The organism is Gemmatimonas sp., assembly GCF_027531815.1.
Taxonomy (GTDB): Bacteria; Gemmatimonadota; Gemmatimonadetes; order Gemmatimonadales; family Gemmatimonadaceae; genus Gemmatimonas.
Genome location: NZ_JAPZSK010000006.1, coordinates 114685 through 172355, shown reverse-complemented (window position 1 = coordinate 172355; position 57671 = coordinate 114685). Strand labels below are relative to the sequence as shown.

Annotated in this window: 43 protein-coding genes, 1 tRNA gene and 1 pseudogene (2 of these 45 only partly in view); 41 read left to right on the top strand and 4 right to left on the bottom strand. The window is 68.4% G+C overall.

The window, feature by feature from the left end; translation table 11 throughout:
* The 27 genes and pseudogenes from O9271_RS08330 to asnS form a co-directional block, all read left to right on the top strand.
* A protein-coding gene (locus O9271_RS08330; RefSeq protein WP_298268223.1) for a chemotaxis protein CheD crosses the window boundary here: on the top strand, positions 1 to 69 show its end. The gene continues 423 nt to the left of window position 1, outside the view; 69 of the gene's 492 nt are visible here — the last part of the coding sequence; its start codon lies off the left edge, out of view; its stop codon occupies positions 67 to 69.
* Positions 56 to 1195 carry a chemotaxis response regulator protein-glutamate methylesterase gene (locus tag O9271_RS08325; RefSeq protein ID WP_298268221.1) on the top strand — a complete coding sequence of 380 codons (1140 nt, stop codon included), beginning with the start codon at positions 56 to 58 and terminating at the stop codon, positions 1193 to 1195. Before O9271_RS08330 ends, O9271_RS08325 begins: the two co-directional genes overlap by 14 nt.
* A gap of 10 nt (positions 1196 to 1205) precedes the next feature.
* Positions 1206 to 1676 carry a hypothetical protein gene (locus O9271_RS08320; protein WP_298268219.1) on the top strand — a complete coding sequence of 157 codons (471 nt, stop codon included), beginning with the start codon at positions 1206 to 1208 and terminating at the stop codon, positions 1674 to 1676.
* Positions 1673 to 2587, top strand: a complete 915-nt coding sequence (locus O9271_RS08315) for a tetratricopeptide repeat protein (protein WP_298268217.1) — start codon at positions 1673 to 1675, stop codon at positions 2585 to 2587. Before O9271_RS08320 ends, O9271_RS08315 begins: the two co-directional genes overlap by 4 nt.
* A complete protein-coding gene (locus O9271_RS08310) occupies positions 2584 to 3591 on the top strand; it encodes a hypothetical protein (protein ID WP_298268215.1) in 1008 nt (335 codons plus the stop codon). Before O9271_RS08315 ends, O9271_RS08310 begins: the two co-directional genes overlap by 4 nt.
* 93 nt (positions 3592 to 3684) lie before the next feature.
* Positions 3685 to 3855, top strand: coding sequence for a hypothetical protein (locus O9271_RS08305; RefSeq protein WP_298268213.1), 171 nt, complete (start codon positions 3685 to 3687; stop codon positions 3853 to 3855).
* 145 nt (positions 3856 to 4000) lie between these two features.
* Positions 4001 to 4074: transfer RNA gene (locus O9271_RS08300), tRNA-Val, on the top strand.
* Positions 4075 to 4290: 216 nt separating this feature from the next.
* Complete coding sequence (locus O9271_RS08295; RefSeq protein WP_298268211.1) at positions 4291 to 5934, top strand: hypothetical protein; 1644 nt, start codon at positions 4291 to 4293, stop codon at positions 5932 to 5934.
* 260 nt (positions 5935 to 6194) lie between these two features.
* Positions 6195 to 7145 (top strand): 16S rRNA (cytosine(1402)-N(4))-methyltransferase RsmH, encoded by a 951-nt coding sequence (gene rsmH, locus O9271_RS08290; protein ID WP_298268209.1) that lies wholly within the window; start codon positions 6195 to 6197, stop codon positions 7143 to 7145.
* Positions 7127 to 7504 (top strand): hypothetical protein, encoded by a 378-nt coding sequence (locus tag O9271_RS08285; protein ID WP_298268207.1) that lies wholly within the window; start codon positions 7127 to 7129, stop codon positions 7502 to 7504. The genes rsmH and O9271_RS08285 overlap by 19 nt, the downstream gene beginning before the upstream one ends.
* A gap of 68 nt (positions 7505 to 7572) precedes the next feature.
* Positions 7573 to 9678 carry a penicillin-binding transpeptidase domain-containing protein gene (locus O9271_RS08280; protein ID WP_298268205.1) on the top strand — a complete coding sequence of 702 codons (2106 nt, stop codon included), beginning with the start codon at positions 7573 to 7575 and terminating at the stop codon, positions 9676 to 9678.
* Entirely contained in the window at positions 9675 to 11216 is a 1542-nt protein-coding gene (locus O9271_RS08275) for a UDP-N-acetylmuramoyl-L-alanyl-D-glutamate--2,6-diaminopimelate ligase (protein ID WP_298268203.1), read from the top strand. The genes O9271_RS08280 and O9271_RS08275 overlap by 4 nt, the downstream gene beginning before the upstream one ends.
* Positions 11213 to 12622, top strand: coding sequence for a UDP-N-acetylmuramoyl-tripeptide--D-alanyl-D-alanine ligase (gene murF / locus O9271_RS08270; protein ID WP_298268201.1), 1410 nt, complete (start codon positions 11213 to 11215; stop codon positions 12620 to 12622). The genes O9271_RS08275 and murF overlap by 4 nt, the downstream gene beginning before the upstream one ends.
* 9 nt (positions 12623 to 12631) lie before the next feature.
* Entirely contained in the window at positions 12632 to 13774 is a 1143-nt protein-coding gene (mraY, locus tag O9271_RS08265; RefSeq protein WP_298268199.1) for a phospho-N-acetylmuramoyl-pentapeptide-transferase, read from the top strand.
* A 10-nt stretch (positions 13775 to 13784) separates the two neighbouring features.
* A complete protein-coding gene (gene murD / locus O9271_RS08260; protein ID WP_298268197.1) occupies positions 13785 to 15212 on the top strand; it encodes a UDP-N-acetylmuramoyl-L-alanine--D-glutamate ligase in 1428 nt (475 codons plus the stop codon).
* On the top strand, positions 15209 to 16444 hold the full coding sequence (locus O9271_RS08255) for an FtsW/RodA/SpoVE family cell cycle protein (protein WP_298268195.1): 1236 nt from the start codon (positions 15209 to 15211) through the stop codon (positions 16442 to 16444). The genes murD and O9271_RS08255 overlap by 4 nt, the downstream gene beginning before the upstream one ends.
* 25 nt (positions 16445 to 16469) lie before the next feature.
* A complete protein-coding gene (locus tag O9271_RS08250) occupies positions 16470 to 17573 on the top strand; it encodes a glycosyltransferase (protein WP_298268193.1) in 1104 nt (367 codons plus the stop codon).
* Between the two features lie 64 nt (positions 17574 to 17637).
* A complete protein-coding gene (gene murC, locus O9271_RS08245) occupies positions 17638 to 19086 on the top strand; it encodes a UDP-N-acetylmuramate--L-alanine ligase (RefSeq protein WP_298268190.1) in 1449 nt (482 codons plus the stop codon).
* A gap of 2 nt (positions 19087 to 19088) precedes the next feature.
* Positions 19089 to 19475 (top strand): annotated as a pseudogene (locus O9271_RS18450) (FtsQ-type POTRA domain-containing protein); the annotation flags it as partial.
* A gap of 374 nt (positions 19476 to 19849) precedes the next feature.
* Entirely contained in the window at positions 19850 to 21103 is a 1254-nt protein-coding gene (ftsA, locus tag O9271_RS08235; protein WP_298268185.1) for a cell division protein FtsA, read from the top strand.
* A gap of 59 nt (positions 21104 to 21162) precedes the next feature.
* Positions 21163 to 24042: a M14 family zinc carboxypeptidase gene (locus O9271_RS08230; protein ID WP_298268181.1), complete on the top strand. Its 2880-nt coding sequence runs from the start codon at positions 21163 to 21165 to the stop codon at positions 24040 to 24042.
* A gap of 478 nt (positions 24043 to 24520) precedes the next feature.
* Positions 24521 to 25768 carry a cell division protein FtsZ gene (gene ftsZ / locus O9271_RS08225; protein ID WP_298268178.1) on the top strand — a complete coding sequence of 416 codons (1248 nt, stop codon included), beginning with the start codon at positions 24521 to 24523 and terminating at the stop codon, positions 25766 to 25768.
* Entirely contained in the window at positions 25765 to 27036 is a 1272-nt protein-coding gene (locus tag O9271_RS08220) for a M23 family metallopeptidase (RefSeq protein ID WP_298268175.1), read from the top strand. The genes ftsZ and O9271_RS08220 overlap by 4 nt, the downstream gene beginning before the upstream one ends.
* 157 nt (positions 27037 to 27193) lie before the next feature.
* A complete protein-coding gene (locus O9271_RS08215) occupies positions 27194 to 29077 on the top strand; it encodes a hypothetical protein (protein WP_298268172.1) in 1884 nt (627 codons plus the stop codon).
* A gap of 43 nt (positions 29078 to 29120) precedes the next feature.
* Positions 29121 to 30050 carry a signal recognition particle-docking protein FtsY gene (ftsY, locus tag O9271_RS08210; RefSeq protein ID WP_298268168.1) on the top strand — a complete coding sequence of 310 codons (930 nt, stop codon included), beginning with the start codon at positions 29121 to 29123 and terminating at the stop codon, positions 30048 to 30050.
* On the top strand, positions 30050 to 32176 hold the full coding sequence (gene recG / locus O9271_RS08205; protein ID WP_298269299.1) for an ATP-dependent DNA helicase RecG: 2127 nt from the start codon (positions 30050 to 30052) through the stop codon (positions 32174 to 32176). Before ftsY ends, recG begins: the two co-directional genes overlap by 1 nt.
* Before the next feature lie 65 nt (positions 32177 to 32241).
* Positions 32242 to 33543 carry an asparagine--tRNA ligase gene (asnS, locus tag O9271_RS08200; protein WP_298268165.1) on the top strand — a complete coding sequence of 434 codons (1302 nt, stop codon included), beginning with the start codon at positions 32242 to 32244 and terminating at the stop codon, positions 33541 to 33543.
* Positions 33544 to 33674: 131 nt separating this feature from the next.
* Here asnS and mazG read toward each other — a convergent pair whose 3' ends face one another.
* Positions 33675 to 34541, bottom strand: a complete 867-nt coding sequence (gene mazG / locus O9271_RS08195) for a nucleoside triphosphate pyrophosphohydrolase (RefSeq protein WP_298268163.1) — start codon at positions 34539 to 34541, stop codon at positions 33675 to 33677.
* 52 nt (positions 34542 to 34593) lie between these two features.
* Here mazG and alr point away from each other — a divergent pair, with 52 nt between their 5' ends.
* From alr to O9271_RS08130, 13 genes are all read left to right on the top strand, one after another.
* Positions 34594 to 35739: an alanine racemase gene (gene alr / locus O9271_RS08190; RefSeq protein WP_298268161.1), complete on the top strand. Its 1146-nt coding sequence runs from the start codon at positions 34594 to 34596 to the stop codon at positions 35737 to 35739.
* Positions 35740 to 35752: 13 nt separating this feature from the next.
* Positions 35753 to 36964 carry a phosphopentomutase gene (locus O9271_RS08185; RefSeq protein WP_298268159.1) on the top strand — a complete coding sequence of 404 codons (1212 nt, stop codon included), beginning with the start codon at positions 35753 to 35755 and terminating at the stop codon, positions 36962 to 36964.
* Positions 36961 to 37374, top strand: a complete 414-nt coding sequence (cdd, locus tag O9271_RS08180; RefSeq protein WP_298268157.1) for a cytidine deaminase — start codon at positions 36961 to 36963, stop codon at positions 37372 to 37374. Before O9271_RS08185 ends, cdd begins: the two co-directional genes overlap by 4 nt.
* A gap of 25 nt (positions 37375 to 37399) precedes the next feature.
* Positions 37400 to 38659, top strand: a complete 1260-nt coding sequence (locus tag O9271_RS08175; protein ID WP_298268155.1) for a hypothetical protein — start codon at positions 37400 to 37402, stop codon at positions 38657 to 38659.
* Entirely contained in the window at positions 38656 to 39831 is a 1176-nt protein-coding gene (locus O9271_RS08170) for a hypothetical protein (RefSeq protein WP_298268153.1), read from the top strand. The genes O9271_RS08175 and O9271_RS08170 overlap by 4 nt, the downstream gene beginning before the upstream one ends.
* A 2-nt stretch (positions 39832 to 39833) precedes the next feature.
* Positions 39834 to 41225: a tRNA (N6-isopentenyl adenosine(37)-C2)-methylthiotransferase MiaB gene (gene miaB, locus O9271_RS08165; protein ID WP_298268151.1), complete on the top strand. Its 1392-nt coding sequence runs from the start codon at positions 39834 to 39836 to the stop codon at positions 41223 to 41225.
* A 126-nt stretch (positions 41226 to 41351) separates the two neighbouring features.
* Positions 41352 to 43706 carry a DNA internalization-related competence protein ComEC/Rec2 gene (locus tag O9271_RS08160; RefSeq protein WP_298268148.1) on the top strand — a complete coding sequence of 785 codons (2355 nt, stop codon included), beginning with the start codon at positions 41352 to 41354 and terminating at the stop codon, positions 43704 to 43706.
* A 169-nt stretch (positions 43707 to 43875) separates the two neighbouring features.
* Positions 43876 to 44955, top strand: a complete 1080-nt coding sequence (gene fbp, locus O9271_RS08155) for a class 1 fructose-bisphosphatase (protein WP_298268146.1) — start codon at positions 43876 to 43878, stop codon at positions 44953 to 44955.
* Positions 44956 to 44967: 12 nt separating this feature from the next.
* Positions 44968 to 46566 (top strand): methylmalonyl-CoA mutase family protein, encoded by a 1599-nt coding sequence (locus tag O9271_RS08150; RefSeq protein ID WP_298268143.1) that lies wholly within the window; start codon positions 44968 to 44970, stop codon positions 46564 to 46566.
* 2 nt (positions 46567 to 46568) lie between these two features.
* Positions 46569 to 47726: a bifunctional chorismate mutase/prephenate dehydrogenase gene (tyrA, locus tag O9271_RS08145; protein WP_298268139.1), complete on the top strand. Its 1158-nt coding sequence runs from the start codon at positions 46569 to 46571 to the stop codon at positions 47724 to 47726.
* Between the two features lie 69 nt (positions 47727 to 47795).
* Positions 47796 to 48194: a hypothetical protein gene (locus O9271_RS08140; protein ID WP_298268137.1), complete on the top strand. Its 399-nt coding sequence runs from the start codon at positions 47796 to 47798 to the stop codon at positions 48192 to 48194.
* A 32-nt stretch (positions 48195 to 48226) separates the two neighbouring features.
* Positions 48227 to 48703 carry a hypothetical protein gene (locus O9271_RS08135; protein ID WP_298268134.1) on the top strand — a complete coding sequence of 159 codons (477 nt, stop codon included), beginning with the start codon at positions 48227 to 48229 and terminating at the stop codon, positions 48701 to 48703.
* A gap of 64 nt (positions 48704 to 48767) precedes the next feature.
* Positions 48768 to 49646 carry a carboxypeptidase regulatory-like domain-containing protein gene (locus O9271_RS08130; protein WP_298268132.1) on the top strand — a complete coding sequence of 293 codons (879 nt, stop codon included), beginning with the start codon at positions 48768 to 48770 and terminating at the stop codon, positions 49644 to 49646.
* A gap of 184 nt (positions 49647 to 49830) precedes the next feature.
* On the opposite strand, the gene O9271_RS08125 is transcribed toward O9271_RS08130, so the two are convergent.
* The 3 genes from O9271_RS08125 to O9271_RS08115 all read right to left on the bottom strand — a co-directional run bounded on the left by O9271_RS08125 (position 49831) and on the right by O9271_RS08115 (position 57282).
* Positions 49831 to 51258, bottom strand: coding sequence for a RagB/SusD family nutrient uptake outer membrane protein (locus O9271_RS08125; RefSeq protein ID WP_298268130.1), 1428 nt, complete (start codon positions 51256 to 51258; stop codon positions 49831 to 49833).
* Between the two features lie 36 nt (positions 51259 to 51294).
* Positions 51295 to 54354, bottom strand: a complete 3060-nt coding sequence (locus tag O9271_RS08120) for a SusC/RagA family TonB-linked outer membrane protein (RefSeq protein WP_298268128.1) — start codon at positions 54352 to 54354, stop codon at positions 51295 to 51297.
* A 216-nt stretch (positions 54355 to 54570) separates the two neighbouring features.
* Positions 54571 to 57282: a M1 family aminopeptidase gene (locus O9271_RS08115; protein WP_298268125.1), complete on the bottom strand. Its 2712-nt coding sequence runs from the start codon at positions 57280 to 57282 to the stop codon at positions 54571 to 54573.
* Positions 57283 to 57382: 100 nt separating this feature from the next.
* Here O9271_RS08115 and O9271_RS08110 point away from each other — a divergent pair, with 100 nt between their 5' ends.
* Positions 57383 to 57671, top strand: partial view of a sigma-70 family RNA polymerase sigma factor gene (locus O9271_RS08110; RefSeq protein ID WP_298268122.1) — the start only. 320 nt of this gene lie beyond the right edge of the window; the window shows 289 of its 609 coding nt (coding positions 1-289); it begins with the start codon at positions 57383 to 57385; its stop codon lies off the right edge, out of view.

Sequence of the window (57671 nt, the reverse complement as noted above, 5' to 3'; positions counted from 1 at the left end):
CTCACCTTCGACGTGGCCACCGGCCGCATCGTCGTGCGCAGCGTGCGGGGCGACGATGTCGAGCTCTGACCAGCCGGTCGGCACCTCGGGCCCGCCGGGCACGCGACCGACGCGGGTGCTCGTGGTGGACGACAGCGCCTTCATGCGGAAGCTGGTCAGTGAAGTGGTGGAGTCCACTGGCGAGTTCACCGTGGTCGGCACGGCCCGGGACGGTAAAGAAGCCTTGCGGCAAGTCGCGGTACTCGACCCCGATATCGTCACGCTCGACGTGGACATGCCCGCGTTGAATGGCCTGGCGGCGCTGGAGTTCATCATGCGCGATCATCCACGCCCGGTGGTGATGCTGAGTGGCGGCGGTACCGACAGCGGCGCCGACGCCACGCTGCGCGCCCTCGAACGGGGGGCCGTGGATTTCGTGCGCAAGCCGTCGGGGGCCATCAGCCTGGACCTCGACGTGGTGCGCGAGCATCTGCTGCAGGCGCTGCGCGCCAGCGTCGATGTGCAGGTGGCCGCGCACCCGGTGCTGACGTCGGGACAGTTGCCGGTGCCGCCGCGCGCGGTGCCGCTGCAACTGCCGCTGGCTGGTGCCCCCTCGCGGGTGGTGTGCATTGCGGCCTCGACCGGCGGACCGGCGGCGCTCTCGCAACTGCTCCCGGCCTTGCCCGCGTGGCCCGACACGGCGGTGCTCGTGGTGCAGCACATGCCACCGGGCTTCACCGCCAGCTTGGCGAGGCGTCTCGACGCCGCGTCGGCGCTCACGGTACACGAAGCCGGAGACAACGAACCGCTGCGGGCCGGGCACGCCTACATCGCGCCGGGCGGGCGGCATGTGCGGTTGCACGGGCCGCGCGAAGTGCCGCGCCTGCTGTTGGGTGACGATCCGGCGCAATGGGGAGTACGCCCCGCCGCCGATCCGCTGTTCCAGTCGGTCGCCCAGGTGTACGGCGCCCAGACGGTCGCCGTGGTGCTCACCGGGATGGGGTGTGATGCCGCCGAGGGGGCGCGGGCCATTCGTGCCGCGGGCGGGCGCGTGGTCGTGCAGGATCGCGCCACCTCTGTCGTGCCGGGGATGCCGGACGCGGCGCTGCGCGCCGGCGGCGCCGACGCGGTCGCCCCGCTGCACGAGCTGGCCGCCGTGATCGCGGCGCAGGTTGACGTCCTCGAGCGTCGCCTGCAGCTGCGGGAATCGGCATGAGGCGCCCGTCGTGACTACGACGTTCCGCTCGATCGTATCCACCGCGGCACGCCATCGTGCCCGACCACCCGTCGAGCGCAGCACCTTCGTGATCGTGCAGCACGGCCCGTTTCGTCTGGCCATCCCGGTGGAGTGCGTGCTGCGCGTCGAGCGTGCCACCACCGCCACCGCGCTCGTCCCCTTCGGCGGTACGATGCTCCCCGTGCACGCCCTCGCCATCGGTGAGGAGGCCGAAGGGTGCCACACCCGCCATCCAGACGATCGGGTGCTCATCCTGCGGGCACATGCCACGGCACCGCCGCATCTGGCCGGCCTCGTCCACGCGGTGCTCGACGTGGTCGCCGTGGACACGGTGCTCGTGCGGCCGCGCTCGACGCTCGCGGAGGAAGTACCAGCGCATCCGGCCGTTCGCGGTATGTTCCCTCGCATGGATTCTCCCGTCTGGGTCATCGATCCCGCCCGCTGCCCACGGCCCGCATGAGCGGAATGTCACCGGCCGCGCCTGATCCTGCGGCCGCGGTTCCGACGGCCGCGGCACTGGACGAGCAGTTGCAGCAGCTGCAGGCCGCACTCGATGAGGCGGTCGGGCGCCACGCGGCGAGCCCGCTGGACGCGACCGAACGTGACGCGCTCAAGCTGCAGATCATTGCCCTCTTCCGTGACGCCGACGCGGCGCTGCAACGGGCCAGTGCGCGCAAGGAAGCGGTGAAGCGGCTGGCCGAGCAGTGGAAGCAGTTCGACGGACGCCCCATGACCCGCGCGGCAACGCCCGTGGCATCGGCCCGGGTCGATCACCTCGGCGCTTCCACGTTCGTCGAGAAGGGGTGGTCGAGGCTGTCGCTGCTCCAACTCGAGGGCGCCGAAGCGGCCTTTCGCCGAGCACTCGAGCTGGCCCCCGGCCATGTGGAGGCGGAAACCCTGCTGTCGTGGGCGTTGATGCTGCGCGACGCGCATGACGAGGCCATGCAGGTGCTGCAGGGCGTCCTGCAGCGCGAACCGCAGTATCCGTTGGCGCACGTGAACGTCGGGTACATTTGCCTGCGCAAGGGGATTTACGGCGAGGCCATCGAGCACCTCACGTCGGTCATTCGTGCCGATCACGATCGCCGCGCCGTGCTCTACGCGCATCTGTACCTCGGCATGGCGTATCGCGAGCGTGAGATGTACGACGATGCCGAAGGGTTCTTCCGCACGGCACTCGAACGCGGACCCAACCTGCTCCAGGCGTGGTACGAACTGGGCAGGTGCTACTGGTTCGCTGGCCGGCATGGCGATGCGTGCCTGGCGTGGAAAACCGGAAGCGAGGCAAACAGGTTCAGTCCATGGGGGAAACGCTGCGCGGAGCTGCTGGACGTGGTGGAGCAGGGGGGAACGCCGCCGCGCGACGGGTGAGCGGGCCTCCCCTGTTGCGCCAGCTGGTGGCTGCGTTCCTGCTCCTGACGGTCCTATCGGCTGTCGTGTTCCGCACCATGGCCGTTGCACAGGGCGCGCCGCGTGACCCTGGCATACGGCTCGATGCCGGTCGTTTCACCATCGTGGCCGAGCGGCAGGACGAGCGTCTGGCCCGCTCGCTGCTCGCCGAGGCGCAGCGCCGCGACACGTTCCCGGGGTTGCCGCGGCCTCGACAGCAGGTACTCATTGCCATCGCCCCCGACGCGGCCCGTCTGCGGGCCTGGGTCGGACCCTACGCGCCGGAATGGGGTGCCGCCTTCGCGTTCCCCGACCAGCGTCGCATCATCATGCAGGGTCGCGGGGCCGGCTCCGATGCCGGTGATCCGCGTGTGGTGCTGCGCCATGAACTGGCGCATCTCGCGCTGCACGAGGCGCTGGGGCCGCTGCCGCCACGCTGGTTCGACGAGGGCTATGCCAGCTTCGCCGCCGGAGAATGGACGCGCGAACAGGCTTTCGAGACCTCGCTTGGCATGGTGTGGCGTACCCTGCCCACGCTCGAGGCCCTCGAGCGTGGATTTGTCCGTGGCGGAATGGAAGCGTCGTGGAGCTATGCCATGGCGCACCGCGTGGTGAGCGAGCTGGACGCCCTGGGCGGCGACGCCGGCCTCGACAACTTCTTTGCGTACTGGAAGCAGAGCGGCTCGTTCGAGCGGGCGGTTCGTACGGCCTACGGCATGACCGGCGAGGCGTTTGAGAAGCACTGGCGCGCGCAAACGCGCACGCGGTACGGCGCCCTCGCCTTCGTGACGAACGTGTCCGCTGCCGTCGGGCTGTTCTCGCTGGTGCTCGTGCCGCTGTTCATGATCCGCCGGCGCCGCGATCGCCGGAAGCTGGAGGCTATGCGCGCAGCCGACGCCCTGCAGGAGGCGGCCGCGCGGGAAAGCGCGCTGCAGGCCATCCTCGACGGCGGCGTGTCGGAGGCGGAGCCTCGGGTGACGCCGTGAACGGCCGCCGGGTTGTCGGCCAGACCATGCCGCCGGGATACGGTTCGCTGCCGTCCCTTGTGGCGCCTCCCGCCGCGCCCTAATCTCCCCCGTATGACCACGAACGACACCTCGCGCTCGCGCACCCTGCTGTACTGGGGCCTGGCTGCCGCCTCGCTTCTGTTCGGTTACGTCGACCTTGCCCGCGGTGGCGAAACCATTGCGCCGGTCCTGCTGGTGCTGGGGTACGTGGTCCTGGTGCCGCTGGCGATCCTGAAGGGTTGAGATCGCCACCCGGATGTTCCACTTTGCGGCAGGGACAAGATCCCGCCCAACGTGACAATCCGGTTAAAGTTCTGCCTCACCGGTAACAGCGCCCCACCCTCGTTGTAGTTTCGCTACAGCAAGCGGTCGCGACGGGGCGTAAAGCGGGCGAATAGCTCAGCTGGTTAGAGCACCTGTCTTACACACAGGGGGTCGGGGGTTCGAATCCCTCTTCGCCCATCCCACCAAGACCGACGGCCGCAACTTGCCGGCGGATCGCGGCGGCCGCAGTTTCTTCGACTTACCCCCAGACCCGCGTGGCTTCGCACAGTCAACGGGTTGCTCCATCCCCCCCGGGGTTCCCGGGTCCACGGCTCAGGTGCGGAGGTTACGACATTGATGTCACGGCATTTCCAGGCGATCGCAGGGATTGGTTTGGCCCTCGGTGGCACCCTCGTGCCCTCGACGGTTTCGGCCCAGTACAACCGGGTCCCCGATCCGAACGCGAAGCGCGTCATGGTTGCGGTGTTCCGCAGCGGCGACAAGGGCCTGGGGGTGCAGGCCGCCGACGCGGTTCGCTCGCGCATGGGGAGCGAGTTCCCGTTCAAGCAGGTGTATGTGCTGCCCAAGCAGGACATCACCGCCACCCTCGAGGCGTCCGGGTTCCCCGTCACCGAGGCGCTTGAGCCGCATGACCAGAAGGCGCTGGCTACCCTGCTGCGCGCCGACGAGTACATCACCGGCATCGCCACCAAGACGCCCACGGGCGTCAAGGTCGAGGCGTATCTGGTGCTCGCCCGCGACAACGCGCTCGTGCAGCCGCTCGGCATGTACGACGTGAAGGGCATGGGCGACGCGTCGAGCGGGATCGCCAAGGAGCTCAAGGAAGCGCGCAAGCAGCTCGAGTTCGAGCAGAAGTGCATCAACGCGGCGCGTCAGCAGCAGTACGATGCGGCCATCGCGGCGGCCAAGGAGGGGATTGCCGCCTATCCCAAGGCCACTCTGGCGCGCATCTGCTGGGCCAACGTGCTCGTGACGCAGAAGGCGCCGGCCGCGCAGCAGCTGGAGCTGGCGAAGGAGATCGTGAACCTCGATCCCAAGAGCCGCCCGGGGCTCGCCATTCTCGCCCAGAGCTACCGCGACACCAACCAGGGTGACTCGGCCGTCGTGACGCTCACGCGTCTGCTGGCCACCGACCCCAAGAATCCGCGCCTCCAGAAGGACGTGGTGGAAGCCATTGCCGCCCTGGCCAACCCGGCGGTGGCCAAGCCCGTGATCGACGAAGCGGTGCAGGCCAACCCGGGCGACCCGGAGCTGCTCAAGCTGCGTTGGCTCATCCTGCTCTCCACCAAGGACTACAAGCAGGCGTTCGAGCAGGGTGACGAGCTCATCAAGCTCGACACGGCCTTCGCGGATACGACTTACTTCATCCGTACCGCCCGTGCCTACGCGGCCGACAGCCAGTTCCAGAAGGCGGCGGAAACGGCCTCCAAGGGCATCGCGAAGTTCCCGAGCAACGGCTCGCTCATCTACGAGCAGATCGTGGGGCTGCGCGCCGCGGGCCAGAACCAGCAGGCCCTCGAAGCGCTCGACAAGGCGCTGGCGGCCAAGATGCCGGTAGAGAACGCCCAGACGCTGCGCATCACGCTGCTCAAGGATCTGGGCAAGGGTGACGAAGTGTTGCCCGCCATCAAGGCGGCCATCGCTGCCGGCGACACCACCACGAACCTGCGCCTGCTCGCTCTTCAGGCGGCCAACGACGCGTACAAGAAGGCCGCGGCGTCCAAGTCGACCGAGGATTTCACCGCCGCGGTTGACGTGCTCAAGTACGCCGACTCGGTGGCGCCCAATAACCTCAAGGCGCAGTCGCAGTTCCTGCTGGGGGCCACGTACGTGGCCTTCGGTCAGGCCAAGCTGACTGCGGCGCAGCAAAGCAAGCAGTGTGCGCCGGCCAAGGAAGCCAAGGATCTCTTCGTCGAAGCGCAGATCCTGCTGCCCAGAGGGGGATCGTTCTCGCCTGATGCCATGCGCCAGCTCATGGGCGCCGTCATGCAGCTCGATCCGTACGCCGACCAGCTCATCAAGGCGATCTGCAAGTAATTGCATCGCACGCGGTACCTGCGGGCCCGCCGTCCTCGTGACGGCGGGCCCGCTGGCATTTGCCCCTACCGAGAACGGAATAACCGCGGGGTATCACATCCGTGCGAACACACGGGTAATGCACATTTTTGCGCGCGTCATCGTCTGTTGACGCTGCTGTCCGCATCTCACTATCATGCCCCGTTGCGACGCCCCTACACGCGCCATCGTGGCGCCTCTGCCGCTCTCATGAAGCGCCTGCTCGTCTGCCCCAACTGCGCGTGAGCCCCTTCCGTACGCTGACCGCCAGCCGCGTCGGCGCCTATCACGTGCCCGTGCTCCTGCCGGAAATCGAGGCGCTGCTGGCCGGCGCCTCCACGGTGCTCGATTGCACGCTCGGGGGCGGTGGCCACTCCGCGGCGTTTCTCGAACGAGGCATGCGCGTCACGGGCGTCGATCGGGATCCGCGTGCCCTCGCGGCCGCGCGCGAGCGCCTCGCCGATTTCGAGCGCTCCGGGCAGTTTCGCGCGCTTCTCGGCAACTACGCCGACGTGAGCGGAGCGGGGCTGGCCTACGCCGAGCACTTCGACGGCATTCTCCTCGACCTCGGGGTGTCGTCACATCAGTTCGACGACCTGACACGGGGATTCACCTTTCGTGAAGGGGCGCCCCTCGACATGCGCATGGGCACCGACGCCGATCAGGACGCGGCCGAATTGCTCAACTCCATCGACGAGGTCGACCTCTCGGCGCTGCTGCGCGCCTATGCCGACGAGCCGCGTGCCGCGCGGCTGGCGCGGGAAATCATCCGGCGCCGCGAACGACGGCCCTTTGCCACCGCCGATGATCTGGTCGATGCCATTCGCGCCGTGCTTGGGCCGCGCAGTGGGGCGCCCGATTTCGCCCGCATCTTCCAGGCGGTTCGCATCGCCGTCAACGACGAGCTGGACGGGCTGGAGCGCGCGCTGCCGGCGCTACGCGACCGGCTGACGCCCGGCGGGGTGCTGGCGATCATCGCGTATCACAGCGGCGAAGATCGGCTCGTGAAGAACGCGTTCCGTGAGTGGAGCACCGCCTGCGTCTGCCCGCCCAAGCAGATGGTCTGTACCTGCCGCGGGGCGCCGCTCGGCGAAACGCTCACCAAGCGGCCCATCAATGCCGGCGAGGCCGAAGTGGAGGCCAACTCGCGGGCGCGCAGCGCTCGACTGCGCGCGTGGAGGCGCGCGCGGTGATGGCCAGCGCCACGCGCCGACGTCGCACGCCCCTCAAGGGGCGCGCCGTTGTGGCACTGGGACTCGCCCTCTTTCTGGCGGTCACAACCGCCGTGGTGTGGCGACGCTCCACGGGCGTGCGCACGATCACACAGATCCAGCGACTGCAGGAGGAACGGCGCTCGCTCCTGGCGCAGGAGAAGTACCTCGAGAGCCAGCTGCGTCGCGCCACCAGCCGGCGCACCGTGGTTCAGGAGGCGCAGCGTCGCCTGGGCATGGTGCGCCCCGGCGAGGCGCAGACACGATTCATTGCGCTGCCCGTGGCCGCTGACCAGCGTGTCACCAATGCGGATGTCATCGACAGCGTGCCCCCGCAATGATCGGTCCATTCTCGGGGCGAAGCGAGGCACACCCCGCCCCCTCCGCTCCCGGTTCGCGGGCGCCACTGATGGGGGCGTCCACCGATGGTGAGGCGCAGGACCCGGCCATCAGCCGCGCCCGCGCCTCGGTGGTGCATGTCAGCCTGGTCCTGTTTGCGGCGGCGGTGGTCGCGAAGTCGGCGCAGCTGCAGATCGTGGCGCACGACCGCTGGCGGAAGGAGGCGGAAACCCAGCACGTCGTGGATGTGAAGGTCCTGCCACCGCGTGGCGCCATTCTCGATGCCACCGGGACCGTGTTGGTCGAGACGCGCGAGGAGGTGCAGATCATCGTCGAACCACACAAGCTGGGGCTCACCCGGCGCAAGGGTGTCGATGGCACGGTGCGAACGGTCGACTCCCGTGTTGCCCTCCGCAAGGCATTCAAGGAGCTGCGGGTCCCCGACAAGTGGGTGAAGCGCGCCTTCAACCGCCGGGAGTACAAGTGGGTGGAGCTGCCCATGCGCTTCGCGCCGTCCGACGTGGCGCGGCTCAAGGGGCTCAACGGCATCCGGCTGCGCCCGCGGCTGGAACGGGTGAACTCCACGCCCGAGGGGCTGCGCGGCATCGTCGGGCTCGCCACGGCGAGCGGCGGGGCGATCAGCGGCATCGAGCGTGAACTCGATCATCTGCTGCGGGGGGAGGCCGGGCGAGATCCGCTCGTGAAGGATGGGCGGGGCGGATTACTCGGTTCTCCCATGCTCACGCCCGTCGCGGCACGGCCGGGGAACAACGTCGTGCTCACCATCAATCAGCAACTGCAGGAAATCGCCGAGGAGGCGCTGGCCAACGCTCGGCAGCGCACACGCGCCACCGGCGGTGATGTGCTCATCCTCGACCCGCGTGACGGGGCGGTGCTGGCCATTGCCGGCGCCCGCAACGGAAGGGCCACCACCGGGAACGGCCTCACCGAGGCGTTCGAACCGGGCTCGGTCATGAAGCCGTTCATCATCGCCCGGCTCCTCGATCTCAAGCGCCTCACCCCTGACCAGCAGTTCAACACCTTTAACGGACGCTGGAAGTACGGCACCCTCAAGACCTACCAAGACACCCACGAAGCGGCGCAGATGTCTGTGCGCGACATCGTGCGTTTCTCGAGCAACATCGGGACGGTGCAGGCCTCGCTCAAGCTCAGCGACGCGGAAGAGTACGAGGCACTGCGCGATTTCGGCTTCGGGGTCCCGACCGGGGTGTCCTACCCGTCGGAATCACGCGGCAACCTGCGCCTGCCGCCGTACTCCGACCTGGATCATGCCCAGATGTCGATCGGGTACGCAATGAACGCCACGCCGCTGCAGATCGCGGCCGCCTATGCCGCCATCGCGAACGGTGGCGAGCTGTTGCAGCCGTCGCTCGTGCGCGAAGTGCGTGACACCGAAGGCACGGTGCTCTACCGGCACACGCGTACCGTCGTGCGGCGCGTGCTTTCCCAGGAGGTGTCGGCGCTGATGCGCGACATGCTCAAGAGCGTGGTGGACAGCGGCACCTCCACCGCCGCCGACTTGCAGACCTTCGATGTGGGGGGCAAGTCCGGTACGGCCCGACGCGTGCGCGACAATGGCCGGGGCTACGACGTCGGCAAGTACAACTCGAGCTTCGCCGGGATGTTCCCCGTCGACAACCCGCAGTACGTCATCGTGGCCCGGCTGATCGATCCGCAGGGTACCTACTACGGCGGGCTGGTGTCGGGCACCATGGTGAGCGACCTGCTGCAGTCGGCCATCTCGACGCGCAACGCCTCGCTCGATCGCGCCGAACTCGCCCGCATCGCCCGACCCATGGCGGCCCCAGCGCCCAAGCTGCTCACCCCGGCGCAGCAGGTGGCGGCACAGCGTGATTCCGCCCGGTTCGATTCGCTGCGCGCCCCGGAGCCGCCCAAGGCGGAGCCCGTGCCCATGCCCTCGCGTATCGTCGTCGAGTTGCCGTTCGCAGCGCCGCGCGAATCGCGGCGCCAGGCGGCACCGGCCATGCGCCCCGTGCCATCGGTCTACGGCCTCACGGCACGACAGGCGGCGCGCACCCTGTATGCCGCCGGCTTCCAGGTGAACCTCGTGGACGGCACGAACGTGCGCACCCGTCCCGCCGCCGGTGTGGTGGTGCGCACTGGCTCCACCGTGCAACTGGAATCGCCCCGATGAATGCTCCCCGTCCGCCTGCCGTACCGGTGGCGCTCCTGGTCGACACGCTGCGGGAGGCCGGGCTGCTGGTCGGCACGTCGCCGCAGCTCCCCGAGCGGCTGCACGACCTGGTCGACGACAGTCGGCGGGTAACGCCCGGTGCTGCCTTTGTGGCCGTTCGCGGGGCGGCGCAGGACGGGCACGCATGGTTGGCCGCCGCGCAGGCGGCGGGAGCCACCCTGGCGCTCGCGGAAGATGCGCAGGCGGCAGCCGCCGCGTCTCTCCCGGCCCTCATCGTGCGCGATGGGCGCCGCGCCGCGGCACTCGCGGCGGCCGCCTTCCATGGGTTTCCGGCACGAGCCCTCACGCTCGTGGGCGTGACCGGAACGAATGGCAAGACCACCACGGTGGGCCTGCTGCGGCATCTGCTCGATGACCCGCACCGGCCGGCTGCCTCCATCGGCACGTTGGGCGTACTCCTGGGTTCACGCGGCGAGAGCATGCCGGGCGGACAGGGGCTCACCACCCCCGGCCCCGTCGAGCTGCAGCGGGTGCTGCGCGTGCTGGTCGACCGTGGCGTCCGCGCGGTGGCCATGGAGACGTCCTCGCATGCGCTCGATCAGCGTCGGGTCGACGGCCTCGCCTTCGCCGCCGCCGTCTTCACCAACCTCACGCGCGATCACCTCGATTATCACGGCACGATGGAGGCCTACCGCGCCGCCAAGCTGCGTCTGGTGGGGCTGCTGTCGGCCGAAGGCGTGGCGGCGTTCAACATCGACGATCCGTCGTGGCGGGGGATTACCAGCGCCCCGCATGCCGTCACCTTCAGCGTGCACGATCCCAGCGCTGATGTCAGTGCGCGCGATATCCGGTACCTCGCTGGCGGCAGCCGCTTCCTGCTAGTGACCCCCACGGGCGCGCATCCGGTATCGCTGCCCCTCATCGGGGACTTCAACATTGCCAACGCACTCGGGGCAGCTGCCGCGGCGCTGGCGGTAGGCGTACTGGTTGCCCAGGTAGCCGAGCGGCTGTCGTCGGCGCCGCAGGTGCCCGGACGACTCGAGCTGCTGCGCACGGTGCCCACCGTGCTGCGCGATTACGCGCACACGCCCGATGCCCTGGATCGCGCCCTGCGTGCGGTGCGTCCGTTTACGCGGGAGAGCGTCGACCGCGCGAGCCGGCTCATCGTGGTGTTCGGCTGCGGTGGGGATCGCGATCGCGGCAAGCGCCCCGAGATGGGGCGTATCGCCGAGGAGCTGGCGGATGTGGCCGTGGTCACCAGTGACAATCCGCGCACGGAAGACCCCGAACGCATTCTCGATGACATCGAGGCCGGCATGTCGCGCGGCACCCAGGCGCGCATCACCGACCGTCGTGAGGCCATTGCGCACGCGCTGCGCATTGCGGGTCCGCACGATGTGATCGTGCTGGCTGGCAAGGGGCACGAGACGTACCAGATTCGCGGCACCACCACGTATCCTTTCGATGAGAGCGTCATCGTGAACGAGCTCGCGCGTGACCTGCAGCTCCCCGAGCCCGCCACCGGGAGTTCCACGTGAGCCCCTTCACCACGGCCGGCACTGCCTTCGATGCCGTGCCGGCGCTGGCCCCCGATCGCGCCCACCCCTACTGGACGTTCGAACGCGTGGCGCAGGCGCTTGGCACCGGTCCCGCCATGCCGAATGCGCTGGCCGGCATCTCCACCGATACCCGACAGATCGCGCGCGGTGACCTGTTCGTGGCGCTGCGTGGCGAACGGTTCGACGCGCACGATTTTCTTGCTGCGGCGAAGGCCGCCGGCGCAGCCGCGTTCGTGGTGAGTGACGCCTCTCGGGCAGTGGGCCTCGGCATACCCACGTATGTGGTTCCCGATACGCTCGTGGCGCTTGGCCAGCTGGCGAGCACGTGGCGCAAGGCGTGGGGGCGCACGGTCATTGCCGTGGCCGGCTCCAACGGTAAGACGAGCACCAAGGAGCTGCTCAAGGCAGCGCTCGGACGCACGCTGCACGTGTACGCCACACCCGGCAACCTCAACAACTTCGTGGGGGTGCCACTTACGCTGCTCGGCATTCCCAGCGAGGCGGAGGTGGCGGTGGTGGAGGTGGGCACCAACGCGCCGGGCGAGGTGACTGCGCTGCGCGCGATCGCTGGCCCCGACGTGGCCGTGCTCACGAGCATCGGCGAGGAGCATCTCGAGGGGCTTGGCGATCTCGCGGGCGTGCTGCGCGAGGAATGCGACATCTTCCATGGCGTGACCCTCGCCGTGGTGCCGAGCGCGCACCCGGAGGTGCTGCCGCTGGCGCAGGCGCGGGCGCAGGCGGTGATCGCGGCGGGACTCACGGGCAGTGGGCAGCTGCCGGAGGGCTGGGGGCTGGATGCCGAGGGACGCCCGTGGCTCGAGGTGGACGGGACGCGCTTCGCGCTCACGGTGCGCGGTGCGCATCAGGCTGCCAATGCCATGCTGGCCATCGTGACCGCGCGTGCCTGCGGAGTGCCACTGGCTGATGCTGCCGCCGGACTGGCCGAGATGCCGGTGCCGGGGATGCGGGGCACGTGGGAGCCTCTGGGCAACGCCATCCTGCTCAACGACGCCTACAACGCCAACCCGGCGTCAATGCGCGCCGCCATCACGCTGCTCGGCGATGTGGGGCAGGGACGGCAGCGCGTGATGATTCTGGGCAGCATGCGCGAGCTCGGCGCCAGCGCCGAGCACCAGCATCGCGCAGTGGCCCGATTTGCGCTCGACTCCCCGGCCGAACTGGTGGTGGGGGTGGGCGAGTTTGCCGACGCCCTCGCTGCGCTGGCGCCCGGCGATCCGCGCGTGGTCACCAGTACCGGCCTCGATACCCTCTGGGCGCAGCTCGAGCCGCGACTCGATCGGCGCGCCGTCATCCTGCTCAAGGCGTCGCGCGGCATGCGACTCGAACAGCTCGTTCCGGCCATCACGGCCTGGGCCACCGCGTAACCATCCAGCGTGCTCTACTTCCTGCTGCAACCGCTCGCACGCGACATCAGCGTGCTGAACCTGCTCAACTACATCACCGTCCGCGCCGGCGCCGCCTTCGTCACGGCGCTGCTGGTGTGTTTCCTTTTCGGGCCGGCCATCATTCGCCGCTTGCGCGACATGGCGGTGCATCAGGTGGTGCGCGCGGGCACTCCCGACACGCACGCCGGCAAGGGCACCACACCCACGATGGGGGGCTTCATCATCCTCGTCGCGACGTTTCTGCCGGTGCTGCTGTGGGCGCGGCTCGACAATCGGTATGTGGTGCTCGCCGTGGCCGTCACGGCCTGGATGGGGGGCATCGGTTTTCTCGACGACTACCTCAAGCTCAAGCAGAAGCGCGAAGGGCTCAAGAACGAAGGGCTGGTGGAGCGATACAAGCTCGCGGGGCAGGTGATCTGTGGTTTGGGGCTCGGCGCATATTTGCTGCTCGATCCCATCTCCACACTGCCCGGGGCGAGCACCACGCTACCGTTCTTCAAGTACGTCCTGATCGTACCGGCGGTGAGCTGGGCGGCGTGGCTGTACATCCCGTGGGTCACCTTCATTCTCACCGGCGTGAGCAACGCCGTGAATCTCACCGACGGTCTCGATGGACTGTCGTCCGGTCTGGTGGCTATCGCCGTCCTCACGCTCGGCCTCTTCGCCTACGTGCTTGGCCGCGTGGATACCAGCGGGTATCTGCAGGTGTTCTACCTGAGCGGCGCCGGTGAGCTCACGGTGTTCTGCGCGGCGGTCGTGGGCGCGTGCATCGGCTTCCTGTGGTACAATGCGCACCCGGCCCAGGTGTTCATGGGTGACACCGGCTCGCTGGCTTTGGGCGGCGCCGTGGGCGCGATCGCCATTCTGCTCAAGAGCGAGTTCCTGCTGCTCTTCGTGGGCGCGGTGTTCGTCGCCGAAACGGTGTCGGTGATTCTGCAACGGACCATGTTCAAGTATCGCCGCAAGAAGTACGGTCTTGAGTACGCGCAGAAGCATCGCGTGTTTCTTCGCGCCCCCTTGCACCATCATTTCGAGATGAAGGGATGGCCGGAAACACAGGTGGTGATCCGCTTCTGGATCATCGGCATCCTGTGCGCCATCCTCGCGCTCAGCACCCTGAAGCTGCGCTGACGGAGACGCCATGTCGAACACTCCCCAGGAAGTCGCCTCGATCGTGGCTCGGCGGCTCGCTGAACGCACCGGCGAATTCGCCATCATTGGTCTTGGCCGCAGCGGGGTTGCGGCGGCGCGTCTGCTGCGCAAGGCAGGCGTGTCGGTGTATGCGTCCGATGCGGGGAGCACCCCGGCGCTGCGCGAGGCGGCGGCGCTGCTCGAACGCGAAGGGGCCAGCGTGGACGTGGGCCAGCACAATCTCGAACGGCTGGCTCATGCTGCCGTGCTCGTGGTCAGCCCCGGCGTACCGCCAACGGCGCCGCCGCTGCGCACCGCACTGGCCGCCGGCATCCCGATCGTGAGCGAGGTGGAGGTGGCGCTGCGTCTCACGCCCGCGCTGCGCTACATCGCCACCACCGGCACCAATGGCAAGACGACGACCACCGCCATGGTGGGGCACCTGCTGCGCGCGCTCGGGCACGACGCCCCCGAGGTCGGCAACATCGGCACGCCGGTGTCCGAGCTGGCGCTGCGCGAGCATCCGCCAACGTGGGCCGCGCTCGAGATCTCCAGCTTCCAGCTGCACGATACGCCCGGACTCCTTCCCGACGTCGGTGTGCTCACCACGCTCAGCCCCGATCATCTCGATCGCTACGAGAGCGTGAACACGTATTATGCCGACAAGAAGCGGCTGTTCGCCAACGCCACGCTGGCATCCCGCTGGGTCACCACGGCCGACAATACCGACGTGCACCAGCTCGTGCGTGGGGTGCCGGGCCATTGGTACCACTTCTCGACGCAGCGCTGCGATGTGGATGCCTGGCTCGATCGCGAGCGCGATGAACTGCACGTCTTGGGGGCCCCCCTCCTGAAGCGCGACGAACTGGCGCTCGCAGGTGATCACAACGTCGCCAACGCCTTGGCGGCGCTGCTCGCCGTCATGGTGGCCGACGAGGCCCACCGCACACCCGCGGCGCGAGCCACGCTCGCCCGCGCGCTCCGCGAGTTCGGGGCGCTCGCACACCGGTTGGAACCCGTGGGGGAGTACGCGGGCATCCGCTGGATCAACGACTCCAAGGCCACCAACGTCGCCTCCACGCAGGTGGCCGTGGCCGGCATGACGCGGCCCACCGTGCTGCTGCTCGGTGGTCGTCACAAGGGGGAGCCCTACACCACGCTGGCACCGGAACTGCGCCGAATCGCGCGCGCCGTTGTGGCGTTCGGTGAGGCCGGGCCGCAGATCGCGGCCGACCTCGCGGGGCCGCTTGAGGGGCAGGTGCCTGTGCAGCTGCTGCCCGCCGGTACCGACTTCGAATCGGTGCTGCGCGTGGCTCGCGGGGCCGCGCAGACCGGTGATGTCATCCTCCTGTCACCCGCCTGCTCGAGCTACGACATGTTCCGAAACTTCGAGGAGCGCGGACGGGAGTTTACCAGACTGGCGCAGGTCATCGCATGACCGGCCTCGGCGCGACATTCGACCCGGCTGGCGCGGTCGGCGGGGGCGGCGTGGGTGCCGCGCGGGCCTCGGCGCTGGCGGGAACGCGCGAACGGTGGCGCATGTCGCTCGAGGGGCGCGCGCTCGTGCTCGTGACCGCCATCCTGCTCAGTGTGGGCCTGGCGGTGCTCTTCAGCGCGAGCGCCCTCGTGGCCGTCGCCAAGGATCAGCCCGGTCATTACTACGTGCTGCGGCAGGCCACCGGCGCGCTCGTGGGAATCCTCGCCTTCGCCGTGCTGGCCAAGATCGATGCCGAACGATGGCGACAGCTGGCCTGGCCGCTCATGCTGCTCAGTATCCTGCTCATGATCGCCGTGCTGTTCACCGGCAAGGTGAACGGCTCGCGGCGTCATCTGTTCGGCGGTTCGCTCCAGCCCTCCGAGTTCGCCAAGTTCGCGATTCTCGTGTGGACGCCCATGCTGCTGGTCAAGAAGGGTGAGGTCGTACGGCGCGTCGGCAAGGGGCTCATGCCCTTCGCCGTCGTGATCGGCACGCTCAGTGTGCTGGCCATCCTCGAACCCGACTACTCGGTGGCCATGATGTTCTGCCTGCTCACGGCGGTCCTGCTGTTCGTGGGGGGGGCGCGCATTGCGCATTTCGTGATGTTCGGTGCGCTTGGCCTGGCGCTCGTCTCCTTCCAGCTGTCGCAGAGCCCATATGTGAGGGAACGCATTCGCAGCTTCATGGAAGGGGAACAGGCATCGAGCGAACGCAAGAGTCCCACGGGCGATCAGCAATACCAGTCCTTTGTCGCGGTCGGTTCCGGGGGGCTGCTAGGGGTGGGCTTCGGGCAGGGCAACCAGCAGCGCGGATGGCTACCCCTTGCGCAAAGCGACTTCATCGGCTCCATCGTGGGCGAGGAGTTCGGCTTCGTTGGCTTGGCGGGCATCACAGTGCTGTTTGCCCTGTATGGATGGATCGGCTTTCGCATTGCCAGAAACGCCCGGTCACCGTTTCTCACCTTGGTGGCGGTGGGGCTCACCTTCACCACTGTGTTTACCGCGTTCATCCATCTCGGTGTCGTGATCGGCCTGCTTCCCAACACCGGCCTCACGCTGCCGTTCGTGAGCTACGGGCGCTCCAATCTCGTGCTCACGCTCGCCATGACCGGCATGCTCGTGAACATCGGCAGCGAGCGGGAGCGCGTATACGGCGTAGCGGCTACCGATCCACTGGTGGCGCCGCGTACGTGAGGGGCGTTGCCGTGAGTGCGTGCCCGTGAGCACCCGCGTGCTGTTTGCCGGCGGGGGCACGGGCGGCCATCTCTATCCCGGTCTGGCCATTGCCCGGGCCCTCGTGCGACTCGACCCCGCGGTGCACCCGCACTTCATTGGCGCCCAGCGGGGCGTCGAGCGCGAGGTGCTGCCCACGTCGGGGTTTCCGTACACGTTGCTCGATCTGCATCCGCTGTACCGGCAGCGGCCGTGGCAGAATTGGAAGACGCTTGCCGGCGGCGTGTCGGCGTGGCGTGGGCTCAGTGCGTTGGCGCGCGAACAGTGGCCGGCCGCGATCGTGGGAACGGGCGGTTACGCGGCGGGGGTGGCACTCGCCTGGGGACGCGGCCACGGCGTGCCCACCATTCTGCACGAGCCGGACAGTCATCCCGGCCTCACCACGCGCGCCTTTGCTGGCGGTGCCCGCGCCCTCTATCTCGGCTTTCCCGAGGCCGCTGCGCGACTTTCACCCGCGGCTGGCGCCACCGTCCACGCCTTTGGCTGCCCCATCGAGCCACCGCCGGTGCCACGCCTGGCGCGAGCTGAGGCACGGCGCGCGTGGGGGCTGCAGGAGGCCTCGTTCGTGGTGCTGGTGGTGGGGGGCAGCCAGGGCGCACGCGCGATCAACGACACGGTGGCGGCGTGGGTGCAGCGTGGGCTCCCGCCTGGCCTCGGACTCATTTGGGCCACCGGCCGGCAGCAGGCAGCCGCATACGCCGAGTATGAAGGGCCGCTGGTACGCGTGCGCCCGTATCTGGCGCCCATCTCGGAGGCGTATGCCGCCGCCGACATGGCGGTCTCGCGGGCCGGCGCCATGTCCATTGCGGAGCTGTGTGCGTGGGGCATACCTCCGGTACTGGTGCCACTCCCCACGGCGGCACAGGATCACCAGGCGCACAATGCGCGCGCCACGGCGGTAGCGGGCGCAGCCATTCACCTGCCGCAGTCGGAACTGTCGGCAGAGCAGCTCGATCGCGCCGTGCGCGAATTGCGCGACGACCCGGCGCGGATGCAATCCATGCAGGAAGCGGCGGCGCGGCGCGCGCGCCCCGATGCCGCCGACGCCATCGCGCGCGATCTGCTGCGACTCATTGGCCGCACCGCCTAGTCGGCGGACTGGTACCGACTCGTCTGCAGTTCGCACCGTCGGGCCAGTCCGCCATATTTCCCGCATGCCCTCCCCGTCCCCCGACTCGCCACACAGCACACCCACGCGCGCGCTGCTGCTCGATGCGGCCGATCCGCGGCCGGTCCACTTCATCGGCATCGCCGGTGCGGGCATGAGCGCCCTGGCCGAGCTGCTCGCTCGCCGCGGCGTACCGGTGCAGGGCACCGATGCCAATCCCGCAGGTGCCCCCGATCTGGCGCGCTATGGAATCACCGTGGCGCCGCATGATGTGCACATGGTTGCCGCCGCGCGCGCCATCGTGTACTCGTCGGCCATTCCGGCCATGCACCCCGAAATGCAGGCCGCCCGGGCCGCCGGACTGGCCGTGGTGCGGCGAGCCGAAGCGCTGGCTGATGCGGTCAGCGGCGGGACGCTGGTGGGGATTGCCGGGACGCACGGCAAGACGACCACGACGGTCATGACGACCGAGGCACTGGCCAGCGCCGGTCGTGATCCCACCGGGGTGGTCGGCGGACGTGTGGGACTCTGGGGAGGCAATCTTCGTCTCGGTGGCTCCACCTTCGTGGTGGAGGCCGACGAGTACGATCGCTCGTTCCTGGCGCTCCATCCGGAAGTGGCCGTCGTGCTCAATGTCGAGGCCGATCATCTCGACATCTATCGCGATCTCGACGACATCACCCGCGCCTTCGAGATGTTTCTCTCGCCCGCGCGCGCGCTGGTGCGCTGCGCCGACGATGCGGGCGCGATGGCACTGCGGGTGGCCACCAGCCGCGACGTCATCGCGTATTCGGCCACGCTGCCAGGCACCGCACCAGCACCGCAGGCGGGCGATGCGCGCCTGGTGGCGCACGACCTCGTGCTCGACGGCACCGGCGCCCGCTTTGCCGTGTCGCTCGATGGTGAAGCGCTTGGCAAGGTGCAGCTCGCCGTCCCCGGGTTGCACAACGTCCGCAACGCGCTGGCGGCCATCGGCGCCGGGTTGGCGTTGGGGGCGACGGTCGGCGACATGGCACCAGGGCTCGCCGCGTTTCGCGGGGTCGAACGCCGCTTCCAGCGCCTCGGATGCGAACGTGGCATCGACGTCGTCGACGACTATGCGCACCATCCCACGGAAGTGGAGGCCACGATTGCGGCCGCGCGCCACGCGTTTCCGGCGCGCCGCCTCGTGGTCGTCTTTCAGCCGCATCTCTATTCGCGCACACGGGATCTCCAGGCGGAGTTCGCGGCGGCACTGAGCGCCGCCGATGTCGTGCTGCTCTGCGACATCTACGGTGCGCGCGAAACCCCCGAGCCAGGGGTCACCTCGGCGCTGATTGGCGCGCGTATGACCTCGGGGGTGCTGCGCTGGAGCGGTCCGCGCCACGAGGCGGCCGCTCACGCCCACGCCCTCGCCCGTGAGGGGGATGTAGTGCTCACCATGGGGGCCGGCGACATCACCCGGACCGGCTCCGAACTGCTCGAACGCTTGCGCGCCACGGCGTCGCACCACTGACCATGGCGGCTGGCAGCCTCGACACGGGGGTGAGTGCCCCGAACCGTTCCGGTGCCGGCGAACCGCCGCGCTGGCAACGGATCGTGCGCGTCACCCTCATCGCCTGCGCCGTTGGGGCAACCCTGGCCAGCCCGTGGTGGGGGCCGCGCGCGCTTGCACGGCTCGACTTCTTCCACGTGCGTCGCGTGGTGTTCGAGGGCATGCGCTATACCCCGCGTGGCGAGGCGCTGGCGCTGCTCAAGGTGGATACCCTGCAATCGGTGTGGCAGGAACTCGCGCCGCTGGCCGAGCGGCTTGAAGCTCATCCGCTGGTGGCGCGTGCGCAGGTGGAGCGTCAGCTGCCGGGAACGATCCTCGTCCAGGTGGTGGAGCGGGAGCCGGTGGCACTGGTGCGGCGCAAGGACGGACGCCTCGACCCGGTCGACGGCGCCGGCCATCGGCTCCCCATCGATCCCACCCGGGTGCCCATGGACGTCCCGCTCTCGGCTACCGCGGACAGTGCACTCATGCACCTGCTCGACGGGCTTCGGGCCAACGAGCCGGCGCTGTATGGCCGAGTGGAGCGCGCCGAGCGGGTCCACACGCGCGGAGCGCCCGACGAATTTCAGGTCAAGCTCGGTGAGGTGACGGTGCGAACCACCCCCGAGGTGACCGTGGACCGGTTCAAGGACATATTACCGGTGGAAGCCGACCTCGCGCGCAACCGCCTGCGCGCCGTGGAGCTCGACCTGCGCTTCCGTAACCAGGTGATCGCAAGACAGCCATGACGTCCGAATCCATCGTTGCCGCCCTCGATATTGGCACCGCCCACACCACTGCCATCGTGGCGGCGGTGCACGGTGACCTGCCGCGTGCTCCGCGGCTCAAGGTGCTGGGAGTGGGGAGCACCCGCACAATGGGGCTGCGTCGCGGGGTGGTCAGCGATATCGAGGAGGCCACCCGCAGCATCCGGGCCGCCGTCGAAGAGGCGTCACGTGTGGCGGGCGTACAGCCCGACGGACTCTACGTGGGCATTGCCGGGGAGCATGTGCGCGCCATGTGCTCCACGGGTGTCGTTGCCATCAGCGGCGACGAGATCACGCGCGCCGATGTGGACCGCGTGAACGAAGTGGCGCGCGCCATGGCCATTCCGCAGGACCGCGAGCTGCTGCACGCCATTCCGCAGGAATACCGGGTGGACAAGGCCGACGGCATTCGCGATCCCGTGGGCATGATCGGTACGCGCCTCGAGACCGAGATGTATCTCGTCACCATCGGCAGCGCGCCGGCGATGAACCTCCGCAAGGCTATCGAGCGGGCCGGGTACAAGTCGCGCGAACTCGTGCTGGAACCGCTCGCGAGCGCGCTGGCCGTGCTCACCGAAGAGGAGAAGGAGCTGGGGGTCGTGCTCGTCGAGCTCGGCGCTGGCACCACCGATCTCGCCATCTTCCACGAGGGCAAGATCCGGCATCTGGGCACGATCCCCTACGGCGGCAACAATGTCACCAGCGACCTGGTGCAGGGGCTCGGCATCACGCAGCACGACGCCGAGCAGCTCAAGGAAGCGTACGGCTGCGCCTATGAACCGCTCATTGACCCCGAGCAGGTCATTGCCATGCCGCCCTCCGGTACACACGGCGAGCGGCACATCTCACGCGAACTCATGACGCACATCATCCATCAGCGGATGGATGAGATCTTCGACAAGGTCGTGCGAGAGGTGCAGCAGGCGGGCTATCAGGGCAAGCTCAACGCCGGCATCGTGCTCACGGGAGGCGGATCGTCGCTCGAGGGCATCACGGAACTCGCCGCCGATGTCTTTGGCCTGGGGGTACGGGTGGGAATGCCGGGGGCCAAGCTGGACGGCCTCGTGGAGCATGTGGCCGACCCCCGCTTTTCCACCGTGACCGGGCTGGCACTCTACGGCGCGCATCGCGCCGCGCTGGGCGGCGTCGTGTCCCGTCGGCCGTCCCTCAGCGGTGGTGGCGTGGACAAGCTGGCCACGCGTGTGAAAACGTGGCTGCAGGACTTCTTCTAACGGGGCGACGCGCCCACGCGTAGAGTGGAGGCGATGGTTTCCCTCCTTCCACTCCTCCCGTGACCCTCATCGTTTCGACGCTCCGCCGCTGTGCGGCGGGCCTCCTGCTGGCGGCGCCCCTCGCCGTGACGGCACAGCAACGCTCGCTCGATACGCGCGATCCGAACCAGAAGCAGGATCCCACCTACGAGCAGAGCGTGCGAGAGTGGCTCGCCAACCCGCGTCATTCGAGCCCGCTCGTTGACCACCTCCCGCTGGCGCCGGGCATTCCTACCCCGCGCGACGTGCTCGGCTACCACGTGGGTGCCCCACGCATTCTCACCCACTACGAGAAGCAGCTCGCCTACTACCGCGCGCTCGAGAAAGCCTCGCCACGCGTGAAGGTCGAAACCATCGGCCGCTCCGACGAAGGGCGCGAGTTGGTGGTGGTCTGGATCTCGAGCGACGCGAACATGCAGCAGCTCGCCGAGAACCGAAAGAACCTTGCGCGCATCGCCGATCCGCGCGGCATGACCGACGCGCAGGTGAAGACGCTGCTGGCGCAGACCAAGCCGCACTATCACCTCATGGGTGGCCTGCACTCCGGCGAAACGGGCCCGTCGGAAACGCTCATGGAGTTGGCGTATCGACTGACGGCCGAAACGTCGCCCATCATCAGTCAGATTCGCGAACAGCTGTACGTGTCGATCACGCCGGCGGCCGATGCCGACGGGCGCGATCGCAACGTGGACTGGTTCCTGCGCAACCAGTCCATGGCGCGGCCTGTCGCATCGGTACCGGCGGCCGGCGCCGCCGCGTCGAGTGATTCCGCGCGGCGTCCCACCACCAGTGCGCCGGCGGCTCCGGCCGCCTTCGGCGGGCCGCTCCCCTATTGGGGCAAGTATGTGTACCACGACAACAATCGCGACATCAACATCAAGCTGGTGCAGATGCGCGCGATCGTGGATTGGTACTTCACGGCCTTCCCGCCCATCATGCACGACCTGCACGAGTCGTTGCCGCTGCTGTACACCTACACGGGTGGGCCGCCGCAGAACCCCAATCTCGATCCCATTCTCTTCGCGGAGCTGCCATGGTTCGGCAACTGGGAGCTCGCGCAAATGACGAAGTGGGGGATGCCTGGCGTGTACACCCACGCCTTCATGGACGGCTGGTCGCCCGGCTATCTCGGCTCTGTGGCCTACAACCACAATGGGCTCATGAAGATGTACGAGACGCAGTCGGGGCGTGATCTCGACAGTGCGGCCATGGCGGCTGCGCGTCGTGGGGAAACGCCGGCCGCCGCGGCGACGGGTGGTGGCGCGCGCGGTACGGGCCCGGTGCCCACTGGCCGTGGCGGCGGACAGGATCGCGAATGGTATCGGGGCATTCCCATCGGTTTCAACGACGTGGCCACGTTCACACGCCGCTCGAATGCCAACTACATGCAGACGGGGGTGATCTCCGCCTTGCAGCTCGCGAGCATGTTCCCGCAAACGGTGCTCGAGAACTTCTACACGAAGACGCGTAACAGCATCGCGGATGGCCGGGCGCGTGCCCCGCACGCGTTCATCATTCCGAAGCAGCGCGACATGACGCGTGTGGCCGAGATGGTGAATCTGCTGCGCGTGCAGCGCATCGAGATCGGTCAAGCCACCGCGCCGGTGAAGGTAGGGAACACCACCTATCCCGCCGGCTCGTACATCATCAAGCGCGACCAGCCGTATGGACGCCTGGCCAAGAATCTGCTGGAGCGGCAGGACTACCCCGACGCGCGACTCAGCACCTACGACGACAGCGGCTGGAGCATGGGCTTCGCCATGGGCGTGGACGTGGTGGCGGTGGCCGACACCGGCATCCTCAACGCGCCGGTGACGAACGTCGACAGGGTCGTTCCGAAGGGCACACTCTCCGGCAGCGGGGGCAACACCATCGCCGTGGCGCACCTGGGCAGCAACCACATGGTCACCTTCCGGTACCTCCTGCGCCGCATTCCCATGAAGGTGGCCGAGGCGTCGTTCGCCGCCGGCGACACCACGTATCCGGCCGGCTCATTCCTCATCGAGTCGAGGCATGCGAATGCGGTCCGCACGCTGGTCGACTCGCTCGGACTCACGGCACGCTATCTCCCCTCGCCGCCGACAGTGCGCTCGCACGATGCCGACGTACCACGCGTGGCGATCTACTCGCAGTGGAGTGGCACGCAGAACCTGGGCTGGTACCGGCTCACCTTCGATGAGTTCAAGGTGCCCTTCGATCTCATCTACAAGGAGCGGGTGCGTCAGGGCAATCTGCGCCGCGACTACGATGTGATTCTTGTGGCCGAGCAGAACCTGTCGAAGAACACCGTGATGCAGGCAGCCGCGACCCGCCCGGTGCCGTACAGAAAGGATCCCACGTACAAGTTCCTTGGCATGTATGGCGAAACGGATGACATCACCGGTGGCTTCGGGCAGGCGGGCGTCGACGCCATCGCGGCGTTCCTCGAGGCGGGAGGCACGCTCATCGCCATTGGGGAGAGCGCACGGCTGCCCATCGAGTTCGGGTGGGCGCGTACCGTGGACAAGCGTCCGGTACCGGGGCTCACGGCGCAGCGCCCGTTGGTGGAGGCCACCATCTCGCGCCCCGCGCATCCGGTGTTCTACGGGGTCGGTACGACGACCATTCCCGTGAAGTACGTGGGCGGGACGCCGTTCACGGTGGGCATTGCCGACGAGGGGAACGTGCTGGCCCGCTATGTCGGTGGCGACAAGGCGGTGCTGTCCGGGCTCATGACCGGGGCCGACTCACTGCGGAACCGTCCGTTCGCCGTGGACATCCCGCAGGCCGTAAAGGGACGGGGGCGAGTCATCCTGTTCGCGAACAACCCGATTTACCGTTGGCAGAACCACGGCGAGTTCGGCATGGTCTTCAACAGCCTGATCAACTGGAACGACGTGATCGAGTCGCCGAAGCCCTGAGTCTCGGGACGCCGTCGCTCGGAACCCGAACGCAGACCCCGGAACTGGACAGGTTCGGGGGGCGCGTTCGGGTTTTGCGGTTCCGGGGGGCGCACCTCTGGCTGTTCGCCCATTCCAGAGCGGCGATATCACGCGCCTGCGAAGCCCACACGGCGAGGCCTCGGCGAAAGGTCACGAACCGTCTTGGTATTGGTGGTTGTGGATAAAGGCCGGCCCGATTTGTGACACGCACGGGGGCGATCAAAAAGCGCCAACTTCAACAAAATCCAGTGCTTGCGCGGCAGAATCGAACGTGTATTCTAGGGGAGTTGTCGCACCTCCAATCGCTTCGTCCACATTTGCACACGGGTCGGAAGCGCGGTCCACCGAAGCCGGTGGAGCTCGCCGCACCCGACCCGACGAACGCCCGGCTCCCCACCGCCGGCTCGTTCCCGACCTCCACCCCGTGCCCGCCAAGCCCCGTATGGAGCTCCCCCGCATGACCTTCGAGTTCGAAGAGAGCGCTTCCCAGAACGCCCGCATGAAGGTGGTGGGTGTTGGAGGCGGTGGCGGCAACGCCGTGAACCGCATGATCGAGGAGCACCTCGAGGGGGTCGAGTTCATCTCGGTCAATACCGACGCCCAGGCGCTCACGAACTCCAAGGCTGACGTCAAGATCCAGATCGGCAAGAAGCTCACGCGCGGTCTTGGCGCGGGGGCGCGGCCGGAGATCGGTCGGCAGGCCATCGAAGAGAACCGCGAAGACTGCAAGCGCGTCCTCGGCAATGCCGATCTGGTGTTCATCACCTGCGGCATGGGCGGCGGTACCGGCACCGGCGCGGCCCCGGTCGTCTGCCAACTGGCCCGTGAGGCCGGGGCGCTCACGGTCGGCATCGTCACCCGCCCGTTCCTCTTCGAGGGGCGCAAGCGCATGCGCCAGGCCGAAGAGGGGATCGCCGAAATGCGCAAGCACGTGGACACGATGATCATCGTGCCCAACGAGCGCCTGCTCGCCGTCGTGGGCAAGGGCATTCCCTTCCACGAGGCGCTCAAGAAGGCCGACGAAGTCCTGCTGCACGCCACGCAGGGCATCTCGGTGCTCATCAGCGAAACGGGCATGGTGAACGTCGACTTCGCCGACGTGCGCACCGTCATGCAGAACGGCGGATCGGCGCTCATGGGTACCGGCATCGGTCGCGGCGAGAACCGCGCGGTCGAGGCGGCGCAGCAGGCCATTGCCTCGCCGCTGCTCGACAACGTCTCCATCTCCGGCGCCACGGGCGTCCTCGTCAACATCACCGGCGGTGAGGACCTCACCCTTGGCGAAGTGCACCAGATCAACGACATCGTGCACGATGCGGTCGGCGATGATGCCGAAATCATCTTTGGCGCTGTGCATGAGCCCGCCATGATGGGGGAGATCCGCGTCACGGTCATCGCCACCGGGTTCGACCGGTACCTGCAGGGCGCCCAGCCGGCCGCCACCGCGACCAGCGCGTTCAGCCCTTCCGCTCGCCAGCCTGCTGCTGCACATTCCGACGTTCAGCCCGTTGCCGCCAAGGCGCCCTCCGTTTTGCCGTTCCCGTCCGGGACCCGGCCGCCGGCGAGACCTGCGGTGCCCCCCGCGCGTCCTGCGTGGGAAGGGGCTGTCCCTCGCCCGCCGCGAGTGCCGCCTGCGTCCGCATCGCCGAGTGCTGATCTCGACGATATGGAAATCCCGACGTTCATTCGGAGACAGATGGATTGACCACCACGCGAACGCTGCTCGTCGCCGCCGGTTGCCTGGGCATCGGAGCGGCTGTCATCGCGCTGGGACGTCCTGTTCAGGAGCGCCCCGCGGCCAGTGTTCTGGCGGCGGGGCCTCGCGTTTCCGTTGCCGCCCGCTGGCGGCTCAAGGTCGACACCATCCGGCGTGGTGAACCACTCACCGTCGCCCTCGAGCGTGCGGGCCTCGCACCCGAAGAGGCCGCCGAGGCGCTCCGCGTAGCCTCGGCACTCGACCCGCGAAAAGTTCGCGCCGGCACCACCATCACCACCAAGGTCGACCCCGATTCGGGGGCGTCCGAAGTGGTCCTGCAGTTGGCCGTTGATCGCGCCGTCCGCTTTACGCGCCTCTTCGGTCAGCCCTGGGTGGAGCGCGAGGAAACGCTCCAGTGGACCACCGATACCGTCGTGGTAGGTGGGGTGGTCACCTCCACGCTCACCGGCGCCTTGGCCGATGGCGCTCAGGCGTTTCCGGAACGGCAGCGCACCGAGTTGGCCTACGCCTTGGCCGATATCCTCGAATATCGCGTCGACCTCAGCCGCGACCTGCAGAAGAACGACTCCGTCCGCGTGCTCGTCGAGCGACAGACCGCCGAGAACGGCCTCGTGCGGCCGGGAGACATCATCGCAGCCCGCATTACCGTCGACGGCAAGCCGGTGGAAACCATGCGCTTCACGCAGGGGAATCGGCCGGCGTATTTCGACGGGGAAGGGAAGGCAATGCGTGCGGCGTTCCTGCGCGCGCCGTTGGCCTTCCGCCGCATCTCCAGCGTGTTCGGCCTGCGTCGTCATCCCATTCTTGGTACGCTCCGTCGGCACCAGGGCATGGACTACGCCGCCGCCGCGGGCACCCCGGTGCGCGCGCTCGGCAATGGCCGCGTGCTCTTTGCCGGCTGGAAGGGTGGCTACGGCAAGACCATCGAAATCCGGCACACCAACGGATTCGTCACCCGGTACGGCCATCTGAGGGCCATCAACGTCCGCTCCGGACAGTCGGTCAGCATCGCCCAGACCATCGGGCAGGTGGGGAGCACCGGTCTCTCCACGGCGCCGCATCTCCACTTCGAGGTCCTGGTCAACGGGGTGCATCGCGACCCGCGTGTCGCGCTCAAGAATCAGAGCGGTGAGCCGCTTGCGGCAACACAGCGACGCGCCTTCGAGGAGCTCAAAGCGCGGCTTTTCGCCGAGCTGGCGAATCCAACGCCACGGCTGGCTGTGCGTCCCGTCTCCACGCGCCCCAACGGCGACTGACCACCGAGCAGAACGACGAGACACGGCGTATCTCGTGTACCACGTCGTCGCCGCCGAACGACCGAACCAGCATGCGGGGCAGAGGAATCGCGATTCTTCTGCCCCGTGCCCATTCTTCGCCGCATGCCCCGCCTGACTCCCCCATGAGCTTCGTTCTGTGATTCGCTGGGTCGTAGCCATTGCGCTTGGTCTGCTGGCGGCCTGGCTCGCGTACGGGCTGCCGCTGCGCGCCGGCCGCACGTACGGCACGGCACGCCACTGGGCGCTGGCCGCCCTGCGCGCCGCGGCCGTGGCACTGGTGGCGGCGCTGCTCGTTGGCGCCCCCATGGGGCGCACCGTTCCCCGTGCACCACTCGTTGCCCTCGACGTGTCCGCGTCGTGGCGACGTGCCGTGGGTGACGAAAGCACCTTCGTGCAGCGCTGGCGCCAGGCCGTGGCAGACAGTGCGCTGCGCGCGCTGCCAACCGACGCCGCACTCGTGCTGGTGGGGGACTCGCTGCGCGACGCCACGGCCAACGAGGTCGCCGCCACGACACCACGTGACGGCGCGTCCCGTACGCGACCGGCCGTCGACCGGGCGGCATCACTTGGGCGCAGTCTCGTCCTGGTGACCGATGGGGAAGTCGACGATGCCGACGCGCTCCGCGAAGCGCCGCCGGGGTCGCGGGTGGTGCGCCTCACTACGCCGCCGCGCCGCGATGTGGCCGTGGCGGAACTCGTCGTGCCGTACTCGGTAACGGGTGGCGATACCGTCTCGGCGGCCATCACGGTGGTCGCGGGCGGCGTGGCCACGGCCGAGGGGATGCTGCGATTGCGCATGGACGGCAGCGAAGCCGCTTCCTCCCCGCTGCCGCCGTTGGCCCCGTTTGCCAGCACGCGCCTTACCGTCCCGCTGGTCGTTGCGCGCGGCGATCGCGTGGCCGTTGTGCAGGCGATCGTCGAGTCCACGGGTGACGCGGAAGGGCGCAATGACACGCTCGCCGTGGCCATGGAAGTGGGCGATCGGCCGTCGGCCGTCTTCGTGTCTACCGCCCCCGATATCGATGTGCGCGAAGCGCTCACCGTGCTGCGTGGTGCACTCGACGTGCCCACCCGCGCCTACTTGCGGCTGGCCCCCAATGTCTGGCGCGTCGAGGGGGCGTTGGCGCCCATTACCGAGGCGGAGGTCAAGGCGCGCGCTGCCACCGCGGGGATGCTGATCGTGCACGGCGATACCGCGTGGCGTCCCGTCGCCGGTGCCGCCACGGCCTCACGTGTGCTGTGGCTCCCCGCACCGCCCACCCAGATCGCGCGCGCCGGCGAACTCACACGCACCCCCGAGTGGTATGCGGCGGCGGCCCCGGCCTCACCGCTCATGGCCGCACTGGCGGCCTTGCCCTTCGACTCGCTCCCGCCGGTGACCCTCGCCGGGGCTGCGCGCGGAGACGAGACCGTGCTCACGGTGCGCCTGAGCAAGCGAGGCGAGGCACAACCGGCCATATCCACACGGTCGGCCGGCGGCATGCGCACGGTAGTCGTTTCCGGCTCGGGATACGCCGGGTGGGCACTGCGCGGTGGCCGCAGCCGTGAGGCCTTTACGGCGCTCTGGGGGGCCATCTTCGACTGGGCTTCGGCGGGTCGCGGTGATGTCCGTGCTGCGCGCCCGGTACCCGGGGTGATCCGCGCCGGCGATGCCGTATCGTGGCGCCGCGGCGGTGCCGATTCCGTGGTGATCGTGCGGCTGACCGCCCGCGGCGCGTCACTGCTCCCCGCCGCGCCGGACTCGCTCGTGCTGCGCTTCGGTGCCCGAGCCGAAACGGCCACGCCCGCGTTGCCCGCTGCGGTGTACGACGTGGAAACCGCGGGCGGGCGCAGCGTGCTCATCGTGAACGCGGCGCGGGAGTGGCTGCCCAAGGCTCCGGCTGTGGCCGCCGGGCCGCTCACCGCCGGCGCTGCCGGCTCCGATACACCGCGGCTCGCCGACGCCGGCTGGCCGTTCGTGCTGGCGTTGCTGCTGTTGTGCGCCGAGTGGATTGCGCGCCGGTCTTCCGGTCAGCGCTGACGCGCGGCTTTCGACTAATCCACCGACGAAGGTATAGAGGCTGATGGCTCGACTGTTCCGCCGAAAGGACGATGTGCCCAAGCGCTCGCTCTGGCAGCGCTTCAAGGATGTTGTCACCACCGACATGTCCGTGCTCTTCCGGGGAGTGGACGACGGCTCGCTTGAGCAGCTCGAAACGCTGCTCATCGAGAGCGACTTCGGTGTCCCCACGTCGCTGGCGCTTGTGGCCGAGGTCGAACGGCGCCACAAGCGGGGCGAGGTCAAGACCGAGCAGGAGTTCCGACGGGCGCTGGCCGACGGCGTGGAAGCGGCGCTCCGCAAGGGCAACAGCGATCCGGCACTGCGCCTCAACCCCGGTGGCCCCACCGTGCTCCTGGTGATCGGGGTCAACGGCGCCGGCAAGACCACCTTCATCGGCAAGCTCTCGGCGGCCTTCCGTGCTCAGGGAAAGCGGGTGTTGCTCGGGGCTGCCGATACCTTCCGTGCCGGCGCCATCGACCAGTTACGCGTATGGGCCGAGCGCTCGGGCGTGGACTTTGTGGGCGGTGCGCCGGGGAGCGATCCGGCGAGTGTCGCCTACGACGCCGTGGATGCCGGCATCACCCGCGGTGTGGATCTGATCATCGTGGATACGGCGGGGCGCCTCCACACGAGTGACGACCTGATGACGGAGCTGCGCAAGATTCATCGGGTGATCGGTAAACGGCTCCCCGACGCACCGCACGAGATTCTGCTCGTGCTCGATGGCACCATCGGTCAGAACGCGCTGTCGCAGGCGCGCACCTTCTCGGCGGCGGTGCCGGTCACGGGCGTGGTCGTCACCAAGCTCGATGGCACGGCCAAGGGCGGCATCGTCGTGGCCGTGCACGAGGCGCTCAACGTGCCCGTCAAGTATGTCGGGCTGGGCGAGCAGATCGGCGATCTCGAGCCCTTCGATGCCGGCGAGTACGCGCGGGAGCTGGTCGAGTCGTGATGTCGCGCGGTGACCCGGATGCGGAGGCGCGTCGGCGACGCCCGCCCGCGCGTCCGGCACCACGCCTGACGCTCGACACCCCGGTCACGTACCTCAAGGGGGTGGGACCGGCGCGCGCCGCCAGTCTGGCGCGCATCGGTATCATCACGGCCGGCGACCTGCTGCGCCATGTGCCACATCGCTACGAAGACGCCACGACCGTCACTCCCAGCGCGCAGGCCGACGTGGGGGCGGATGTGACCGTACTCGGCAAGGTCATCGCCAAGGGCGTGCTCCCCACGCGCAAGGGGCTGCGCGTGTTTCAGGCCGTGGTGCAGGATGCCAGCGGCATGCTGGAGATCGCCTGGCCAGGGCAGCCCTTTCTCGATCGCACCATCAACACGAACGACTGGCTGTTGTGCACCGGCCCGGTGCGGTTCTTCCACGGCCGTCGCCTGCAGCCGCGGGAGTTCGTCAATCTCGGTCCCGATGAGGAGGGGACCGGCGAGGGACGGGTGCTGGCGGTGTATCCCAGCACCGAAGGCCTGTCGGTGCGATTGCTGCGCGCCATGGTGCAGCAGCATCTCGACGCGCTCCTGCCGCTCGTCACCGAGCCGCTGCCGGCATGGATCCTCGACGCGGCGCAGGTCCCGTCGCTACCGCAGGCGCTGCGCATGGTACACCGGCCGACAAGCGTCGCCGAGGCCATGCAGGGCCGCGCCCGGTTGGCATACGAAGAACTGCTCTGTGTCCAGTTGCTGCATCGCAAGGCCAACCAGGTGGCACGGGCCGCGCGCAGCGGTCGGGCTTTCGAGAATCGCCGGGATCTCACCACCAAGTTGCGGGAGGCGCTTCCGTATACCCTCACGCATGCCCAGGTGCGTGCCATTCGTGAAATCGTGCACGACATGGAGAGCCCGCGTCGCATGCATCGCCTGCTGCAGGGCGACGTGGGGGCCGGAAAAACCGTGGTGGCGCTCTTCAGCGCGCTCCTCGCCATGGAGAACGGAGCCCAGGTGGCGCTCATGGCACCCACCGAACTGCTCGCCGAGCAGCATGCCCGCAGCATCGAGCGACTGCTGGCGCCGCTCGGCATTACCCCGGTGCTGCTGACGGGTCGGCAGGGCGCGCGCGAGAAGCGCGCGGCGCTCACGCGACTGGCCAGCCACGAACCCGTGCTCGCCATCGGCACGCACGCGCTGCTGCAGGAGGACGTGACCTTTGCCAACCTCGGGCTCGCGATCATCGATGAACAGCACCGGTTCGGGGTGGAGCAACGCGCCATCTTGGGCGCCAAGGGCGACGCCCCCGATGTCCTGCTCATGAGCGCCACGCCCATTCCGCGATCGCTGGCCCTGACGCTGTACGGTGACCTCGACGTGAGCGTGCTCGACGAACGGCCTCCGGGGCGGCACCCGGTCACGACCGTGGTACGGCCGGAGACCGGCCGCGCCAAGGTGTTCGAGTTTGCCAATAGCCAGCTCGACGCGGGTCGGCAGGTCTACGTGGTGTATCCTCTGATCGAAACGAGCGAGAAGATCGATCTCAAGGCGGCGACCGTCATGTACGACACGCTCGTGGGGGGCGTCTTCAGCACACGGCGCGTTGCGCTGCTGCACGGACGCCTGGCCGCCGAGGCGCGCGATCTCATCATGCGCCGTTTTCGCGACGGTGAGCTCGACGTGCTCGTGGCGACCACCGTGATCGAGGTGGGGATCGACGTGGGGAACGCGACGGTCATGATCATCGAACACCCCGAACGGTTCGGGTTGTCGCAGCTGCATCAACTGCGCGGACGGGTGGGGCGCGGGGCCGAACAGTCGTACTGCGTCCTGCTGGGTGATGTGGGCACCGAGGCCGCCGAGCGCCTGAGTCTGTTCGCCGCCACGGAGGACGGTTTCGAGATTGCCCGTGCCGACCTGAAGTTGCGCGGCATGGGCGACCTCTTCGGGGCGAAGCAGCACGGCTTGCCTGCGTTCCGCGTGGCCGATCTGCTGCGGGATGACGCCTTGAACGACACGGCACGCCAGGTCGCCGACCGGCTGCTGCGGGACGATCCGGAGCTCGAGGCCCCCGCCCATGTGGCGTTGCGGCACCAGCTCACGGTGGGCTATGCCCGCGCCCTCGACTACTTCCGGGTGGGGTAGCGGTGCATACTTCACGCGGCGCCGCCACTGCGCATTCTCTCGTTCAACCGCTATCCGCCGTCTCCGTGAACACGTCCACCACCCGCATTGCCGATCTGCAGCACCATGTCGGCGCCACGGTCACCGTGCGCGCCTGGGTCACCCATCTGCGCTCCAAGGGGAAGCTGGGCTTCGCCGTCGTGCGCGACGGTACCGGGGTCATGCAGGCCGTGGTGGTGAAGGCCGAGGTCAGTGAGGCGGCATGGGAGCAGTTCGGGCAGCTCACCCAGGAGTGCAGCGTGCTCCTCACCGGCGACGTGCGCGCCGATGCGCGCGCGCCCGGTGGCTTCGAGATGGGGGTGAAGGAGCTGGGGATCATCGGCACCAGCCCGCTCGATTACCCCATTCAGCCCAAGGAGCACGGCATCGACTTCCTGCTCGATAATCGCACCTTCTGGCTGCGCAGCCAGCGCCAGGTGGCGATCATGCGGGTCCGGCATGAGCTCGAACAGGCGGTACACGACTTCTTCTACGCGCGTGATTTCATCCGCTGCGACACGCCCATCCTGACGGCCGCCATCGGCGAACGGGCAGGGCTCTTCAGCACGGAGTACTTCGACGAGGGCACGGCCTACCTCGCGCAGACCGGGCAGCTGTACGGCGAGGCGCTCGCCGCGGCGCTCGGGCGCATCTACACCTTCGGCCCCACCTTCCGCGCCGAGAAGAGCAAGACGCGCCGCCACCTCACCGAGTTCTGGATGATCGAACCGGAGATGGCGTGGTACGACCAGGACGACAACATGGACCTGCAGGAAGCCTTCGTGCGCTATCTGGTCGAGCGGGTCCTCGAGCGGCGGCAGGAAGAGCTCAAGGTCCTCGAGCGCGATACCAGCAAGCTCGATTGTGTGTCGCAGCCGTTCGTGCGCCTCGATTACGGCGACGCGGTGAAGCTCGCGCAGAGCAAGGGCAGCGAAATCACCTGGGGCGACGACCTCGGCGCGCCGGACGAAGCGATGATCGTGGACGAGTACCAGCGCCCGGTCTTCGTGGTGAACTACCCGAAGGAGGCCAAGGCGTTCTACATGAAGGAGAACCCGGCCGATCCACGCACGGTACGCTGCGCCGACCTGCTTGCGCCCGAAGGCCGTGGCGAGATCATCGGTGGCTCACAGCGCGAGGACGATTACGACAAGATCCTCGCGCGTCTTTCTCACGAAGGACTGCCGATGGAGGCCTACGGCTGGTACCTCGACCTGCGCAAGTACGGCACCTTCACTCACTCCGGCTTTGGCCTTGGCCTCGAGCGTACGATCGCGTGGATCTGCGGCATCGAGCACATCCGCGAGTGCATTCCGTTCCCGCGCCTCATGGGGCGGATCGCGCCGTAAGGGGGAAGTGAGGTTGGAGTAGATAAGCCGCAGAACTGAGAACCAGGAACTGAAACTCCGAACAACGAACTCCCCCGGACATCACGCGATCGCCGGGGGAGTTCGAAGTTTGTGGTTCGAGTTGCTGGTCGTCAGTCCGACCGCTCCTCCCCTCGCTCCTCGCGCTTCACCGCATCCCAGTACCGGTCCTGTTCCTCGAGCGTCAGTTCGCGCAGGGGGCGCCCGTCGGCCTGGGCGAGCCGCTCCATGGTGGCATAGCGGCGTACGAACTTGGCGTTGGTGCGGTCGAGCGCCAACGCGCCGTGCACACCGGTCTTGCGGCAGAGATTCACCACCGCGAACAGCAGGTCACCCAGTTCGGCCTCCAGCGCGTCCGCATCGTGCACGGCACCGGTAGCGGGATCGATCAGCGCAGCCACCTCCTCCACCTCTTCCCGCACCTTCGCGAGGGGGCCGAGGGCATCATCCCAGTCGAAGCCCACCCCCGCGGCTCGGTCCTGCAGCCGGTGCGCCCGGTGCAGGGAGGGCAACCCCGCCGGCAGTCCCTCCTCGAGGGTCGAGCGCGCCGCCTTGGCCGCCTTCATGCTCTCCCAACTCCGCTTGATGCCGTCGCCATACAGGTGCGGGTGCCGCGTATGCATCTTCGCGATGAGCGCACCGGCCACGTCGGCCATGCCGAATGCGCCACGCTCTTCGGCCACCACGCTGTGAAAGAGCACCTGCAGCAGTAGGTCCCCCAGTTCGTCTCGCAACACGCCGTCGTCGCCGCCCGCAATGGCGTCGTCCACCTCGTGCGCTTCCTCGATCAGGTAGGGGCGCAGGGACTGGTGCGTCTGCGCCGCATCCCACTCGCAGCGGGCACGCAGGTCGCGCATGAGCGCCAGGGCGTCGTCCATCGTGCGCGGCGCAGGCACCGACCCAGGCACCGACCCAGGCACCGGCGCGGGCACCGACGGCGGCGAGGGCTCGGGAGCGAAAGGGGGGATGTCGGTGGACATGGGACCAGGGCGAGATGGGGCGTGACGAGGATGTGTGCTATTCTTAAGGGCTATGCCGCACTCCGCCCACCCCACTGCCCGCGCCTGGCTCGATGTAGACCTCGCAGCTGTGCGCCACAATGCCGCCGTGCTGCGTGCCCGCGCCGGCGTACCGCTGCTGGCCATGGTGAAGGCGGACAGCTACGGCATTGGCGCCATCGCCGTGTGCCGCGCGCTCGGCGTGGCCTTCCGTGATCAGCCGTCCCGTGACGACGCCCCGTGGGGGGTCGGCATTGCCAGCCTCGACGAGGCCGAGGCCCTGCGTGACGCCGGCTGCCGTGGCCGCATCGTCTGCCTGCAACCGCTGCTGCCAACGGAGCTATCGCGCGCGGCCTCCCTCCACGTCACGCCGTCGCTGCACGTTGGCGCCGATGTCGCCGCCTGGCGCTCCCTGACCATGGCCCCGTATCACCTGTCCATCGATACCGGCATGGCGCGCGCCGGGGTCCGCTGGGACCGTGTCGCCGCCCTGCGTGACGCGGTGGCGGCTGCCCCTCCCGAGGGCGTCTTCACGCACTTCCATTCCGCCGACGAATCGCTCCCGTCGCGCGACGAACAGGACGAGCGCTTCGCGGCGTCCCTGGCAACGCTGGCCGATGTGCTGTCACCCGGCGTATTGCGGCACAGCGACAACAGCGGCGGCATCGCCAGCCGCTCCCACGGATCCCCGGGCCATCTCGCCCGTCCTGGGATTGCCCTCTACGCGGGGATGTTCGACCAGCAGTTGGGGCTGCTGCCGGTGGTGCACCTGCGGGCGCGCGTCATCGACCTCCGGGATGTGCACCCGGGGGAGTCGGTCTCGTACGGGGCCACCTGGCGCGCCGCAGGCATGCGGCGCATCGCCACCCTCGCCTGTGGCTACGCCGATGGGTACCGCCGGCATCTTTCCAACGTCGGCACGGTACTGATCAACGGGACGCGCTGCTCCGTCGTCGGTCGGGTCACCATGGACATGGTCATGATTGACGTGACGGGGGTCCCCTGCGACATCGGTCAGGTGGCCACGCTCATCGGTCGGGACGGGGCCGACCTCCTCACGGTGGGCATGGTGGCGGACGCCGGCGGGGTGTCACCGTACGAGCTGCTCACCGGTCTCTCGCAGCGTGTGCCACCGGTGTACCACGATGCGCTGCCTGTTCCCGTTGCTTTTCCTTCCTGATTCGCTCCGTTGCATGTCTGCCACGCCGCCAACCGACATTCCGCACGCCGACCCGGCGTTGCGCCGCGCCCTGCTCCTCGTGCTTGATGGCGTGGGGTGCGGCGAGGCACCGGATACGGCGGCCTACGGCGACACCGGCAGCGATACCATCGGCAACATTGCCCGTGCCGTGGGAGGGCTCACGCTGCCCAACCTGCAGCGACTCGGCCTTGGCAACGCCACGCACATCGCCGGGGTGCCGCCGGCCGTGCACCCCGTGGGCGCGTACGGGGTCATGCTGCCGCGCTCTGCCGGGAAGGACTCCACCACCGGGCACTGGGAGCTGGCCGGGCTGCATCTCGAGCGCCCCTTTCCCACCTACCCCAACGGCTTTCCGCCGGCGGTGATCGACGCGTTCGTTGCCGCCACCGGCCGACCGGTCATCGCCAACTGCGTCGCCAGCGGGACGGCCGTCATCGCGCAATTCGCCGAGGAGCAGCAGCAGCGCGGGGCGTGGATCGTGTACACCAGCGCCGACTCTGTTTTCCAGATTGCGGCACACGAGCAGTGGATTCCGCTGGACGAGCTCTACCGTGCCTGCGAGGTCGCGCGGCGGCAACTGGTGGCGCCGCACGACGTATCCCGGGTCATTGCGCGTCCCTTCGTGGGAACCCCAGGGGCGTGGCAGCGGACCGCGAACCGGCGGGACTATTCCATTCAGCCGCCCGGGGTGACCCTGCTCGACGTGCTCGAAGCTGCGGGCGTGCCCAGGGCGGGGGTAGGCAAGGTGGACGACCTGTTCGCCGGGCGAGCCATCCGGTCGCAGCACACGACCAACAACGTGGCAGGGCTCGAGGCCATTCGCCGGTGGCTGGATACGGCGCCGCGTGGGTTCTGCTTCGCCAACTTGGTAGATTTCGACCAGCTCTTCGGGCATCGGAATGATGTCCGGGGTTTTCAGGGAGCGCTCGAGGCGTTCGACCGGGCACTCCCGTCACTGCTTGCGTCCCTGCGGGAGGACGACCTGCTGTTCATCACGGCTGACCACGGCAACGACCCCACCACGCCATCCACGGACCACGCGCGCGAGCGCGTGCCGTTGCTGGTGGCGGGAGCGCGCGTGCGTGGAGGCCCGCTGGGAACGCGGGACACCTTCTCCGATCTCGGTGCCACAGTGGCCGACTGGTTCGGGCAATCCTGGCGCGGCCGCGGGACCTCGTTCCTCCCCCAGCTCGTGTCCGCGTGAGCACGCTGCCCCCCGAGCTCGAGCGGCTGCGCGCTGTGGCGGATGCGGCGCGTGCCAATGCCTGGGCGCCGTACTCGCAGTTCCCGGTTGGCGCCGCACTGGAAGCCGCTGATGGCCGCGTGTTCGGCGGCTGTAACGTGGAGAATGCCTCGTACCCGGCAGGCACCTGTGCCGAACGGGTAGCGTTGGGAACGGCCGTTGCCGCGGGGGCGCGTGGGTTCGTGCGGGTGGTCATTACGTCCACGCAGCACGATCCCACCCCGCCGTGTGGGATCTGTCGTCAGGCGCTGGTGGAATTCGCCCCCGCGCTGGAAGTCTACGCCGTGACGCCCGATGGGCGCGCGGCTCGCTGGTCGCTGGCCGAGCTGCTGCCGGCACCGTTCACGCCTGCATCACTCGAGAATGTCTGAAGGCGGTCGTTGGTCGTGGGCGCGCATGCGCGCTCCGTTGCTGGTGTTGGCGCTCTGCGCGACTTCGGTTGCCGCAGCGGCCTGCACCGAGAACCTCGACGGGGGCGCCGGCTGTCCGTCGCTGTGCCCGGAGGAGTCCGAGCGCTTCCGCGACACCACGTTCGAAGCGCTGGAGATCGACTCGTCGCTGGCGGGCTATCCCACCCTCGGGTTGTCCAACAACCTGTTGCTCGCCAATCGACCCGACACCCTGGTCACACGCGCCATCCTGCGCTTCGATGTGCTCACGACGTCGTTCCTCCCGAACGGCACCGGTACACTCGACTCCATCACCACGGTCGACTCGGTCTTCCTCAAGTTGCCGCTCGACAGCACCGGTCGGCGTGGCGGCAACCCGGTCACACTCGAAGCGTACGATGTCGACACCACGGCCAGCGACACCGTGCCGGCGGTGCTGCGTTCGCTCTTCCGCCCCGACCGTCGTATCGGCACGCTCACGCTCACGCCGTCGAGCACCGGCGACACCATTCGGGTGCCGCTCAGCCGCACCTTCATGCAGGCCAGAATTGCGGCGAAGTCGCGTGTGCGGGTTGGCCTGCGTCTCACCGGGAGTGCCGGGCAGCTGCGCCTGCGCGCCTTCATACTCGGCTTCGGGGCGCCCACGCTGCAGTTCGATCCGGCCTCGGATACCACCTACCGGCCCGTCACCCTGACTACGCAGACAACGCTGTCGGGGGCCGAAGGCGAGGTGAATCTCGCGTACAGCCTGTACGCGCTCACCGACATCGGCTCACCTCCGCCGGGCCCCAACACCCTCGTCGTGGGCGGCTACCCCGCGTATCGCACGTACATGCGCTTCAACGTGCCGCGTCGTATCTCCGACTCGAGCACCATCGTGCGCGCCGACCTGCTGCTCACCCAGCAGCGCAGCCGCTTCGGCAACGTGCGCGACTCCGTCGCGGTGTTTCCGCTCGTGCCCACCGCCACCGCCGATGTGTCGGACCTGCGGCGCATTCTCGACCTCACGGCCGAAGGGACGCTGTTGGGAGTCGACACCACGCGCTTCGTACCCGGCGACAGTGGGGTCCGCTCACTCAACGTCCTCGGGCTTGCGCGCTCGTGGCGGTTGCAGGCGCCCACCGTGCCTCGCGGACTGGCGCTGCGCATCGCCCTCGAGGGGGCACAGCCCGCGGAACTGCGCTTCTTCAGCCGCACGGCGGCCCCCGCGCTCCGCCCCAAGCTGCGCATCACCTACCTGCCGAAGTCGGAGTTCGTCCTGCCATGAATCGCGCAATGCTGCTGACGAACCACCGCATCCGTACCGGCGTGGCGGCCACGATGCTTATCGCGGGCAGTCTCGCGGTGCCGGGTATCGCGGGTGCGCAGGGCTCCTTGAGTGCGCTGGGGTTCGGCTACCCGGTGAACGGCATGAGCATCCGCGCATCCGGCACGGCCGGTGCCTTCGGCGACATCGACCCGTTGTCGCCCATCAACCCGGCGGCCCTCGGTGGCATTGCGCGCACCGTGCTCAGTGCGCAGGCCGAGCCCGAATATCGGCGGCTGACGGTGGGCGGTGTCACCGAGCGCACGGCGTCACAGCGCATCCCGCTGCTGGCGGTCATCTTCCCCGCCGCGCGCGGCGTGGCGGTGGGCTTCAGTGCCCGCGGCTTCCTCGATCGGTCGTACACCACCACCACCAGAGGCACAGCCGACGTGGACGGCGCCTCGCTCTCCACCAATGAACAGCTCACCATGCGCGGCGCCATCGGTGACATCCGCGGTGCGGTGGGGTGGCAGATCGGCAACTGGGCGCGCGTGGGGCTTGGCGGTCACATCTTCACCGGCGAGAACACCGGTGTCCGCGAACGCACGTTCGCCGACACGTTGCGTTTCGGCAGCACCCTCGACTCGTCGCGCGTCACGTACATCGGGACCGCCGTGTCCATCGGTGGCGAGATTCGCCTCTTCAAGGGGCTGGCCGCGGCCGCCAGTTACCGGGCGGGCAATCGCTTCGAGGCCCGTATCCGCGACACCACCCGCGCCGCGGGCAACGTGCCGGCCCGCCTGGGCGGGACGTTGCGCTACGACGGCATCACCGGGTCGTCGTTTGCCGTGGGGTTCGAACAGGTGAACTGGTCGGCCATGCAGTCCATGGCATCGTCGCGCACGCGCGCCCATGACGCGCTCAACCTGTTTGGCGGCGCTGAGGTGGCGGGTCCGCGCCTGCGCGGCGTGCCGCTGCTGCTGCGCGCCGGGTATGCCCGCACCGATCTGCCCTTCAGCACGACCTCAGCGCCGGTGCGTGAGATTCGCCTCAGCGGTGGTCTCGGTTTCCCCCTCGCGCGCGACGCCGCGGCCATCGACTTCTCCCTGCAGCGTGCCACCCGCTCGCTCGCCGGATCCGCGGCCCGCGAGGCGGCGTGGCTCCTCGGCGTCGGCATTCAGGTGCGCCCCTGATCATGAGTGCTCCGCTTTCGCTTCCCGAGCTGCCGGACACCGTCACGGCAACGCCCAGGCCCACCGTGTACATCGAGACATACGGCTGCCAGATGAACGTGGCCGACTCCGAACTCATGTACGGAAAGCTGGTGGCGCACGGGTACGCGCCGGTTGATGCGCCCGACGGCGCTGACGTCATTCTCGTGAACACCTGCGCCATTCGCGAGAACGCCGAAACGCGCGTCATTGGCCGTCTCGGTGAACTGCGCCGCTTCATGAAGCCCGACACCATCGTGGGGGTGACCGGCTGCATGGCGCAGCGGCTGGGGGCCCGCGTGCTCGACCAGGCCAAGCACGTGTCGCTCGTCGTTGGCCCCGATGGCTACCGGGCGCTCCCGGCGTTGCTCGACGGGGCGCGTCGCGGCGAGAAGTTCACCGCCACCGACTTCGACCTCGAGGAGCACTACGAGGACGTGGTGGCGCGGCGCTTCGAAGGGGTGAAGGCGTGGATTCCGGTGCAGCGCGGCTGCGACTATCGCTGCACCTACTGCATCGTGCCGTTCACGCGGGGCCCCGAGCGCAGCCGCAAGCTGGCCGACGTGGTGCGCGAGGTGCAGCAGGTGGTCGAGCAGGGCCTCTCCGAAGTGGTGCTGTTGGGGCAGACCGTCAACTCGTACACCGACGGCTCGCACGACTTCGCCGACCTGCTGCGCGCGGTGGGCTCCGTCGATGGCATTCGTCGCGTGCGCTACACGAGCCCACATCCGAACGATTTCAGCGACCGGGTCATCGAGGCGATGGCCACGACGCCCACCGTCTGCGAGCACGTGCATCTGCCCATGCAGAGCGGCAGCACGAGCATGCTCAAGCGCATGCTGCGACGCTATTCCCGTGAGGACTACCTCGACTGCGTGGCCCGCCTGCGCGCCGCGATTCCGGGGCTCGCCCTCACGACCGACATCATCGTGGGGTTTCCGGGCGAAACCGATGAGGAGTTCACCGATACGCTGTCCCTCTGCCGGGAAGTGCGCTTCGACGACGCCTTCATGTTCAAGTTCTCGGCCCGTGAGGGCACGCCGGCCACACGCATGCCGCCCGAGTGGACGATCCCCGACGACGTCGTGGCGACCCGCTTCGACCGCCTCGTGAGCACGGTGCGCGGCATATCGCGCGAGAACAATCTCGGCCGTCTTGGCGAGACCATGGAGTTGCTTATCGAGAAGGTGGCGCGCGACGGCGAACTGCTGCAGGGCCGCTCGCGTGATTTCAAGACGGTCATGGTGCCTGCCGACGCGGCCCGAATTGGCGAGTATCTCACGGTGACCCTCACCGGCACCACCGGGGCCACGTTCACCGGTACGCCGGTGGTCGAGCGACGGGAGCGCGCGCCCTTGCCCATGATGAGCGCATAGCGGCGCATAGCGGCGCATAGCGCCGCATCGAGGCGTATCGGGGCGTATCGGGGCGTATCGCAGCGAGCGATTGCCGGCCGCGTTGGCATGATGGCGGGGCCGGAGAAATGGTGATACCACGGCGGCATGGCGCACACAGGTTGTGCCATGCCGTTGCTCATTCATGCGGTTGCGTGGTGGCTGGCGGGGCTCATGGCGGGGGCGTGGTGGCACACGCCGCTGCCGCCCGCGCTGCTTCTGGCGGCGGGGGTCGTGCTCTGGCGCCGTGGTCGGGTGGAGCCGCTCCTCGTGGCGGCCGGGTTGCTGGCCTCGTGGGGAGACGAGCGCGAGAACCGGCTCTGTGCCCAACGGTTGCAGCGGCAGCTGGCCGAAGGCCGCGCGGCATGGGTGCATGTGGCGGATCACGTGCCGTCGCGCGGCCGTCGCCCGGCGCAGCTGCGCGGGCAGGCGTCGGAGCGCGCACGCTGGCCGCGCTGTCACGTGCCGGCGGTGGTGAACCTCGCGCCCCAGGATAGTACGCGCGCCGCCGCGCCGACGCCCCGGCCAGGCATGCACGTGCCGGTGTGGGCGTCTCCGCAGCCAACCGGCACGGCGCTGCGACTCGAACGCGCCCGGGTTGGAGTCGCGTACGGCCCGCGCCATCCACTCGTGGCGTGGCGCGCCCATGTGGGGACGGTCATCGACGACGCCTTTCGCACGCGCGCGCCACTTGTACGCGCGCTGCTCATTGCCGATCAGCGCAGCATCGACCCCGCGGTTCGCGATCGCTACGCCGACGCGGGTCTCGTGCACCTGTTGTCGGTCAGCGGCATGCATGTCGCGATCATCGCCACGGCATTGCTCACGCTGGGCGGTGCCTTGCGCCTCTCCCGTCGCTGGCTCGAACCGGCGTGTGTGTGCGTCGTGGTGGCCTACGTGGCACTCCTCGGCTTCCCGGCGCCCGCGGTGCGCAGCGCCATCATGCTCATCGTCACGATGCTCAGTCGTCGCTGGCAGCGCCCGGTGCACGAGTGGACGGCCCTCGCCCTCGGGGCGGTGGTCCCCACCATCGAGCCCGCCATCGTGCACGACCTCGGCTGGCAACTCAGCGTGGGCGGCATGGCGGCGCTGGTGGCGACCCGGTCGCTGCACCGACGCTGGAAACGGGACCGTCACCCGCTCCCGGTAACCGCCTATGCGGCAAGGATGCTGCGCTGGTGGCATCGGCAACGAGGGGCCGCCGGCTGGCTCCTCGGCGAAATCTCCACCGGCCTCATCGCCACACTGGTCATGGCACCGCTCGTGGCCTGGACCTTCGGTCGGATCAGTCTGGTGGCGCCCCTGTCCAATGTTGTGGCGGCGCCATTGATCGGCGTTCTCCAGCCGGCGTTGTTTCTTGCCCTGCTCGCCGCGCTGCTGTTGCCCGCTGGGCCGCACCACTGGCTCGCGGACGCGACGCAGCCACTCATGGCGTTGCTCGATCTCGTGGCCCACGGTGCGGCAGCGGTGCCTGGCGCCGTACTTGGCGTGGCTCCCACCTTCGCCACCGCCGTGGGGACCGGCACGGCCGTAGCGCTGCTCGTACGCAGCACGGCCGACCGACGGCGCGGCCGTTGGGTGGTGGGGGCGGCCGCCGTGCTCACGGCCACCCTCTGGCGATCGGCAATGGTGCCGGGAAACGGGCACCTGGAGCTGCATGTGCTCGACGTCGGGCAGGGGGATGCCCTGGCGCTGCGTACGCCGCGCGGACGCTGGATTCTCGTGGACGCGGGGCGGCGCTGGCAGGGGGGCGATGCGGGTCGCCGCGTCGTGGTGCCGTATGTGCGGCGGCGCGGCGGACAGGTGGCGCTGTTCGTGCTTACGCACCCGCACGACGATCACGCGGGTGGCGCGGCAAGTGTGGTGCGGGCGCTGCGCCCGGCGCGCTGGTGGGAGCCGGCCTTCGTGCTGCCCAGCCCAGGCTACCGCGAGGCACTCGACGCCGTGCGGGAAACCAACACGCCGTGGGAGCGTGTGCGCCCGGGGCGCACCTTTACACTGGATGGTGTGCAGTTGACCGTGCTGGCTCCCGATTCCTCGTGGACCGCCTTACAGCGGGATGCCAACGAATCGTCGGTGGTGCTGCGCGTCGATTTCGGACATCACCGTCTGCTGTTGACCGGCGACGCCGAGGGAGAGGAAGAGGCGTGGCTGGTGGCGCAGCAGGGCGCCGACGCGCTCGATGTCGATGTCCTGAAGCTGGGGCATCACGGCAGTCGGACGAGCTCGACCGCCCCGCTCCTCGATGCGGCCACGCCGCGCCTGGCGATTGCCTCGGTGGGGGCGGGCAACCGCTACGGACATCCCTCACCCGAGACGCTGGCGGCGCTCATGGCACGCGGCGTTCCCGTGTTGCGCACCGATACCGATGGCACCGTGATTGTGCAGACCGATGGACGCACGCTGCGGGTCCTTGCGGGCGGCGAGGCGTGGCAGGTGCCCCAGGAGAATCGCGTGCCATGACCTGCGGGACAGGTCGTGCCTGTTACATCCGTTTCACCGCATCAGTCCTTCGAAAAACCGCGGCGCTGCTCTTGCACGAGCTTGCCCGGGGGCGCCAGCTTTCCGCTCAGCGCACAAGCCGGACTGGGGCTCAGTCGGCGATTCGCGTTCACCCTCCGGGGATCCTACCGTGGTCAAGCATACTGCGACGTCGGTCGTCACCATCGAGCGCTTCATCATCGAGCAGGAGCGCATGTTCCCGGAGGCGACGGGCGAACTGTCCGGCATCCTCTACGACATGGCACTCGCCGGGAAGATGATCGCCAACAAGGTGCGCAGCGCCGGCCTCGCCGACATCCTCGGCGCAACAATGAGCGAGAATGTGCAGGGCGAAGTCCAGCAGAAGCTCGACGTCATCGCCAACGAGATCATCGTCAAGGCGTTCGATCATGGCGGGCGGCTCTGTGCGATGGCGTCGGAGGAAGAGCCCGACATCATCCAGATCCCCGAAGGCTTCCGCCACGGCAAGTACGTGCTGCTCTTCGATCCGCTCGACGGCTCGTCGAACATCGACGTCAATGTGCCGGTGGGCACGATCTTCTCCGTGTTCCGCAAGATCACGCGCGGTACGCGCGGCGAGATGGAGGACATGCTGCAGCCTGGGCGCCGTCAGGTGGCGGCCGGCTACATCCTCTATGGCTCGAGCACCATGATGGTGTACACCACGGGGCAGGGGGCGCACGGCTTCACGCTCGATCCGTCCATCGGTGAGTTCCTGCTGTCGCACCCCAACATCCGCATCCCCGAGCGGGCGCGATATCTGTCGGTGAACGACGCGTACGAGCAGGATTGGCCGGAGCCGACCCGCGCGCTCATGCGGCGGTATCGTGGGCTCGACGGGCAGAAGAAGGCGCTGAATGTGCGCTACGTGGGTTCGCTCGTGGCCGACTTCCATCGCAACCTGCTCGGTGGTGGTGTGTTCTGTTATCCCGCCAACGAGAAGGCCACGCGCGGCAAGCTCCGTCTCCTGTATGAAGCCAACCCCCTTGCCTTCATTGCGGAGCAGGCGGGAGGACTCGCGACCGACGGCTACGGCAGCATCCTCGACATCGAGCCCACCGAGCTGCATCAGCGCTCGCCGCTCTATATCGGCAGCAAGGCGGAGGTGGAGATGGTCAGTGAATTCCCGCTTCCCCGGTATGTGGCCCCCGGCATTCCGGAGCGCCGAGGGGCGGCACGCCCCGCACCCTCCGCGGTTTCGGCGGGCTGATAGATTGGGGAGATGACCGAACGTCTCTCCCCATCCGGTATCCCCATTCCGGCGGTTGTCCGACCGGATGCCGTCCGTATCGATTACGCGCACGACCTGGGTGACCCGGGCCAGTTCCCGTTCACCCGCGGCGTCCAGCCCACCATGTACCGCGGTCGTCTCTGGACCATGCGGCAGTATGCCGGGTTCGGGACCGCCAAGGCCACCAACGAACGGTTCCGGCTGCTCCTCGATGCCGGGCAGACCGGTTTGTCGGTGGCCTTCGATCTTCCCACCCAAATGGGCATCGACTCCGGCACGCCGCGGGCGATGGGTGAGGTGGGGCGTGTCGGTGTGGCCATCGACACCGTCGAAGACATGCACGTGCTGCTCGACGGCATTCCGCTCGACAAGGTCTCCACGAGCATGACGATCAACGCCACGGCCTCCACGCTGCTGGCCATGTACATCGTCGTTGCGGAGGAGCGCGGCATCCGCCGTGACATGCTCTCCGGCACGGTGCAGAACGACATTCTCAAGGAATACATCGCGCGCGGCACGTACATCTATCCGCCTGCGCCGTCGCTCGCGCTCACGGCGGAGATGTTCCGCTTCTGCGCCGCCGAGGTGCCGCAGTGGAATCCCATCTCCATCAGCGGCTATCACATTCGCGAAGCGGGCGCCACGGCGGTGCAGGAAGTGGCGTTCACCTTCGCCGACGCCCTGGCCTACGTGCAGCAGGCGGTGGAGGCCGGACTCGCGGTCGACTCGTTCGCGCCGCGTCTGTCGTTCTTCTTCGCCGCGCACAACGATCTGTTCGAGGAAGTCGCCAAGTTCCGCGCCGCGCGTCGGCTCTGGGCGCGCCTCATGCGCGAGCGTTTCGGTGCCAACGATGCCAGCTGTCGCCTGCGCTTCCACACGCAGACGGGTGGCGTGACGCTGCAGGCGCAGCAGCCGCACAACAACATCGTGCGCGTCACCATCCAGGCGCTGGCGGCCACGCTCGGTGGCACGCAGTCGCTGCACACCAACGGCTACGATGAGGCGCTGGCGCTCCCCACCGCGGAAGCCGCCACGCTGGCGCTGCGCACCCAGCAGATCGTCGGCTACGAGTCGGGAGTGGCGCAAACGGTGGATCCGCTGGCCGGCAGTTGGTACGTGGAGCAGCTCACCAACAGCATCGAAGAGCGCGCCGTGGCGCTGCTCGAGCGGGTGCACGAACTCGGCGGGGCCGCCGAGGCCATTCGCGCCGGCTTCTTCCAGGAGGAGATCGGCCGCAGCGCCTACGAGTACCAGCTGCGCGTCGAGGCGGGCGAGACCGTCGTGGTGGGGGTGAACAAATACGGAGACGGACAGGAGCCGCCCATCATTCCGGCGCCGGATTTCAGCGCGCTCGAACAGGATCAGGTGGCGCGTCTGGCGGCCGTGCGGGCATCGCGTGATGGCGCTGCCGTGCAGCAGGCGCTCGCCCGCATCGCCGAAGCGGCACCACACTACCTGCCGGATCACTCGGGGCCGCGTGCCGAACTCATGCCGCGCATCATCGACGCCGTGCGGGTTCGGGCATCGGTCGGCGAGATCGCCGATACGCTGGAACAGGCGTGGGGCCGCTACCAGCCCTCGTCGCACTGACCGTGACGCAGGCCGGAGCGCAAGACGGGGCGGCCCCCCCGCGTCCGTTGGCCGTGGTGCGGGCCATGATCGACGCGCTCGATCGCGACCTGCTGCAGATCCTCGCCCGACGCATGGCGCTCGTGGGCGAGGTGGCTGCCTGGAAGCGCCAGCATGGTATTCGCATTCGGGATCCGCAGCGGGAGCAGGAGGTGCTGCAGGATCGGCACGATCGTGCGCTGGAACTCGGGCTTCCACCCGGCGAGATCGAGTCGATCTTTCGGGTGCTCCTGCGCTCCAGTCGCGACCAGCAGGCAGCGCTGCGCGCCGAGGTACCGTCGGGGGCGGCTCCGCGCACGGTGGCCGTCATTGGCGGGCACGGCAAGATCGGTCGGGTGCTGGTACGCCTCTTTGGCGATCTCGGTCACCAGCCTCTGGTCGTCGACACGGATACGGTGCTGCGAGCCGAGGAAGCCGCGGCAGCCGCCGAGGTGACCGTGATCAGCGTCCCCATTGACCAGACCGAGGCCGTGGTGCGGGCCGTGGGACCGCACGTCCCGGCCACGGGACTGCTCATGGATGTGACAAGCATCAAGGCGGCGCCCATGCAGGCCATGCTGGAGAGCACGGCGGCGAGCGTGGTGGGCACGCACCCCATGTTCGGTCCCAACGTGCACACGCTGCAGGGGCAGCGTGTGGTGCTCTGTCGCGGCCGCGGCGATGTCTGGGCCGATTGGCTTGCCTCCATGCTCGCCGCCCGTGGCCTGGTAATAACGGAAACCACCGCGGCGCATCACGACCGCATCATGTCGGTGGTCCAGGTGCTGACCCACTTCCAGACCCAGGTCCAGGGGCTGACGCTGGCCCGACTCGGGCTGCCGCTCAGCGAAACCCTGCCGTTCACCTCACCCGCCTATCTCCTCGAGCTGTACGTGGCGGCGCGGCACTTCGCGCAGGATCCCGCGTTGTACGGTCCCATCGAAATGCGGAACCCGGCCACCGCCGAAATCACCGCCGCCTATGGCCAGGCCGTCGCCGAGCTGGCCGACGTACTCGCGAACGGTGATCAGGAGCACTTTTCCCGACTGTTCGGTGAGGTCCGCACGTTCTTCGGCGACTTCACCGCCGAGGCGCTCGTTCAGTCGAGCTTCCTCATCGACCGCATCGTCGAGCGCAGCTGACGAGTCCGGCACGGAGCACGCGCGGCAAGTCGGTGGGATCCAGCACGGCCGGATCGTCGTTCACCTGCCATGCCGTCACGCCCAGGTCGCTGGTCGCTCAACCCGCTGGTGTGGTTCCGCCGTCTCGAAGACGGCTTCTTTGCGCTGGCCGCCGAGGCGGAGTATCGGCTCAAGTTGGCTCCCCGCGGGACCAAGATCGTCCCCAGCGACTTCGATCGCCGCATGATCCGCCTGTTCCTGGTGGTCATGCCCTTGCTGGTGGGCTCGCTCTTCATCGACGATCGGCAGTTCCGCACCCGCTTGCTGGCGCTGGGCTTTGCCGTGGCGCTGCTGGCCGTGGCGCTCATCTTCGTGCTCGATGCGCGCTCCAGCAATTACACGGGCCGTGGGCGTCCCCTCCCGCCGCCCAAGCCGGGCAAGGCACCACCGTCGTCTACGCAGCCGCACTGGACCCGCCGTCGTCCCTGACTGTTTCACGTTTCACACTTCGCGAGCCCCTCATGCGCGTACTCTCCGCAGCCGGCACCCTTGCTCTCGTGGCCGTGGCCACGTCGTCCATGCTCGAGGCTGCCACCGTATCGCGCGGTCCGGCGTTGCGGGACGCGCGGTGGGAGCGCACCCGCACGGAGTGGGCGGCTCGCCTGGCGGGGCGTGAGGGGCGCAAGGTCACCGGCGCCGCCACCGCCAAGCCCACGGCCGACGGGACCGGCACGCTGGTCACGGTCACGCTCGACGGCGACACCCCGGGGGCCACACGGCCGTGGCACGTGCACACCGGCAGTTGCCGGCAATCGGGCGGCGTGGTGGGAGGGGGGCGGGCCTACACGCCGCTCGTGGTGGATGCCAAAGGGCAGGCCAGCGGGACGGCCACCATTCCCGTTCCCCTGGCCGACAGCGCGTCGTACTACGTGAACATTCACGACGCCGCCGCCGCCATGGGCATCATCGTGGCCTGCGGCGATCTGACCAAGCGTTGATCCGGCGTTGGGCCGTCGTGCCTGCGCCATCCCCCTCGGCGGGTAGCGCCAGTAGTATTCTGGTATGCTGACCGCTTTCCCCTCGCCGATTCCGGCGCGCTGTGCCGCGCGTGTCCGTCCGCTGGCACTGGCCGCCGTCCTGTGCGCGGTGAGCCTTGCAGCCCCGCTTACCGCTCAGGAAAAGCAGACCGTGCTCGACCGTGCCCGTCGTGAGGCGGCCGATCGCAATGCGGCCGGTCCTGGCACCCAGTTCGGCGTCATCGACGGCACGGTGACCGACACGCTGCTGGTGCCCCTCAACGCGGCCGATGTGACGATCGTTGGCACCGGCGCACGGGTCGTGACCGGTGCCAACGGCCGTTTCCGCATGGTGCAGGTCACGCCCGGTCAGTACCTGCTGGTCGTGCGCCGCATCGGGTACGCGCCGACCTCCGGCGTCATCGACGTGCCGTCGAACGACACGTTGCGCCTTGCATATACGCTTACCCGCTCCAATCGCATGCTCGACACGGTGCGCGTGCGCGGCGAGCGACTCACCATGCGCATGGTCGACTTCGACCGTCGGCGTCAGCAGGGGCAGGGCCAATTCATTACGCAGGCGGAAATCGAGCGCCGCGGCTCCGTACAGACGGCAGACTTCCTGCGCTATATGCGCGGCGTGGAGGTCTCGGTGAACACCACGCAGGTCTTCGGTGGTACGCAGGTGTACTCGCGCCGTGAAGGTGGCGGTTTCGACGGAAACCAGCAGCAGCAGTACTGCCCCATGCAGGTGCTGCTCGACGGCATTATCCTGCCGCGATACTTCAATCTCGATCTGCTCCCGCCACCCAAGCAGATCGCCGGAATCGAAGTGTATGCCGGCGCCGCCACCGTGCCCCCGCAGTTCAGCGGCGTTGACCGTCGCTGCGGCGTCGTGGCCGTGTGGACCCGCGACGGGTACTGACCGCCATCGGGGGCGATCGGGGAGACCACCGGTAGCCGCAGGCGCGTGCCCTTCGCGATCCCGCTGTCTTTTCTCCGTGGTGCCAATTTCTACCGCGCCGCAATATGTGACCCGCACAACGCACAACGGCCCCGCACACATCGTGTGCGGGGCCGTTGCCGTGTTCACCAGCGGCGGCCGATGGTCAGCACCCGGGGCCGGCAAGCGGGCCCGTCTGACCAATACGCTGCAGGCACTCGGCCTGCGGCAGCGGCTGCACACGCGCCACGAAGTGCGCGTTCACGCCGGTCGTAATGTCACGCGGCAGCTGGTCGAGACGCCCGTACCGGCGAACGTCGATCCAGCGGTGCCCCTCGAGCAGCAGCGAGTAGCGCTTCTGCACGAGGATCTCGGTGATGATGTCGGCGTCGGCCGAACTCGCCGTCAGCGTCGTCGGCGCCAGGCCGCCCGAGTTCACGCGGATGTTGTTGATCATCGCGATCGCCCCCGCCTTGTCCCCAGTCGCCAGCAGGATTTCGGCCCGCAGGAGAATGAGCTCCTCGTTGCGGATGATCGGAATCGAACTGTTGATCGCGGGATAGATCTGGAAACCGAGCGACGACGAAATGCCGAGTCCTGCCGGGGCACCGCGCGGCGGACGCGGACCGATCTTGGCCAGGAACCGGTTGTCCTTCGTGCCGTCGGGCTTGAGCGGCGCGTCGGCATCAATGGACATGTGCGCGTACAAGTCCGTGTTCGTCGCTGCCGCGAGCGGGTTGGTCACGTCCGGCGCGGCGGAGTAGGGGTGGAAAACCCCCACGTTGTACGCGGCCGCGTTGTTGGCCGTGATGTTGATGAACGACGCCTCGAGCGCCTGTCGAGCGCGCGTCCACGCTGCCGCGCCGCCGCCCGAGGTGGCGTGGTACGCGGCTGCGCGAGCCGCCATGGCTCGGTTGAAGCGCACGAACGTGGCCGGCGTGTTGAATCCCGCGTAGCCCGAGTGCAGGGCGAACGGGAAGGCGGTCCCACCCGCCGTGAGGTCAGTCACCGCGGCGTCGAACGTGTTCAGGATGTATCGGTACGTGGAATCACGCGAGACGAACGGCGCCAGAACCGCCGCGTCCGCGTTGACCTGCACCACGGCGCCGATGGTGTCACGGGTGGAGATGACCGTGAGCAGCTCCATCGCCTCCATGGTCCGGGCAAAGCCCAGCGCGGCACGCTTCTGTGTTTCCGACAGCGTGGAGGCCGTGACCGTATTCTTGAAGTTGAAGATGTCACGCAGGTTGCCGTAGGGGCCGCCCCAGCTGCCTACCGCGAAGCCGGCCGGGTCGAGGCGGTTCTGCCCCGAAATGCCGATGAGGTAGGCCGAGGTGTTGCGCCCTTCCTGAGGCGTGTACACGTATGCCTCGCGTCCGAAACGCCCCGTCTCGGTGATGAACCCGCCGCGGCTGTTACGGTTCTGCCGCAGCAGGCCGGTGGCCAGCAACTGCAGCGCCTGCGGGTCGGCGCTGGCGCCCGCGATGGACGGGGTGTTCGGGTTCGTGATTTCCAGCGTGTCCCGGCTGCACGCGGTCAGCGTGAGGGAAGCCAGCGACAGCGCGCCCACGGCGCGCAGGGAAGTGGTGCTCATGCGCGATGCGCTCTTGGTGAATGAAGTCGACATGGCTTAGAACCCCAGATCGACGCTGAGGAAGAACTGCCGGCTGGGCGGGAACGGCGCCAGGTCGATGAACCGGTTGAAGTTCACGTTGCCGAAGTTGTTGAACTCGGGGTCAAAGCCCCAGTAGTCCGTCCACATCATGAGGTTGCGGCCGCTCACGTTGAAGCGCAGCGAGCGGGCACCCGGAACCTTCTTGGCCCACGACTCCGGCGCGTCGTAGTTGAGCGTGACTTCGCGAAGCTTCACGTACGATCCATTCTGCATGTACGGCCGCGTGTCGCCGCCGTTGAACGTGAAGGCCCGGCAGGCACCAAGCGTGCGCGTCCCGCAATCGGCCGACCCGGGCTGGTTGGTCGTGGCCTCGATGATGCGAGCCGGTGCAGGGGCGTCGAAGTCACGGGAGTTGCCGCCTTCGTCCCACAGGTTGTTCGTCATGTTCGACACCGTACCGCCGGCACGCCAGTCGAGCAGCGCCGACACCGTGAAGCGGCCGAACGTGAAGTCGTTGTTGAACGTGGTGATGTGGATCGGATTGCTGTCGTACGTGATCGTGTCCGCCACGGTCCGCACTCCCGTCGTGGGGTTGAGGCGGAACGGCGCGTTCGACCAGATGTACGTGGAGCGGGTGTTCGCCGTGATGCGGTTGCGGCCGTAAGCCGCGCCGAACGAACCGGGCACCGGGAAGGCCGGCACCGGAATGTCATTCGTGTACTGCACGTTGGCGTTGTAGATGATCCGGCTCGCCCACTCGAACTTGCCCTTGCGGATTGGAATGAGCGACACCACCGCTTCGTTGCCGAGCACGGACAGCTGACCGCCGTTGATGATCTGGTTCCCGAGGCCCGACGATGGGGCAAGCGGGAAGGTGAGCAGCAGGTCGGTGATCCTGCGCTGGTAGCGCGTGAACTCGAAGGCCAGACGCGACTTGAGGAACGACGCGTCGAAACCGAATTCCAGCTCGTTCATCACTTCTGGCCGAATGACCGTATTGCCAATCAAGCCGGCCGACACCAGCGAGCCCTGCCCGCCAATGAGGCCACCGTCGGCATACAGCAGGTCACGGTCACCGTAGCGGGGGCGGTTGCCCGATTGGCCCCACGCACCGCGCAGCTTGATCTCGTCGATCTTGTCGGTGAGCGGGTTCACAAAACGGTACGAACCGGAGTACTTCGGGAAGATGTAGTACCGGTCACGGTCGCCGTTGGCGCTTGAGCGGTCGGCGCGGAAACCGGCATTGAGCGCCAGCTTTTCGTCAAAGAAAAGTGCTTGCTCATTGACGTAGTACGACTGGTCGCGGAACTCCGTGCGCGTATCCTCCGTGGCAATATCCTGTGCGCCCGCCGCCGTCTTGCGCGTGGGCAGCAAGCCGCGGCCGCGAATACGGTAGACCTCCTGCTTCTGGCGCTCGTACGTGCCGCCCACCGAGGTCGTGAGCGACGTCAGCCAGCTCGAACCCGGTGTCCAGGTCCACACGGCGTTGAGCCCCGAGTTGGTCTGGAGGCTGGACACGTTGTTCTGGCCGGCCGTGCCAAGGAAGCCGTCGGCCGGCTCGAACTGCAGGAAGTTCGGCGAGTACTGTACGCCTTCCTGCTGGAAGCGGTCGAAGCCCATGAGCGACGTGACCTGCACACTGTGACGGGCTGTCGAGAGCGCCGAGTAGTTGAGGCGCAGGTTACCCGCCTGCCGGAAGACTGTTTCGTCGCTCTGAATGGCGCGCAGCACCTCGAACGGATTGGCCGTGCCTGCCCCACCGCCGTCGAACGGCATGATCGGGTAGCGGCCGTTCTCGAGGCGGCGGTTGAGGTTCACGATCGCCGGCGTGTAGCCGAACGTGTACGTGGGGCTCACGCCGGCGTTGTTGTTGTTGCCGATGCCGCGCTGCAGGAAATTGCGCGTGACGTCGAGCCCCATGCTGGCGGTCAGCTTGCTGTTGATCGTCTGGTCGAGGTTGATGCGACCACCGGTGCGGCGCGCGCCGGTGTTGATCATGATACCCGACTCCTGACGATCGTTCAGCGACGCGAAGTAACGCGTGTTCCCCGCGCCGCCCGAGGCCGACAGCAGCGTTTCGTACGACGGATCAGTCCGGCCGTACAGCTCGCCCTGCCAGTCGTAGTTGGTGCAGTTCGGCGTGCACACTTCGCGCGCCGCGGCTTCGCCCACCGGGCCGTCCACCCACGGCAGGACATCGTTGAGCGTCGCATACTGACGATGGCCGAGGGAGCGCATCAGCTGCTGCGTGCCCACGCGCTGGGTCACATTCCAGCGGGTCTGCCCGGAGGCACCCTTCTTGGTGGTGATCACCACCACGCCGTTCGTCGCGCGCGAGCCATAAATGGCCGTCGCCGCCGCTGACTTCAGCACTTCGATGTTCTCGATGTCGTTCGGATTGAGGTCGGCCAGACGGTTCACCACCTGGTCCTGATTGGATCCCGTGGTACCGCCAGCCCGCGTAATGGCCGAGGCGCCCGACGAGATGCCGGCGTTCGAGATGATCACGCCGTCCACCACGTACAGCGGGTCACCCTGCCCGAGCACCGACGTGGCGCCGCGGATCTGGATCTGCGCACCACCACCCGGCGCGCCGCTGTTGTCGGAGATGCGGGCACCGGCCACCTTGCCGGCCAGGTTGCCTTCGAGCGAGCGGGCCGGCACGCGGTTCAGTTCGGCCGCATTCACCGTGGCCACCGCCGTGGCCGCGACGCGGCGATCGGTGGTGGTAGCCGCACCCGTGACCGTCACGCCTTCCAGCTGGAGGACGTCCTTCTCGAGCGTGAAGTTCGCCGTGTTCTCGTTGGCAGACAAACGAATGGTCTGGCGCTTGTAGCCGAGGCCACGCGCCAACAGGCTGACCTCACCCTGCGGCACGCGAATACGATACTCGCCGCGTTCGTTCGTGCGCACACCCACCTGCTGGCCGACAATGCCAACCGTGATATCGGGGAGGGGAGTCCCGGTCCCCGACATGGTGACCTTGCCGGTCACGTCACGGGTTTGCGCGTGGGCGCTGAAGGGCACGGCGGCAACGAGTGCCACCGCAGCCAGGAGTCTCTGCAACCTGCTCATGAACGGCCTCCGATGGAGGGGAATCGGACGGAACGCGAACGTCCGACCAGACACGGACGGACGGCTCGGGGAGTGTCGTGACCAGCGATCACGGACCTGCGGCTGGCGAAAGGCATCGCGGGGTGATTGGACGGTTGGGTGATGGGACATCGCGAAGCTACCCCCCAAACCGAATCCCGCCAGATGTGACCAACCCGTTTCACGACCACCGGGGGACTACTGATACGACTGAATTACACGGCTTTTCGGGTCGCCGGCGGTGCCCCGCTCTCCCTCGTCGCCGTACCGCGCACGGATGCGCACCGCCCGCTCCAGCTCGTCACGCACCTGCAGCACCTTCTGCCGCAGGTCGGTCGGCAGCCCGGGTTCGCCCGCCAGCCAACCGTCCACGATCGCCAGCGCCTCGCGTTCGCTCTGCCCGCCAAGGGTGGACGCGAGCCAGCTCCCCAGAAAGAAGATGCGGCGATTCCCCTGGATCCACCGGAGCGTGTCCAGCGCCGGGACCAGATAGCGCCGGGTGAGTTGCTGCTGCTCCCCCTCGTGAAAGGCACGCAGGCTCGAGGTCACCCACTCCTCGTTCAGCGTTCCGTCCCGGAACCACCGATCGAAGTACTGCTGCTTGGTCGCGCTGTCGGGGGCCGCGGCGCCAGCCACGAACGCCAGCCGCGCTCCCTCCGTGGTGCCATCGCGCCGCCGTTCCGCCGCGAGCAGCGAATCGGCGTCCGGGCTGCCACTCGCGACCAAGCGGGTCACCATGGCCCATCGCGTCGGGGCGCGCAGCACCAGCCCTGCCGCGCTGTCACTCGCCAGCCACTGGCGCAGCTGCTGACGCGCCCCCTCCCCACGCGCCATGCCGATGAACGCATCGAGGTGGCTCTTGCGTATGCCATAGCTCCTGGCACTGTCCTGCGCCCCCGCCAGCAGCAGCTGCTCCACCGTCGGCTGCAGCGACGCCCGCAGGGGCGGCGTCGCGTACCGGCTCACGCTGGTCACGAGGCGTCCCACGAGGGAGGCCGCCAGCTGCTCGTCACGCTCCCCAGGCAGCGCCCGCATGGCGGCGTGCGCAAAGCGCGCCGGTGCCAGTCCCCCCTCCCGTACCAGATCCCACAGCGCCCCCCACAGCATGGCGCGCAGGAAATCGTCGGGTACCTCCGCGATGTGCTGCTCCATCCACCGCACGCTCGCGCTGTCGGGGAGCACGATGGCGTACCCGTAATCGCCCTCATTGGCGAACACGAAGGCCGGGGCCGGCCGCCCTATCGCCGCCGTCACCTCGGTGCTCGCGCCGCGCAACTCCACCGGCAACTGCACCGCCGGCGCATCGGCGTAGTGCAGGCGTACCTGCACCTTGAGTGGCCAGCCACCGGGACCACTCAGCGCCGGTTGCGCCGCGCGCTGCACCAGCCGCAAACGCGTGATCCGGCCGTCGCGCACCTCGAGTTGCTGCGTGATGACCGGCATGCCGGGACGCAGCATCCACTGCTGGCCCCATTCACGCAGGTCTCGCCCGGCGGCGCTGCCAATGGCCTGCAGCAACGCCGGCCACGTTGCGTTGCCATAGGCATGGCGGCGCAGGAACTGCTGCACGCCGCGCTGAAAGGCCCGCTCGCCCACCAGGTACTCGAGCTGCCGCAGCACCGCCGGCGCCTTGTTGTACACGATGGGCCCGTAGTTGCTCTTGGCCTGATCCAGGTTGCCCAGCGCCTGCCACACCGGCGTCGTGCCGGCGGTGGCGTCGGTGCCGTACGCGGTCGGCTTGTTGCGCAGGTAGAAGGTCTTCCACGCGTTCGACGTCGGCTCCAGGGCGGCCTGCATGCGCGCGGCCATGAAGGTGGCGAAGCCCTCCTTGAGCCAGAGGTCATCGAACCAGCGCATGGTCACGTAATCGCCGAACCACTGGTGGGCCACTTCGTGGAACGTCGTGGCCTGCCGCCCCAACAGCTGCGACGTGGTGGGGCGCTCCCGGTAAATGAAGCTCTCCTCGTTGTAGAACACGGCACCGGGATGCTCCATACCGCCAAACGGAAACGCCGGGGCCAGCAGGGCGTCGTACTTGTCGAAGGCATAGGGCACCCCGAAGTACTGCCCCAGCCAGCGCAGCGCGCGCGCATTCATGGCCAACAGCGTGTCCGCTTCCGCCTCGGCCGCCCGTGAGCGACGCACGTACAACGACGTCGGCACCGCCGCGCCTCCCGGCGCAATCACCTCCGCGCGGGTGAAGCGCTGCCAGGGGCCGGCGGCGAACGCCATGAGGTACGTGCTCAGCGGCTGCGTGGGGGCAAAGACATGGGTCACGCCCGTCGCCCCGCTGTCTCGGCGCACCAGCGCGCCGTTGGCCAGCGCCGTCCACGCCGCCGGCGTCGTGAGCTGCAGGGTCAGCCGCGCCTTGAGATCAGGCTGGTCGAAGCTGGGGAAGAGCAGGTGCGCGTCGGCGGGAACGAGCAGCGTATACAGATAGGTGCTGCTGTCCGACGCATCGCGCGTGCGGATGATGGCGGCACCGGCGTTGGCGACGGGCGTCGTGAAGTCGAGCGTGATCGTATTGCGCCCCGGCCGCACGAGGGTACCCGGCACTGTGAGATGGTGCCGGTTCCACGCGTTGGCGGCCTCCGGCCACGCCGACCCATTGAGCCGTGCGTTACCCACGCCGAGGCCACGGAAGTCGAGGATGATCGCCCCCTGGCGGACGGCGGTGAAACGCACCGTGACCGTCCCGCTCGCGGTGTCACCGACACCGACGCGCAACGCCAGCTCGTAGCGCACGTCCCGCAGCTGCGTGCGTCGCCGTTCGGCCAGCTCCGCCGAGACTCCCGGGCCGGTAAGCGAGGCCGACGATGTGCCGGCAGGCGCCGACTGGGCCGGCACGGGTGACCGAACCAGCGCCAGGGCACCGGCTGCGATCGTGAGGGAGAGGAGAAGGGTGTTCATGGGCCCAAAGTGCGGCGGCCGGCCAGCTGGTGTAAAGTCGCGAGGCTCGCTGCCGGCCGGCTCCGGGAATACCTTCGCCCGTCGCCCCCTCTCCTTCCGCATGCCGAAGCCTGTTCCTACCTCCATCGAAGATCGCCAGCGGGAGTACGAGGCCCTCGTACTCCCGCATCTCGATCGTCTGTTGGGGTTTGCCGCACGCCGGACGGCCACGCTGGTGGATGCGGAGGACGCGGTACAGGACACCTGCGTGAAAGCGTGGGCCGCATTTGACGAGCTGCGCGACCCCGGCAGTGTGCGCGCCTGGCTGTACCGGATCCTGCGTTCGGTGCTCAGCGAGTCGATCGAGCGTCAGACCCGTCGCGCCCGCCTGCTCCCCATTACGCGGCTCG

What these genes read in the sequence shown, in the direction of transcription:
- O9271_RS08140 (WP_298268137.1), top strand. Translation starts at nt 47,796, where the DNA reads ATGCCGTCACGCCCAGGTCGCTGGTCGCTCAACCCGCTGGTGTGGTTC.
- alr (WP_298268161.1), top strand. Translation starts at nt 34,594, where the DNA reads ATGCCGCACTCCGCCCACCCCACTGCCCGCGCCTGGCTCGATGTAGAC.
- O9271_RS08150 (WP_298268143.1), top strand. Translation starts at nt 44,968, where the DNA reads ATGACCGAACGTCTCTCCCCATCCGGTATCCCCATTCCGGCGGTTGTC.
- O9271_RS08170 (WP_298268153.1), top strand. Translation starts at nt 38,656, where the DNA reads ATGAATCGCGCAATGCTGCTGACGAACCACCGCATCCGTACCGGCGTG.
- murD (WP_298268197.1), top strand. Translation starts at nt 13,785, where the DNA reads ATGTCGAACACTCCCCAGGAAGTCGCCTCGATCGTGGCTCGGCGGCTC.
- ftsY (WP_298268168.1), top strand. Translation starts at nt 29,121, where the DNA reads ATGGCTCGACTGTTCCGCCGAAAGGACGATGTGCCCAAGCGCTCGCTC.
- O9271_RS08305 (WP_298268213.1), top strand. Translation starts at nt 3,685, where the DNA reads ATGACCACGAACGACACCTCGCGCTCGCGCACCCTGCTGTACTGGGGC.
- recG (WP_298269299.1), top strand. Translation starts at nt 30,050, where the DNA reads ATGTCGCGCGGTGACCCGGATGCGGAGGCGCGTCGGCGACGCCCGCCC.
- O9271_RS08275 (WP_298268203.1), top strand. Translation starts at nt 9,675, where the DNA reads ATGAATGCTCCCCGTCCGCCTGCCGTACCGGTGGCGCTCCTGGTCGAC.
- ftsA (WP_298268185.1), top strand. Translation starts at nt 19,850, where the DNA reads ATGACGTCCGAATCCATCGTTGCCGCCCTCGATATTGGCACCGCCCAC.
- O9271_RS08280 (WP_298268205.1), top strand. Translation starts at nt 7,573, where the DNA reads ATGGGGGCGTCCACCGATGGTGAGGCGCAGGACCCGGCCATCAGCCGC.
- mazG (WP_298268163.1), bottom strand. Translation starts at nt 34,541, where the DNA reads ATGTCCACCGACATCCCCCCTTTCGCTCCCGAGCCCTCGCCGCCGTCG.
- O9271_RS08315 (WP_298268217.1), top strand. Translation starts at nt 1,673, where the DNA reads ATGAGCGGAATGTCACCGGCCGCGCCTGATCCTGCGGCCGCGGTTCCG.
- ftsZ (WP_298268178.1), top strand. Translation starts at nt 24,521, where the DNA reads ATGACCTTCGAGTTCGAAGAGAGCGCTTCCCAGAACGCCCGCATGAAG.
- murC (WP_298268190.1), top strand. Translation starts at nt 17,638, where the DNA reads ATGCCCTCCCCGTCCCCCGACTCGCCACACAGCACACCCACGCGCGCG.
- O9271_RS08325 (WP_298268221.1), top strand. Translation starts at nt 56, where the DNA reads ATGTCGAGCTCTGACCAGCCGGTCGGCACCTCGGGCCCGCCGGGCACG.
- miaB (WP_298268151.1), top strand. Translation starts at nt 39,834, where the DNA reads ATGAGTGCTCCGCTTTCGCTTCCCGAGCTGCCGGACACCGTCACGGCA.
- O9271_RS08185 (WP_298268159.1), top strand. Translation starts at nt 35,753, where the DNA reads ATGTCTGCCACGCCGCCAACCGACATTCCGCACGCCGACCCGGCGTTG.
- O9271_RS08130 (WP_298268132.1), top strand. Translation starts at nt 48,768, where the DNA reads ATGCTGACCGCTTTCCCCTCGCCGATTCCGGCGCGCTGTGCCGCGCGT.
- O9271_RS08120 (WP_298268128.1), bottom strand. Translation starts at nt 54,354, where the DNA reads ATGAGCAGGTTGCAGAGACTCCTGGCTGCGGTGGCACTCGTTGCCGCC.
- O9271_RS08255 (WP_298268195.1), top strand. Translation starts at nt 15,209, where the DNA reads ATGACCGGCCTCGGCGCGACATTCGACCCGGCTGGCGCGGTCGGCGGG.
- O9271_RS08125 (WP_298268130.1), bottom strand. Translation starts at nt 51,258, where the DNA reads ATGAGCACCACTTCCCTGCGCGCCGTGGGCGCGCTGTCGCTGGCTTCC.
- O9271_RS08135 (WP_298268134.1), top strand. Translation starts at nt 48,227, where the DNA reads ATGCGCGTACTCTCCGCAGCCGGCACCCTTGCTCTCGTGGCCGTGGCC.
- O9271_RS08115 (WP_298268125.1), bottom strand. Translation starts at nt 57,282, where the DNA reads ATGAACACCCTTCTCCTCTCCCTCACGATCGCAGCCGGTGCCCTGGCG.
- O9271_RS08160 (WP_298268148.1), top strand. Translation starts at nt 41,352, where the DNA reads ATGGCGCACACAGGTTGTGCCATGCCGTTGCTCATTCATGCGGTTGCG.
- O9271_RS08175 (WP_298268155.1), top strand. Translation starts at nt 37,400, where the DNA reads ATGCGCGCTCCGTTGCTGGTGTTGGCGCTCTGCGCGACTTCGGTTGCC.